The sequence below is a fragment of the Streptomyces sp. NBC_01454 genome (assembly GCF_036227565.1).
In the GTDB taxonomy this organism is placed as follows: domain Bacteria; phylum Actinomycetota; class Actinomycetes; order Streptomycetales; family Streptomycetaceae; genus Streptomyces.
The window spans coordinates 5995288-6051653 of the sequence record NZ_CP109460.1 but is presented as its reverse complement, the minus strand read 5'-3'; the positions used below and the strand labels follow the sequence as shown (position 1 = coordinate 6051653).

General features: G+C 72.5%; 48 protein-coding genes and 3 pseudogenes (1 of these 51 running past the window's edge). 24 read left to right on the top strand and 27 right to left on the bottom strand.

Going from position 1 to position 56366, the window contains the following annotated elements; genetic code table 11:
* The 4 genes from OIU81_RS26780 to OIU81_RS26765 all read right to left on the bottom strand — a co-directional run.
* Positions 1-695, bottom strand: partial view of a tetratricopeptide repeat protein gene (locus OIU81_RS26780; protein ID WP_329331181.1) — the 5' end (the start) only. 3085 nt of this gene lie to the left of the window's left edge; only the first 695 of its 3780 coding nucleotides appear in the window; it begins with the start codon at positions 693-695; its stop codon lies off the left edge, out of view.
* Positions 692-1066, bottom strand: a complete 375-nt coding sequence (locus tag OIU81_RS26775) for a hypothetical protein (protein WP_329151772.1) — start codon at positions 1064-1066, stop codon at positions 692-694. Before OIU81_RS26775 ends, OIU81_RS26780 begins: the two co-directional genes overlap by 4 nt.
* A gap of 112 nt (positions 1067-1178) precedes the next feature.
* On the bottom strand, positions 1179-1748 hold the full coding sequence (locus OIU81_RS26770; RefSeq protein WP_329151770.1) for a peptide deformylase: 570 nt from the start codon (positions 1746-1748) through the stop codon (positions 1179-1181).
* A complete protein-coding gene (locus OIU81_RS26765; protein ID WP_329151767.1) occupies positions 1745-2719 on the bottom strand; it encodes a helix-turn-helix domain-containing protein in 975 nt (324 codons plus the stop codon). The genes OIU81_RS26770 and OIU81_RS26765 overlap by 4 nt, the downstream gene beginning before the upstream one ends.
* 140 nt (positions 2720-2859) lie before the next feature.
* On the opposite strand from OIU81_RS26765, the gene OIU81_RS26760 reads away from it, so the two are divergent.
* The 4 genes from OIU81_RS26760 to OIU81_RS26745 are packed head-to-tail and all read left to right on the top strand — an operon-like array spanning position 2860 to position 7390.
* Positions 2860-4719 carry a glycosyltransferase gene (locus OIU81_RS26760; protein WP_329151766.1) on the top strand — a complete coding sequence of 620 codons (1860 nt, stop codon included), beginning with the start codon at positions 2860-2862 and terminating at the stop codon, positions 4717-4719.
* Complete coding sequence (locus OIU81_RS26755) at positions 4716-5951, top strand: glycosyltransferase (RefSeq protein ID WP_329151765.1); 1236 nt, start codon at positions 4716-4718, stop codon at positions 5949-5951. The genes OIU81_RS26760 and OIU81_RS26755 overlap by 4 nt, the downstream gene beginning before the upstream one ends.
* Entirely contained in the window at positions 5945-6820 is an 876-nt protein-coding gene (locus tag OIU81_RS26750; protein ID WP_329151762.1) for a glycosyltransferase family 2 protein, read from the top strand. The genes OIU81_RS26755 and OIU81_RS26750 overlap by 7 nt, the downstream gene beginning before the upstream one ends.
* Before the next feature lie 39 nt (positions 6821-6859).
* On the top strand, positions 6860-7390 hold the full coding sequence (locus tag OIU81_RS26745) for an AAA family ATPase (RefSeq protein WP_329151761.1): 531 nt from the start codon (positions 6860-6862) through the stop codon (positions 7388-7390).
* Positions 7391-7414: 24 nt separating this feature from the next.
* Here the strand turns inward: OIU81_RS26745 and OIU81_RS26740 are convergent.
* Positions 7415-7775: pseudogene (locus tag OIU81_RS26740) on the bottom strand (relaxase/mobilization nuclease domain-containing protein); the annotation flags it as partial.
* Here OIU81_RS26740 and OIU81_RS26735 point away from each other — a divergent pair.
* The 3 genes and pseudogenes from OIU81_RS26735 to OIU81_RS26725 form a co-directional block, all read left to right on the top strand.
* Positions 7770-7985, top strand: a pseudogene (locus OIU81_RS26735) (transposase); the annotation flags it as partial. The pseudogenes OIU81_RS26740 and OIU81_RS26735 overlap by 6 nt on opposite strands.
* Positions 7986-8107: 122 nt before the next feature.
* On the top strand, positions 8108-8587 hold the full coding sequence (locus OIU81_RS26730) for an HIT family protein (protein WP_329151759.1): 480 nt from the start codon (positions 8108-8110) through the stop codon (positions 8585-8587).
* A 793-nt stretch (positions 8588-9380) separates the two neighbouring features.
* Positions 9381-10181: a YqjF family protein gene (locus OIU81_RS26725; RefSeq protein ID WP_329151757.1), complete on the top strand. Its 801-nt coding sequence runs from the start codon at positions 9381-9383 to the stop codon at positions 10179-10181.
* A 6-nt stretch (positions 10182-10187) separates the two neighbouring features.
* Here the strand turns inward: OIU81_RS26725 and OIU81_RS26720 are convergent, their stop codons facing one another.
* The gene (locus tag OIU81_RS26720; protein ID WP_329151756.1) at positions 10188-10979 is read right to left on the bottom strand and encodes an alpha/beta fold hydrolase; all 792 of its coding nucleotides are present in this window, start codon (positions 10977-10979) and stop codon (positions 10188-10190) included.
* A gap of 98 nt (positions 10980-11077) precedes the next feature.
* Here OIU81_RS26720 and OIU81_RS26715 point away from each other — a divergent pair, with 98 nt between their 5' ends.
* A complete protein-coding gene (locus OIU81_RS26715; RefSeq protein ID WP_329151755.1) occupies positions 11078-12025 on the top strand; it encodes a MerR family transcriptional regulator in 948 nt (315 codons plus the stop codon).
* Positions 12026-12193: 168 nt separating this feature from the next.
* On the opposite strand, the gene OIU81_RS26710 is transcribed toward OIU81_RS26715, so the two are convergent.
* From OIU81_RS26710 to OIU81_RS26695, 4 genes and pseudogenes are all read right to left on the bottom strand, one after another.
* Entirely contained in the window at positions 12194-12538 is a 345-nt protein-coding gene (locus OIU81_RS26710; protein WP_329151753.1) for a hypothetical protein, read from the bottom strand.
* Positions 12535-12963 carry a sigma-70 family RNA polymerase sigma factor gene (locus OIU81_RS26705; RefSeq protein ID WP_329155373.1) on the bottom strand — a complete coding sequence of 143 codons (429 nt, stop codon included), beginning with the start codon at positions 12961-12963 and terminating at the stop codon, positions 12535-12537. Before OIU81_RS26705 ends, OIU81_RS26710 begins: the two co-directional genes overlap by 4 nt.
* A 72-nt stretch (positions 12964-13035) precedes the next feature.
* Positions 13036-13336 (bottom strand): annotated as a pseudogene (locus OIU81_RS26700) (WhiB family transcriptional regulator); the annotation flags it as partial.
* Entirely contained in the window at positions 13320-13559 is a 240-nt protein-coding gene (locus OIU81_RS26695) for a hypothetical protein (RefSeq protein ID WP_329151752.1), read from the bottom strand. The gene OIU81_RS26695 and the pseudogene OIU81_RS26700, both read right to left, overlap by 17 nt.
* A gap of 129 nt (positions 13560-13688) precedes the next feature.
* On the opposite strand from OIU81_RS26695, the gene OIU81_RS26690 reads away from it, so the two are divergent.
* A complete protein-coding gene (locus OIU81_RS26690; RefSeq protein ID WP_329151749.1) occupies positions 13689-14558 on the top strand; it encodes an Fpg/Nei family DNA glycosylase in 870 nt (289 codons plus the stop codon).
* A 31-nt stretch (positions 14559-14589) separates the two neighbouring features.
* Here OIU81_RS26690 and OIU81_RS26685 read toward each other — a convergent pair whose 3' ends face one another.
* Both OIU81_RS26685 and OIU81_RS26680 read right to left on the bottom strand, forming a co-directional pair.
* On the bottom strand, positions 14590-16404 hold the full coding sequence (locus OIU81_RS26685; RefSeq protein WP_329151747.1) for a choline/carnitine O-acyltransferase: 1815 nt from the start codon (positions 16402-16404) through the stop codon (positions 14590-14592).
* 170 nt (positions 16405-16574) lie between these two features.
* Positions 16575-17444, bottom strand: a complete 870-nt coding sequence (locus OIU81_RS26680; RefSeq protein ID WP_329151745.1) for a HalD/BesD family halogenase — start codon at positions 17442-17444, stop codon at positions 16575-16577.
* A 355-nt stretch (positions 17445-17799) separates the two neighbouring features.
* Here OIU81_RS26680 and OIU81_RS26675 point away from each other — a divergent pair, with 355 nt between their 5' ends.
* Together OIU81_RS26675 and OIU81_RS26670 are read left to right on the top strand one after the other, a co-directional pair.
* Positions 17800-19815, top strand: coding sequence for an NADPH-dependent 2,4-dienoyl-CoA reductase (locus OIU81_RS26675; protein ID WP_329151743.1), 2016 nt, complete (start codon positions 17800-17802; stop codon positions 19813-19815).
* Positions 19816-19867: 52 nt separating this feature from the next.
* The gene (locus tag OIU81_RS26670) at positions 19868-20434 is read left to right on the top strand and encodes a PadR family transcriptional regulator (RefSeq protein WP_329151741.1); all 567 of its coding nucleotides are present in this window, start codon (positions 19868-19870) and stop codon (positions 20432-20434) included.
* Positions 20435-20511: 77 nt separating this feature from the next.
* Here the strand turns inward: OIU81_RS26670 and OIU81_RS26665 are convergent, their stop codons facing one another.
* Both OIU81_RS26665 and OIU81_RS26660 read right to left on the bottom strand, forming a co-directional pair.
* On the bottom strand, positions 20512-20784 hold the full coding sequence (locus tag OIU81_RS26665) for a hypothetical protein (protein ID WP_329151739.1): 273 nt from the start codon (positions 20782-20784) through the stop codon (positions 20512-20514).
* A gap of 180 nt (positions 20785-20964) precedes the next feature.
* Positions 20965-21882 carry a Gfo/Idh/MocA family protein gene (locus tag OIU81_RS26660; RefSeq protein WP_329151738.1) on the bottom strand — a complete coding sequence of 306 codons (918 nt, stop codon included), beginning with the start codon at positions 21880-21882 and terminating at the stop codon, positions 20965-20967.
* A gap of 318 nt (positions 21883-22200) precedes the next feature.
* Between OIU81_RS26660 and glnII the strand changes: the two genes are divergently transcribed.
* The 4 genes from glnII to OIU81_RS26640 all read left to right on the top strand — a co-directional run bounded on the left by glnII (position 22201) and on the right by OIU81_RS26640 (position 25788).
* The gene (gene glnII, locus OIU81_RS26655) at positions 22201-23223 is read left to right on the top strand and encodes a glutamine synthetase (protein WP_329151737.1); all 1023 of its coding nucleotides are present in this window, start codon (positions 22201-22203) and stop codon (positions 23221-23223) included.
* Between the two features lie 70 nt (positions 23224-23293).
* Positions 23294-24211: a DUF6891 domain-containing protein gene (locus OIU81_RS26650; protein ID WP_329151735.1), complete on the top strand. Its 918-nt coding sequence runs from the start codon at positions 23294-23296 to the stop codon at positions 24209-24211.
* A 1-nt stretch (position 24212) separates the two neighbouring features.
* Positions 24213-24872, top strand: coding sequence for a rhomboid-like protein (locus OIU81_RS26645; RefSeq protein ID WP_329151734.1), 660 nt, complete (start codon positions 24213-24215; stop codon positions 24870-24872).
* A gap of 301 nt (positions 24873-25173) precedes the next feature.
* Positions 25174-25788, top strand: a complete 615-nt coding sequence (locus OIU81_RS26640; RefSeq protein WP_329151733.1) for a winged helix-turn-helix domain-containing protein — start codon at positions 25174-25176, stop codon at positions 25786-25788.
* Between the two features lie 9 nt (positions 25789-25797).
* Here OIU81_RS26640 and OIU81_RS26635 read toward each other — a convergent pair whose 3' ends face one another.
* From OIU81_RS26635 to OIU81_RS26625, 3 genes are read right to left on the bottom strand one after another with little or no spacing between them, the layout of a single operon-like run.
* Positions 25798-26529, bottom strand: coding sequence for a DedA family protein (locus OIU81_RS26635; RefSeq protein ID WP_329151731.1), 732 nt, complete (start codon positions 26527-26529; stop codon positions 25798-25800).
* A complete protein-coding gene (locus OIU81_RS26630) occupies positions 26522-27370 on the bottom strand; it encodes a lysophospholipid acyltransferase family protein (RefSeq protein ID WP_329151730.1) in 849 nt (282 codons plus the stop codon). Before OIU81_RS26630 ends, OIU81_RS26635 begins: the two co-directional genes overlap by 8 nt.
* Positions 27367-28194, bottom strand: a complete 828-nt coding sequence (locus OIU81_RS26625) for a GNAT family N-acetyltransferase (RefSeq protein ID WP_329151729.1) — start codon at positions 28192-28194, stop codon at positions 27367-27369. The genes OIU81_RS26630 and OIU81_RS26625 overlap by 4 nt, the downstream gene beginning before the upstream one ends.
* A gap of 430 nt (positions 28195-28624) precedes the next feature.
* Between OIU81_RS26625 and OIU81_RS26620 the strand changes: the two genes are divergently transcribed.
* From OIU81_RS26620 to OIU81_RS26600, 5 genes are all read left to right on the top strand, one after another.
* Positions 28625-31795, top strand: a complete 3171-nt coding sequence (locus OIU81_RS26620) for an alpha-N-acetylglucosaminidase (protein ID WP_329151728.1) — start codon at positions 28625-28627, stop codon at positions 31793-31795.
* Positions 31796-31827: 32 nt separating this feature from the next.
* On the top strand, positions 31828-32058 hold the full coding sequence (locus OIU81_RS26615; RefSeq protein WP_329151726.1) for a DUF397 domain-containing protein: 231 nt from the start codon (positions 31828-31830) through the stop codon (positions 32056-32058).
* 130 nt (positions 32059-32188) lie between these two features.
* Positions 32189-34159, top strand: coding sequence for a hypothetical protein (locus OIU81_RS26610; RefSeq protein ID WP_329151724.1), 1971 nt, complete (start codon positions 32189-32191; stop codon positions 34157-34159).
* Positions 34160-34295: 136 nt separating this feature from the next.
* Entirely contained in the window at positions 34296-34991 is a 696-nt protein-coding gene (locus tag OIU81_RS26605) for a TetR/AcrR family transcriptional regulator (protein WP_329151722.1), read from the top strand.
* 73 nt (positions 34992-35064) lie between these two features.
* Positions 35065-35577, top strand: coding sequence for a GNAT family N-acetyltransferase (locus OIU81_RS26600; protein ID WP_329151719.1), 513 nt, complete (start codon positions 35065-35067; stop codon positions 35575-35577).
* A 65-nt stretch (positions 35578-35642) separates the two neighbouring features.
* On the opposite strand, the gene pulA is transcribed toward OIU81_RS26600, so the two are convergent.
* Positions 35643-38288 (bottom strand): pullulanase-type alpha-1,6-glucosidase, encoded by a 2646-nt coding sequence (gene pulA, locus OIU81_RS26595; protein ID WP_329151718.1) that lies wholly within the window; start codon positions 38286-38288, stop codon positions 35643-35645.
* 316 nt (positions 38289-38604) lie between these two features.
* Between pulA and OIU81_RS26590 the strand changes: the two genes are divergently transcribed.
* Complete coding sequence (locus OIU81_RS26590) at positions 38605-39420, top strand: hypothetical protein (protein WP_329151716.1); 816 nt, start codon at positions 38605-38607, stop codon at positions 39418-39420.
* A gap of 82 nt (positions 39421-39502) precedes the next feature.
* Here the strand turns inward: OIU81_RS26590 and OIU81_RS26585 are convergent, their stop codons facing one another.
* From OIU81_RS26585 to OIU81_RS26565, 5 genes are read right to left on the bottom strand one after another with little or no spacing between them, the layout of a single operon-like run.
* Positions 39503-40561, bottom strand: coding sequence for a LacI family DNA-binding transcriptional regulator (locus OIU81_RS26585; protein WP_329151715.1), 1059 nt, complete (start codon positions 40559-40561; stop codon positions 39503-39505).
* A complete protein-coding gene (locus OIU81_RS26580; protein WP_329151713.1) occupies positions 40558-42171 on the bottom strand; it encodes a glycoside hydrolase family 13 protein in 1614 nt (537 codons plus the stop codon). Before OIU81_RS26580 ends, OIU81_RS26585 begins: the two co-directional genes overlap by 4 nt.
* Before the next feature lies 1 nt (position 42172).
* Complete coding sequence (locus tag OIU81_RS26575; protein ID WP_329151711.1) at positions 42173-43039, bottom strand: sugar ABC transporter permease; 867 nt, start codon at positions 43037-43039, stop codon at positions 42173-42175.
* 2 nt (positions 43040-43041) lie between these two features.
* Positions 43042-43920, bottom strand: coding sequence for a carbohydrate ABC transporter permease (locus OIU81_RS26570; protein ID WP_329155371.1), 879 nt, complete (start codon positions 43918-43920; stop codon positions 43042-43044).
* Between the two features lie 53 nt (positions 43921-43973).
* Positions 43974-45251, bottom strand: a complete 1278-nt coding sequence (locus OIU81_RS26565) for an extracellular solute-binding protein (RefSeq protein WP_329151710.1) — start codon at positions 45249-45251, stop codon at positions 43974-43976.
* A 223-nt stretch (positions 45252-45474) separates the two neighbouring features.
* Here OIU81_RS26565 and OIU81_RS26560 point away from each other — a divergent pair, with 223 nt between their 5' ends.
* The 3 genes from OIU81_RS26560 (at position 45475) to OIU81_RS26550 (ending at position 49156) form a co-directional block, all read left to right on the top strand.
* A complete protein-coding gene (locus OIU81_RS26560) occupies positions 45475-47133 on the top strand; it encodes a glycoside hydrolase family 13 protein (protein WP_329151708.1) in 1659 nt (552 codons plus the stop codon).
* Between the two features lie 24 nt (positions 47134-47157).
* Complete coding sequence (locus OIU81_RS26555; RefSeq protein WP_329151705.1) at positions 47158-48207, top strand: LacI family DNA-binding transcriptional regulator; 1050 nt, start codon at positions 47158-47160, stop codon at positions 48205-48207.
* Positions 48208-48325: 118 nt separating this feature from the next.
* Positions 48326-49156, top strand: a complete 831-nt coding sequence (locus tag OIU81_RS26550; protein ID WP_329151703.1) for a phosphatase PAP2 family protein — start codon at positions 48326-48328, stop codon at positions 49154-49156.
* Between the two features lie 605 nt (positions 49157-49761).
* Here OIU81_RS26550 and OIU81_RS26545 read toward each other — a convergent pair.
* From OIU81_RS26545 to OIU81_RS26530, 4 genes are all read right to left on the bottom strand, one after another.
* On the bottom strand, positions 49762-52788 hold the full coding sequence (locus tag OIU81_RS26545) for a bifunctional [glutamine synthetase] adenylyltransferase/[glutamine synthetase]-adenylyl-L-tyrosine phosphorylase (RefSeq protein ID WP_329151701.1): 3027 nt from the start codon (positions 52786-52788) through the stop codon (positions 49762-49764).
* 26 nt (positions 52789-52814) lie between these two features.
* Positions 52815-54176 carry a type I glutamate--ammonia ligase gene (glnA, locus tag OIU81_RS26540; RefSeq protein ID WP_189102998.1) on the bottom strand — a complete coding sequence of 454 codons (1362 nt, stop codon included), beginning with the start codon at positions 54174-54176 and terminating at the stop codon, positions 52815-52817.
* 347 nt (positions 54177-54523) lie between these two features.
* Positions 54524-55432 (bottom strand): alpha/beta fold hydrolase, encoded by a 909-nt coding sequence (locus OIU81_RS26535; protein ID WP_329151698.1) that lies wholly within the window; start codon positions 55430-55432, stop codon positions 54524-54526.
* Positions 55433-55461: 29 nt separating this feature from the next.
* Positions 55462-56271, bottom strand: coding sequence for a DUF998 domain-containing protein (locus OIU81_RS26530; RefSeq protein ID WP_329151697.1), 810 nt, complete (start codon positions 56269-56271; stop codon positions 55462-55464).
* Positions 56272-56366: the final 95 nt, after the last annotated feature.

The window sequence follows — 56366 nt, the reverse complement described above, 5'->3', positions numbered from 1 at the left end:
ACCGCAAGTCGGTGGAAGTGCGCGATCCGGCTGCCCCAGGATCGCTCGTTGCCGTCGCGCGTGGTGACTAGGACGCCCTGTGAGCCGCCGACCGGGGGCCTGGCCCAGCCCGTGGCGTCGGCCAGTGCAGCACCCGGGCAGGACAGCATGTCGAGATCATCGGCATCGTCGAAGATGAGCAGCCACGGGCGGTCCAGGGTCACCAGATGGCGCCACACCAGGTCGGCCGCGGGCCGTCCACCCTTCTCCCACGCATGGGCGACGTGCTCGGCCGGAGCCCCGGCGAGGAGGGCCGCGTGGCGCATCCCGTCAGCCACAGCCGCTGCGGATCCAGCCTGGATCCAGAAGACCTCGACGCTGGCCTCCTTGGCCCGCTGAGCTGTGCTCAGGGCAACCGTCGTCTTCCCCACCCCGCCCATTCCGGACAGGACTTGGATACGCGGGTGCTCCGCCCGCTTGGCCTGCGCGAGGGCTGAGAGGGTTTCGTCCCGGCCCAGCACGGCCTCCGGGAGCCTGCCGTAGGGAGCCTCCACCGACCCCAGTGCGAGCAGTTCCTGGGGGGTGGGGGTGGTGAGACTCATCTCCATGTTGATGATGGCGCCGCGAAGGTCCGCCCCCGGGGCGTTCAGGCCCGTCGAGCCGATCACGCTGTTCGCCGTCGTGTCCCGAGCAGGGTCGGGCAGGTTTGCAGTCACTGCCCCTGCTCGGACCGGCCAAAGGACATGTCGATCGCGCCGTTGAACGTCGCTCCAGGTGCGTTCAGGCCATTGGAGTCGCACACGGTGTTGATGGTGCTGCCTGCCGGCCGGACCAGGCGAGACTGCAAGTCTTCCAGCTCGCACCGGAATTCCGGGTCAGCTGCGGCCTCGCGACGCAGCGCCTCGCTCAGGACGGCGACAGCATCCGGATCGTCTGCGCCTTGCCCCTCCAGTACGGCAACGGTCCGGTCGTCGCTGGAAAAGCGGTTCCGTAGGCGCCGCCAGAGATCTGACACGACAGCCTCACTCAGGCTTCCGCTGACTCCGCCCAGTGCTGCCAGCGCCAGCTCAGAGAACGCTAAGTCCATCTGTACCCCCAGGAGTTACTCACATCGGCGTGCCTGGCGGTCACTCTAGTGGCGTGAAGCTGGCCCGGCATGTTGTGCCCTGGATGTGTCCGCGAGGGCACAGGGAAAGGGGTCAGGCGCCGTCGTAGACCCAGGTTCGGCCGGTCTGGCGGTACTCCTCCACGGGGATTGTTTCGACGCCAGTCCGCATGCGAGCGGTGTACAGCAGCCCGTCGAGGTGGTCGACCTCGTGATGGATGAGGCGGGCGAGGCCGCGTTCGTAGAGGGTGGTCGTGATCTCGCCGGTCAGGGCGGTGGCTTCCACTGTGATCTCCAGTGGGCGGGGGACGAGGCCGCGGACGTCGAAGAAGCTCAGGCAACCCTCGTATTGCTCATCCATCTGACCGGAGCGCGCGGTGACACGCGGGTTGAGCAGGATGGTGGCGGGACCGCCACCGGGCGGTTGGACGACCGCAGCTGCGCGTGCGATACCGATCTGCGGAGCCGCGATACCCATTCCCTTGGCGAAGGGGTGGACCTGGCCGATCCGTTCCATGGCAGCGAAGAGCTCGTCCGTGATGCGTTCTGCCTCGTCACGTTCGGCGGGCAGGTCGAAGGCTCGGGCCGGTTCGGTGAGGATGCCGGCACCGTGTTGGACGACGCCGAGGTCTCGCATCTGCTGGCTGGGCCGCACGTCAATCACCTGAACTCCCCTTGATCTGAGTCGCGTTCGGTCCGTGCCCGAAACCGCCACTCAAGACGGTACCGAGCGTGCAGGGCGGGTGTAGTCGTGATCCATGTGAATTGCCGTAGTTCACCGTCGTCGCTGCGGACGGGAGGGGTTCGCAGCGGGGAGGCTTCGGCTGTCATGGAGGTCTCGGTGCCCCACACGACGGGGTCGAGGGTGGCGGGGAAGGCGAGCTGGACTTCGAGTTGTTCGGTGGGCAGGCGGACGGCTCGCTGGAACCAGTTGCCCCACTTGTCATCGCCGACGGTGTAGGCGTACTCGATCCACACGGACTCGCCGGGGTAGAGGGGGAAGCGGCCGTGTTCGTTGTCGAACAGCAGCCACACCTCCTTGAAGGCATCGCGGTCGTGCTTGGCCTGCCACCGCATCGCCTCGCCACGGCAGGTGGCGGTGAGGTCGAGTTCGTCCCAGGTCAGCGGGTGGGCTCGGTAGTGCGCGTTCGACTGCTCAGGGTCGCCGGGGTAGCGGTCCACGGAGATACGGATCAGGTAGCGGGTCACCGGCTCCTCGCCCGTGTTCCGCAGCCGTCGGCGCATGGTCAGCCGGTACGAGGTGCCGTCGTACTGGAGCCGTGCCGCGTCGTGTTCGACGACGAGGGCCGATCCGGTCGCATACGGCTGTTCGGGCCCGCGCTGGGAGGGCGGCGGCGCTGCCGGCCGCCGGGTACGGGCCTTTGCCTGCTCGTAGTCGCACCAGCGTCTCCAGATCGCCTTCCCGGCGTTCAGTGCCTCATCGGCGAGACGTGAGAACTCCTCGCTGGGCTTGTGGCGGCCCGACTCCACGTGGCTGACGTAAGACGGGTCGAAGCCCATGGCCAGCGCCAACGCCCTCTTGGACATGCCGCGTACTTCCCGCCAGCGCGCCACCTCGGCTGCGTAGTCCTCGGCCGCCTGCTCGGCGGTGATCTCCTCGCCTTGCGCTTCCATCGAAGCCCCGCGTCATCGTTGGTGAGCATGAATGAACCGTGAGTGATCCAAGTTCACCATCCCGTCACGGCCTGCGTCGCCGCTTTCCTTCCCTTACTGCCCCGGATCGACCCCCGGGCGGATGAAGGAGGCGAAGCACCATGCGCGTGCTCTACTTGCTCAACATCTCCAACCCCGACCGGCTTTCGGCCGACTCAGGGTGGATCTTCGCGGACCTGCTTGCCCCTGCGCTGGCGGATGCCGGAGCGGAGGTGACGGTCGCGGCCCCGGCTCCGGCCGGGGATGCACGCTGCGGATTCCATCAGACGAAGGTGCCGGGGACGAAGTACCGGGCCCGCTTCTCCGCGGACATCGACGAACTGGTGGCACTGATCCGGGCGGAGAAGCCCGACGTGGTCGTGGCCAATCAGATCGAGGAGGCCCCGGCGATCCGCACGGCCTTACTGGAGGCCGGATCCAACGCCCTACTGGCCGGCTACTGCCACTACCTGCCGTTCTCCTTCACGGGCGGCGGCCAGCTCCAACTCGACCCGTCCCTGAACGACGCGGCGCTTGGGCGGCCGGTACTGCTGGCGTTCGCTGCCGGACTGGCCGCCTGTGACCGGGTGCTGGTCCACTCCTCCACGGCCGCGTCCTGGGTGTCGGCGGCAGCCGCCCGGACCACTCTGGACCTCGGCGGGAAGCTGCGAGTGGTGCCCGCCCCGCGTGACGAGCGTCTGGTACGCGACCCCGCCACCACGCAGCCCGCTTCCGGCGTCGAGGGGATCGGCGTTTACAACCATCGGCTGTACGCGCACTACGGCACCGGGCAGTTCGTGGACCTGGCCCGCGACCTGGTCGCGTCCGGCACCGTCAGGCTGCGGGTCATGGACCTGTTCGGCCAGCGCCGGGCGGAGCGCAAGGGCCTGGACGACAGCCCCGAGAAGATGCGTGACCAGCTCGCCGCCCTGCCGCACGTGCAGGTCGTCTCCGACCGGGGCGATCGCGTCCGCTACAAGGACCTCCTGGCCGGCGCGCACTTCGGCATCGCCCCGTTCCGGCCGGGCTGCCCCTGGTCGATGAGCGTGATCGACTGCCAGGGCGTGGGCCTTCCGGTCATCTCGCCCCGCCTTGGCTGGCTCGCCGAGCACATCGACCCCGAGCTGTGCTTCACCACCCCGGCCGAGGCCGTCGCCTTGGCCGAGCGGCTCGCCACGGACGCCGAATTCCATGCTCTGCACGCCAAGCGGGCCCCACGCCTCCACCGCCGACTTCACCCCGACCCTGATCGCGGCCCGCTACCTGGAGGCCGTCTCGTGAACAGCTTCGACGCGGTTCTCCTCTCGTACGACGAGCCGATGGCCACCTCTCTGCACTCCCGGCTCCAGCGCACGCTCGGCGCGGCGGTCAAACGCCTGCACGGCGTACACGGGATGCGCCGGGCCTACCGTCTGTGTGCCGAGGTCGTCGACCACGAGCAGTTCTTCCTAGCCGACGGGGACTTCGCCATCGACACCGGCTTCGACCCCGCCTCGGTGGAGCCGCTGGACGAGGGCGCGTCGATGCGGGTGTGGCGGGCGGTCAACCCGGTCAACGGTTTGACCTACGGCTACGGCGGGCTCAAGCTCATCCGCCGCAGTGCCCTGCGCGAGATGGGCGAGGCCGTGGATGTGCTCGCCGCCCTGCCCGGACGGATCGAGTTCGCCCAGCAGACCGCGGGGATCACGAGGTTCAACCAGAGCCCCTTCCACGCGTGGAAGGCCGGTTTCCGCGAGTGCGCGATGCTCGCCCGCGGCAGCGAGTACGGGATGGCCGACGACGACGCCCGCCGGCGGATGGAGGCGTGGACGACCCGTCACAGCGGCGAGTTCGCCGCCTACGCGGCCGCCGGAGCCCGGGATGGCGTCGCTTTCGCCCGCGAAGCCGCCTGCGCCCCGCAGCGGTTCGGCCATCTCAACGACCCTGCCTGGCTGCGGGCAAGGTTCACCACCGCCCACGGAGACCAGGCGGTGGCCGGATGACCGGCCCGCTCGTGCTCATCGAGCCGTACGCGAACCGCCTGGGCGGGCATCACCAGCGCACGCTGGTAGCCCTCGCCAGGGTTCGACCCGGCAGTCTGGTAATCGCCCCGCACGGGATTGCCACCGAGACGGTCGACGCCCTGCGTGAGGCGGGGGCCCGGTTGGTCACCGGACCGTCCGGGCACCAGGCGCGCGTCCTGCTGGCCGCCTCCCGACTGGCAGCCAGCATCTCCGCGACCGGACAGCGATTGCTCCGGTCGCGCCGCTGGCCCCGCCGGATGCGGCGGTTGCCGCACCAGGTCACCCTCATCGCCCGCTGCCTCACAGAAGGGGCAGCGTTGCGGACCGCGCGTCGGCTGGAGTCCCGCGCCGACGCGGTGGTGATCCGGACCGCGAGCGAGGCTCTGCACGGAGCCGCCGCCCTCCTGGGCGATCAGCCGCACCTGCGGTTCGTCCACGAGGCGGTCACCGACGAGGATGCCGTCGTGCGACTGCTCGGCCGGCTCGCCCGCCGGGGCGAAGGGCGGGTGATCGCGGTGTATCCGACACAGGCCGTCGCCGACCAGTTCGCCGCGGCCTTCCCCCGCCTGCCCGCCGTGGTCGGCGGTTTCGCGGTCGACGACGGCCACCGCCTGACCGCAGGCGAACGCGAGGGCGGCCGTGCCGCGTTCGACGTCCCCTCCTCCGAGGCCGTGGTGTGCCTGGTGGGCGGGTGGTGGCCCTACAAGGACATCGCCGTCATCGACGCCGTCCTGTCCCGGCTCAAGGAGCCCCTGCACCTGGTGGTCACCGGTTTCCCCCTCGACGAAGCCCTCCTCCAGCGGTGGCGGGCCCAACCCGGCCTGTGGGTGCACACCGTGGCCGGCCCGGTCAGCGAAGCCGTACTGCGGCTCGTGTACGCCGCTGCCGACGCCGCCCTCGTCACCCGCCACCGCGGGACCGGAAAGGAGTCGGGGCTCGTCATGGATGCCGCCCGCCTCGGGGTTCCCCTCATCGTCTCCGACCACGACCCCGCCCTCACCGCCCGCCTTCGCAGCCGGCCCTGGGCCCTGACGTTCCCCGCCGGCGACCCGGCCGCCCTCGCCGAAGCCCTGCATAGCGTCATCCGCCAGCCACCTCCGCTGCCCGGCCCCGAAGCTCCCGGCCTGCTGGGGATGCGGTCGGCCGCCGAGCAGGCCGACTTCCTCACCCGAACCTTCACTTCACTGTGTACGAAGGAGTCACGATGCTGAGCACCCCTCCCGCGCTGATCGCCGTCGTCGGCCCCGTAGAAACCGCGCTGCTGACCGCCTGGGTCCGCCACTACCGGTGGCTGGGCGTCGAGCGATTCCTGATCGCCTTCCACTTCCCCGAGCACGTGCCCGACCAGCAGCGGCACGAACTCCAGGCCGCCAGCCGCGAACTGGGCATCATCCCCACCGGCACCAGCACCGGCCCGTGGCATGAGCGCACCAACACCCAGCTCAGAGACGCCCTGCGGCACCGGGCCGGGCCGGGTTGGCACCTGCTCGCCGATGCTGACGAGTTCCAGCAGTACCCCGCCCCACTGGGTGAGGTGATCGCCCAGGCCGAGAAGTCCGGGCACCGCGTGGTGGGCGGCCTGATGCTCGACCGGATCTCCGCGAGCGGGCGCCTGACCGGCTGGCGGCCCGAAGGCGGACTGGACCTCGTCTATCCCCTCGGCGGGCACCTCACCCACCGACTCCTGCACGGAGACCCGCGCAAGATCGTGCTCGCCCGCCACGATGTCACCGTGGCGGGTGGCAACCACAGGGCCCCCGGGCAGCGTCCGGACGCCGACCGCATCTGCGCGGTTCACCACTTCAAGTGGCGCTCGGGCGTCCTGGACGACCTCCGCCGCCGGGTCAAGCACTTCTCGACCGGCACATGGCAGGAAGAGACCCCGGCCGTGCGCGACGAGGCCGGCCGCCTCCTGTCGCACGTCGGCCGGCACGGCGGCGTGATCAACACCAGCGATCCGCGGTTCGCCTTCCGCCGGGTGAGTCTGGACCGCATGCCGTTCAACTGGCCCAGCGAGGCCCGCAGCATCGTCACGGCCTGGCGACCGCACGTCGCGCACCAGCCAGACGGGAGACAATGAAGGCGCCCACGCACAGCTCCTCGTGGAAGGGATGACCGCGTGCCCCTCGCCGTTCTCCTGGCCGGCATTACCGGCTCCGGGAAGACCACCGTCGCCCAAGCCCTGGCCGACCACGGCTACACGCGACTGTCCGTGGACGAGGAGGTGCACCGCCTCCACGGCCGATACGGCGTGGACTATCCCGAGCACACCTACTTCGAGCGCGAACGGCCCGTGGTCGAGGCGGTCCGGGCACGGTTCGTCAAGGAGCTGGAGGCCGGGAACGACGTCGTCCTGGACCACGGGCTGTGGCGGCTCCCAGATCGCGACGCCTGGCGAGAGGCTGCCCGCGAAGCGGGCGGCCACCCGGTCGTGGTCTACCTCCCTGCCGGCAGGGAAGAGCTGCTGGCACGCCTCGCCGAGCGCAACCAGCGCGAGGACGCCAACGCTCTCACCGTCACCCCCGAAGCCCTTGACGACTTCTTCGCCCGATTCGACCTCCCGGCCACCGATGAAGAGGTCATCGTCTACACCGGAGACCTGGACGCACTCGTGGTGGCGCTGTCCTCGGTCAAGCACAGGCAGGGCTGAAGCAGGCCCGCTCACGGCTCGATGTCACCGACCATGGCGTGGTCCGCCACGCGCTTGGCGTTGGCTGCGATCGCTGCCCTGCTCGCGCACTGTCGTGGGCGCGGGCTGAGGTGCGGAGGCGAAGGACGTGGCACTCACGGTGCTTCGCCTGCGCGCTCCTTGCATGCGCTTGTTCGGCTGGGCGGTGATCCGCCACACCAGGACCTGTGCCGGTGAGTCCGCGGTGGCGAGTTCACGCTCGGCGGCAACCTCGCTCAGGAGTTGACGGGGATTGTGGCCGGCGGTCTCGGCGCGGGCGAGCGTGGTGGTGAGGGCGGGCCCAGACAGGATCAGCCAGGATCTGGTCGGCGTGGTCGGGGATTGCCTGGCGCACGGTGGACTCGAAGGGATCATCTACCGATACCGCACCGGCATCCCCTGGAGAGATCTGCCCCGCGAAGCATTCGGTCCCTGGCAGACGGTATCGAAGCGCCATCGCAGGTGGGCGACTGACGGCACCTGGGACACGGTTCTGGCCCAGTTGACCGCCCGGGCGGACTCGATCAACGGGATCGACTGGACGGTCTCGGTCGACTCGACAATCAACCGGGCCCACCTGATGGGGATCTTTGAAATCGGCCGGGGCCGCTCCTCACCCCACTTGCTTGGTCTTTGAACTGTGTGAGGAGGATGGGTATCGAAGAGCGGTCCTTGATCACCAGAATGTAGGTTTTGGCCATGACTGGTGACTGGCGGATGGACCGAATCGGGACTGCGCTGAGGGGCGAGAACCCGACCGTGCTGCGACGGCTGGCGGCGGGGTTCGCGGTGATCGGGGACGTTCAGTTCCTGCCTGGCTACTCGGTTCTGCTCGTGGACGAGCCGGATGTGCAGCGGCTGTCGGACCTGCCGAGGTCGAAGCGGCTGTCGTTCCTGTCTGACATGGACCAGCTCGGCGAAGCGGTCGAGCGTGTCTGTCGGCGGCTGGACCCGGCTTTCCGCCGAGTCAACCTGGAGATCCTGGGGAACACTGACCCGTTCTTGCATGCACATGTCTGGCCGCGGTTCGAATGGGAGCCGGCTGATATGGCGGGCAAGCCTGTGTGGCTCTATCCGCGTGAACGATGGAGCGACGAGCAGTTCAGGATCGGTCCGCAGCATGACGTGCTGCGGGAAGCGATCGGCAGCGAACTGGACCAACTGCGATCGGTGGCCTGACTGCTGCGGGCCCGCTGACCGTCAGGTCGGCGGGCCCGGTGATCGGTGACGGTCAGCCGAAGCTCATTGGAAGCGTCTGAGCGGGACGATGTCGGTGACGCGGTTGGTAATCGTGGGGCGGGCCGCTTCCTGGGTGGCAATCAGGGCGACGATCGTGACGGGCTGGTCGCAGTGAGGACAGTTCCGGACGGCCGTCGGTGCCAGTGGGTGCCCCACGGGCTATGCCTGAACCCCTCGCTGACGGCAATAGCTGACGGCAACGACTGTGGACTCCGCCGTACGTGAGACCACACGCCTGCACGACATGGGGTGAAGCGGCAGGGAGACGCTAGGGTCAGCGTGTCGCTTGATCGAACTTACAAAGCAGTGCTCGATCGGGGAGGCCACCGCCCGTCAGGGCAACCGCGACCCCCGGGCCGCCTGTATGGGGCGTCGTTCGGCGCCGCCCCGCCTCTCCGCGGGCTCAGGGCACTCCCTTGGGCCGTCTCTGGACCGTCCAAGGAGACCTAAGGACGGCCGGCAATGCCCTATGACACCCACTCCCCCGCTGATCAGCGCCGCAATCAAGGCCAGCACCCGAGATGAGCGATGCGGGACATCAGTTCTTCGACATCTAAAGAGCAGGGTCGGCCGGCCCGGACGGCCCACCCTCTGACGTGGTGCCAGGAACGACAGCGAGGGCCGCTACCCCGGAGCCGGGGTGGCGGCCCTCGCTGCTTGGCCTCCGCGAGACTGCCGGCGCGGTGCGCGAGGTGGCGGAATCAGTCGTAACGCCGTGTGCGATGCTGACGCCGTGCCCCTCGCCACGCCCGTTCCCGAACCGGTCTCCGCCGTCCCGGTCGACTCCGCCGAGAGGCCGCTGCTCACCCAGTCGTGGCTGGATCTGACCTTTCTGCACTGGGCCGTTGACCCGGGGGACGTGGCCCACCTGCTGCCGGCCGGGACGGTTCCGGACACCTTCGACGGGGCCACCTATGTCGGCCTGGTTCCCTTCCGCATGCACCGCGTCGGCTGGTTCCGCCTTCCCGGCATGCCCTACCTGGGCACCTTCCCGGAGACGAATGTCCGGCTCTACTCGGTCGACGCGCACGGCCGTCGCGGTGTCGTCTTCCGCTCGCTCGACGCCTCCCGCCTCATACCCGTGACCATCGCGCGAACGCTCTTCCGCATGCCGTACCTGTGGTCACGGATGGCCATCCGCCACAGCGCCGACACCCTCACGTACACCAGCAGCAGACGCTGGCCGGGGCCTTGCGGCACGCACAGCCGCATCACCGTACGACCCGGCGGGCGCATACAGGAGCCCAGCGCCCTGGAGCACTTCCTCACCGCCCGCTGGGGTATGCACCACACCTTTTTCGGGCGCCCGGTGTACCTCCCGAACTCCCACCCGCAGTGGCCGCTGCACCGGGCCGAACTGGTCGAGTGCGACGAGGGCCTCACCCGGGCCGCAGGCATCCGCACAGCGCTCGGCGAACCCGTCAGTGTCCTCTACTCTCCCGGCGTCGCCGTCCGGTTCGGACACCCCGCGCAGGCCGGCGAACTCCCCGCACCCTCGGGAGAGCGAGGGCAGGCGGCCCGCTGCCCTCGCTGAGCAGGACTACGCGGTCACCCGCTGCCCTTCACCCGCGGCGGCCCGGAGCAGCACCCCGGCGAGCGCGTCCGGGACGGAGAGCATCGGCCAGTGCCCGGTGTCGAGTTCGAAGAAGGCCACGTGAGGCTCGGTGAGCACACGGAAGCGCGGATCCCCCGACCGCACCAGGGACTCGACCATGGCGATGCTCATCCCCGTGCCGGTGCAGAAGACGCCGCTCATCGGCAGCTCGGCGGCGGCCCCCGACAGCCGGAGCGGCTGGGTGAGCGTTCCCAGCGGCTGCGGCGCGGCCAGGCGGACGAGCCGGGCCAGCGCGTCTGCGGGGACGCCCGCGACGCTGCCCCGGGCCTGTACGTCGTCGAGTGACGGCGGGGGGAGCCGCCAGCCGTCCTCGGCCTGTTCGGCCCGTTGCCGCCATCCGTCGCGGACCGCCGGATCGGGCTCGAATTCGCGCACCAGGCCGTGCACGGAGTAGCCGTCCATCGGCAGGGGCGCCGACACGTACACGATCCGGGACACCCGTTCCGGGCGCCGGTCGGCGGCGCCCAGCGCCGGGAAGCTGCCGTGACAGTGGGCGACGAGCACCACCTCCGGCGCATCCAAGTGATCGATGAGCTGCACCAGATCCTCGATATGTGTCTCCAAGTTCGTTTCCGGGGCCGCCAGATGACGGCGGTCGCCCATGCCCGTGAGCGTGGCCGCGCAGGCCTCGGCTCCCCGCTCCCGCAGCCGATCCACTACGTCCTGCCACAGCCAGCCGCCCATATGACCGCCCGGCACCAGCACATACGCCGTCATCAACGCCTCCTCGCACAGCTTGGCTGCGCGGCAGGCCCCCGTTGGCCCGGCCGCGCATGCCGTTACGGTAGGAACTCCCCCTGAGGGAGGTTCAAGGCATGACCGTGTCCGCGTCCCCTGACGGCATGTGGAGCATCGGCGAACTCGCCGAGCAAGCAGGCGTCACCGTCAAGACCGTCCGCTTCTACTCGGACCGCGGTCTGCTGCCCGAGGCCACCCGCAGCGCCGGGGGCCACCGCCGGTACGGCCCCGAGGCCCTGGACCGGCTGCGCCTGATCCGTTCGCTACGCACCCTTGACCTGCCGCTACCGCAGGTCGACCGGATCCTCGCCCAGGAGGACGCGCCGGGCGCAACGGACGCCCTGGAGGGTGCCGTCGCGGGGCAGCTGCGAGAACTCGGCACGCAGCTGTCCTCCCTGCGCTGGCGGGAGGCCGCCCTTCGCCTTCTCCGCGACTGCACCCCCGAGGAACGCGCCGACCGCCTGCGTCTGATCGGTGCCGTGCGCATCCCGCCCACCACGGACGCCCTGGCCCGCTTCTGGCGTCACGTACTCCCCGCGCGGCTCCCGGCCCGCCTGCTCTCCACGCTGCTCGAGGCGGCGGTGCCGCAGCCCCCCGCCGACCCGACCCCGTCCCAGGTCCTGACCTTCGTCCGACTGCACGCCGTCGCCACCGACCCCCGCGTCCTCGACATCGACATCCGCCGCCTCGCAGCCCGGACCCCCGACGGGGCCTGCCGCCCGGCCGTCCTCTACGAAGGGCTTGTCGAGGCGTGCGCGCTCGCCTCGGCGGACGTACGGGCCCAACGGCCTCCGCACGCGGGCGAAGCTCTCGACTGTTTCGTCACCGCCCACGCCGGCTTGCGCAACACGCGGGACACCCCTGCCTTCCGCCGCCAACTCAGCGCCCAGCTGGCCCAGCTCGCGCATCCCCTCATAGACCGCTACTGGCAACTCGCCGGCGAACTCCCCTCCGCTTCCTCGCAACCGACCATCGGCGCCATGGACGACTGGCTCCGCGCCGCGCTGGACACGCAGGTCGCCTAGGAGTTGTCCGCACGTCGCCGCTGCCGACGGGAGGGGTGCGCAGCGGGGAGGCTTCGGCGGTCATGGAGGTCTCGGTGCCCCACACGACGGCGTCGAGGTCTGCGGGAGGCGAGCTGGACCCCGCGTTGTTCGGTGGGCAGGCGGACGGCAGGGAGCCGGGGCCCCAGGTCAGGCGATGTGGTGCTCGCCGGGGAAGGGAGGCAGGGGGGTGGCGGTGCCGTGGGTGGCGGTGCCGTGGGTGCCGGGGATCCGGTGGAGGGTCGCGGCGAGGTGCTGCTCGGTGTCGGTCGACCGGGTGAGGGCGTGGCGCAGTTCGTGGTCGCCGTTGCGCAGTGCTCTGGTGAGTGGGGAGGACGGGTCCGGTGTGTCCTGGGTGCCGGGGGTCCTCGGGGTAAGGGTTGCGGACAGGCGGGCGGGGAGGTCGGTCGTCGCGTGGAGGGTGGTCTCCAGCTCCTCGGATCCTGCCTGGAGGAACCGCTGGAGACGCGAGCGGCCGGAGGGGGTGGTGTTCACCGCTGCCCTCCCTCGTCCTCGTCCAGCAGGCGTTCGAGTCGCGCGCGTGCCCGCCGCAGGTTCTGGCGCACGTTGGCCGCGGGGACGTCCAGCGCCTCGGCCGTCTCGGACGGGGTGCAGCCGTCGATGTCGAAGGCCATCACCGTGCGCTGCAGCGGGGGCAGCCGGCGGAGCAGCTGGACCAGGGCCAGCTTCTGCGTCACGTCGTCGCCGTGGTCGCCCTCGGCGCGTTCCGGGATCTGGTCGGTGAGCTCGTCCGGTCGGATCCGGTGCACCAGCTTCAGCCACATGCGGAAGGCCGTCTTGCGCAGCCAGGGGTTCGGGTGACCGACGTCCCGCCAGGACTTGGCCAGTGCCACGAAGGCGTTCTGGGCGGAGTCCTCGGCGTCCTGACGGGACGCGCCGGCCTTGATGAGGAAACCCACGAGCGGCACGAACCGCTCGCGGAAGACGCTGACGAAGGCGGCCTCCTCCTCGCCGCTCAGCCAGGACGAGGGCTCCGCCAGGTCGAGAAGGCCGTCGGCGGCCTCGTACTCCGTCCGGGCCGTCAGGGAAGCGGCGCCACGAGGCGACGGCGGGGCGACGGAGCAGCAGGGCGCGGCGCTCGCGCACCGTCAGGCCGCCCCAGACGCCGAACTCCACCCGGTTGTCCAGGGCATCGGCCAGGCACTCGGTACGCACCTCGCAGCCGGTGCACACCGTCTTCGACCTGTTCCGGGCGACTCCCTGGACGAACATCTCGTCCGGGTCGGCCGTCCGGCAGGCCGCGTGCGCCGACCAGTCACCCGCCCAGGCCACGGCGGCCCCCTTCGTACGGCCTGCCCTGACCGACCTCGATGGTGACGTGGTCGGAACGGTCGACGAACCGGCTGCCTCCGGGAAGCGCACGGACCATGTCGCGGCGCACCGCCCCCCGCGCCTTTTCCAGCTGCACCATGCCCCTGGCGCGTACCCAGGTGCGCAGCACGGCTGCCAGGTATCCCGCCACCGTGACTCCTGCCGCGATCACATACTCCGGCATCCCCGTATGCTCCGTTCGCTTCTGCACGAAAGCCGTCACCGGGGAGTGCCGGCCGGGGCGCTGCCGCGTGACGTCGCGCGGCGGCTATTTCGGCGCCCCCTCCCGCCCCGTTCGAGGCAGACTGGCCATATGCCTGAATTGCCGGAAATTGAATCGCTGGCTCGGTTCTTGGAGGAGCGGGTGGCCGGGCGGACCGTCGGGCGGGTGTATCCGGTGGCCGTGCATGCGCTCAAGACCTATGAGCCGCCGCTCAGCGCGCTCGAAGGCCGGGTGTGCGAGGGCGTGGAGCGGCACGGCAAGTTTCTGGATCTGCGGGTCGGGGAGCTGCATCTGGTCATGCATCTCGCCCGGGCGGGGTGGGTGCGGTGGAGTGACCGGCTGCCGGAGGTGCCGCCGCGGCCCGGCAAGGGGCCGCTCGCGTTGCGGGTGCGGCTCGGGGAGCCCGGGGACGGGGCGGGGTTCGACGTGACCGAGGCCGGGAGTCAGAAGCATCTGGCGGTGTATGTGGTGCGGGATCCGCAGGAGGTGGCGGGGATCGCGCGGCTGGGGCCGGATCCGCTGGCGGAGGGTTTCACCCTGGAGGTCTTCGCCGGGCTGCTGGACGGGGAGCGCCGGCAGATCAAGGGGGTGCTGCGGGATCAGGGCGTGCTGGCCGGGATCGGGAACGCCTACTCGGACGAGATCCTGCACGCGGCCCGGATGTCGCCGTTCAAGAGGGCCGCCGCGCTCTCCGGGGAGGAGGTGGCGCGGATCCACGAGGCGATCGGAACGACGCTGCGCGACGCGGTCGAGCGGTCGCGGGGGCTGGCGCTCAAGGACCTCAAGGGGGAGAAGAAGAGCGGGCTGCGGGTGCACGGGCGGAAGGGCGAGGCCTGTCCGGTGTGCGGGGACACCATCCGGGAGGTGTCGTTCAGCGATTCGTCGCTGCAGTACTGCCCGACGTGCCAGACCGGGGGCAAGATCCTGGCGGACCGGCGGCTGTCCCGGCTGTTGAAGTAGCTGGAGCAGAGGCAGCCGCCGGTCCCGGGGGTCAGTGCGCGGACGGTCCGGAGGACAGCAGCGCGCGCAGGTCGCACACCGCCTCGCGGAGCCGGTCGGCGAAGGTCCGCATCTGGTCGGCCACCGGCAGCGGGGTGGACAGGTAGAGGTGGAAGCGGTCGGGCAGCAGGACGTAGGCGACGCCGATGCAGCGGCTGCTGGTGGAGCCGAAGCCGAAGTACTGGATGTGGGTGGACGGCGCGGAGCTGGTGCTCAGGTAGTCGTCGCGCATCGTCAGCCAGCCGGGCGTCCGGTAGAGGGCGGGCTGTTCGGTCACTCCCAGCTCCGCGCCGCGGCGCCGCTGGATCAGCTCCAGCTCCCACAGGTGCTGCTCGGGCGCCTGGCCGGTCTGGCACTCCTTGGCGCGGGCGACGTGCTGGGCCGCGGCGACCCGGAAGGCGGCCCGGCGGGTGTCCGCGGAGGCCGACGGGTCCTCCATGGCGGCGACGAACTCCTGGATCTCGGGGGTGACCACCCGCATCGCCTCGGTGCGGCCGCGGCGGTACTGCCGGGTGGCGATGGACTCGTAGGTGGCGCCCAGGTGGCCCTTGGCGCGCTGGTGGGCCAGCTGGTAGGCGAGCTGGACGAAGGCGTCGGGCGAGGCGCCCAGTTCCTTGGCGGTGGTGCTGCCGAAGTCGTCGAAGGAGACGGTGTGGGTGGCGGTGTCCGCGCCGTACGCGGCGAAGGCGTCGGCGGCGGCGCGCACCTGGGTGCGCAGGGCGTCGTCCAGGTCGAAGACGAGCGGCTCCACGGCCGGGAGTCCCTGGGAGCGGGCGCCCGAGCGGCGGGACTGTTCCTCGGCGGGGGTGCTGAGCAGGGCGTCGGTGAAGCCGAGGATGGTGGTCCCGTCGAGTTCGCAGTGCTCCACGTTGATGCCCGCGCGGCCGTCGGCGAAGACGATCAGGGACACCGCCTTGTCGAACCAGCGGTTGCCGCGGTCGCCGTACAGCAGCTGGTCGCAGGCGTCCTTGACGTCGGCGGGGGCGAAGTCCTCCAGGCAGACGCAGAACAGCGCGGTCTCGATGTCGTCCAGGGCCGCCGCGTTGCGGGGGTGGCGGCCGCGCAGCGACTCGCGGGCGGCGGCCCATTCGGCGCGGGCCATGGTGGTGAGGTGGCCCACCGAGGTGTCGGGCGCGGTGGGTTCGGCGCCGGCCTTGAGCACGGTGCGCAGGCCCGCTTCGAGGTCGTCCAGGCTGTGCGGGGTGCCGTCCGCGCCGAGCACCTCCATCCGGAACATGGCGCCCTGGTGGAACACCACGATGTGCCGGGCCTCGGAGGGGCCGGGCCACTCGTCGCTGTAGGGGCTGCGGACGGTGTCCTGCCGCTCACCGGGGATGCGGGTGGCGGAGAAGAGGTAGGCGTTCTGGACCATCGACTGGGCCTGGCCGCGCTGTACGGCGGGCGGGAGGAGGTCCTCGTCGAGTTGGCGCTTGTAGCCGACGGCGCCGGCGATCAGCCCGGCCGCCCGCGCCACCTGGGAGCGCGGCTCGTCCGGGCCCGGGTCCTGGAAGAGGAAGAAGAAGTTGGCGTTGAGGGCGATGCGGTCCCGGCGGCCCAGGTAGCGGTAGGGCCAGAAGGTGTCGAGCCAGCTGTGGACGCCCTCGGTGGCGTCGTACTCCTCCAGTGCGGCCTGCAGCACCCGGCCGGGGCCGCCGGGCCGGAGGAAGGCGGCCACCTCCGCCTCGGTCGCCGCCCGCTCCTCGGCGGTCAGCAGCGGCGCACACCAGGCGAGGAACCGCTCACAGCTCGTCTCGAGTGTGGGCAGCGGCACCCGTGGCAGGGTGTCCTCCCGGGCGAAGATCGTCATGGCTGCACTGTCCTGACGGGTATTCAATTCGGCTCTCTCGATTCGGATCGTGGGACTGGGGCATCGGTGGGTTCGGTTCCTGCGCCCTCGCATCGTGGCCCGCGTGGCCGGCCCCGCCGGGGAGCACGGGGCGGGAAGCGGTCTTCGCACGCCGGGGCGGACGACACGCCCTAGTCCAGCAGCCGGTCGCCGCGGACCGCTCGGCCCTCGGCCGCCAGATGCGCGGGCAGTACCCGGCCGAAGAGCTGCCGGGTGCGGGCCACGCTGCCGATGACGCCGGGGCGCCGGCTGTAGGCGAAGATCGCGGAGTGCCGCGCGGTCTCCCCCTGCACCGGACTCACCCGGTGCAGGGAGTAGCGGCCCTTGAAGAGCTGCAGGTCACCGGGGTGCAGCGGGAGGCGTCGGGTCAGCCGCTCGCCCCGGCCGTCGAGGACGTCGCGGACGTCGCCGAAGTGCTCGTCGTCGGCGGAGCGGATGTTCGGGCAGTACTCGAAGACGCCGCCGGTCCGCGCCTGCTGGGTGAGCATGCTGACGGTGAATTCGTTGGTGTCGAAGTGCCAGGGGTGTTCCATGCCGGGCTCGACGACGTTGAGGACCAGCCCGGAGAGCGGGTCGGCCAGCTCGTGCAGCCCGGGCAGGCCGAAGCAGCGCGCGATGAAGTCCTGGAACGCCCGGTGGGAGTAGAGCCTGCTGAGCAGGGACGCCTCCGGGATGCGGTCCCGGGCGACGAAGGCGTTGCCGCGCTGGAAGGTCCGGCGTCCGGGGTGATCCTCGGGCAGCTCGGTGTCCACCGCGATGTTGTAGACGTTGACCGTCTCGGTCTCGAAGTGCGCCTGGGGGGCGAGGGCCGCGCACTCCTCCCGCAGGACCTCGCGGAGCGAGGGGCGGATGAAGTCCGGCAGCACCGTGCAACCGAGGGTGCGGAGTTCCCGCCGGGCACGGGACATCACTGCCCGCCCCTCGGCACCGTCGAGATCCGACAAGGGGTAGCGGGCGGTGTCGACCACCTGGTCGAGCGTGATGGCTTGCAGAGTGCTCATTCGATCCTCTCCACGTGCGGGCAGACCGTCCCGAGCCGGATGCTCCCCGCCGGCCCGCGGTTTCATCCCGGTCGCCCCCACAAGGCAGCCGGTGCGGTCCGCGCGCCGTCCGGTCCGCACGCCGGGCCCTTCGGCAACTCCACTGAGGAGTAACACAGTTGAAGCTCCCACAGCGTCGCGATGTTGTCTGTGACACGCCGCACTGCACCGGTGTGATCACCGGCGCACGACGGCGGGAGAGCGCCCGGCCGAAGGAGTGGGCGTCGACTGCGTCACTGTTTTATGCAACTTGTTGCATAAGGCTGGACCGCTGGTCTACAACTGCTGTCACGACCACCGCGCCAGGAGGCCCTCCATGAGCCAGTACCCGCACCTGATGAGCCCGCTCGACCTCGGGTTCACCACTCTTCCCAACCGGGTGCTGATGGGATCGATGCACATCGGTCTGGAGGAGGCGGAGAACGGCTTCGCACGGATGGCCGCCTTCTATGCCGCCCGGGCGCGCGGCGGCGTCGGCCTGATGGTGACCGGCGGGATCGCGCCGAACGACGCGGGACGGCCGTACGAGGGCGGGGCCAAGCTCACCACCGAGGCCGAGGCGGCGCAGCACCGGACCGTGACCGACGCGGTGCACGCCGCGGGCGGGCGGATCGCGATGCAGATCCTGCACTTCGGGCGGTACGCGTACCACGCCGATCTGGTCGCGCCCAGCGCGCTCCAGGCGCCCATCAGCCCCTTCGTGCCGAATGCCCTCACCGATGACGAGGTCGAGCGGACCGTCGAGGACTACGTGCGGGCGGCGGAGCTGGCCAAGGCCGCCGGGTACGACGGGGTCGAGATCATGGGCTCGGAAGGGTATTTGATCAACGAGTTCATCGTCGGCGCGACCAATCACCGCACCGACCGGTGGGGCGGCTCGTACGAGAACCGGATGCGCTTCCCGCTGGAGATCGTCCGGCGGACCCGGGAGCGGGTCGGCACGGACTTCATCCTGATCTACCGGCTCTCGATGCTGGACCTCGTCCCGGGTGGCTCCAGCCTGGACGAGGTGATCACCCTCGCCCGGGAGATCGAGACCGCCGGCGCCACGATCATCAACACCGGTATCGGCTGGCACGAGGCCCGGATCCCCACCATCGTGACCTCGGTGCCGCGCGGCGCCTACACCTGGGTGACCAAGCGGCTGATGGGCGCGGTCTCCCTCCCCCTGGTGACCAGCAACCGCATCAACACCCCGGAGGTGGCCGAGGAGCTGCTCGCCGACGGGCGGGCCGACATGGTCTCGCTGGCCCGGCCCTTCCTCGCCGACCCGGACTTCGTCGCCAAGGCCCGGGACGGCCGGTCCGACGCGATCAACACCTGCATCGGATGCAATCAGGCCTGCCTCGACCACACCTTCAGCGGCAAGATCACGTCCTGTCTGGTCAATCCGCGGGCCTGCCACGAGACCGAGCTGGTGCTGGCCCCCACCCGGCTGCGCAAGCGGCTCGCGGTGGTCGGCGCCGGCCCCGCCGGGCTCGCCTGTGCGGTCTCCGCCGCCGAACGCGGCCATGAGGTCACCCTGTTCGACGCCGCGGCCGAGATCGGCGGGCAGCTGAACATCGCCAAGCGGATCCCGGGCAAGGAGGAGTTCGACGAGACGCTGCGCTACTTCCGTACCCAGCTGACGCACTACGGCGTGGAGGTGCGGCTGAACACCGCCGTGACGGCCGGGGACCTCGGCGCCTACGACGAGATCGTGGTCGCCACCGGTGTCACCCCCCGCACGCCGGACATCGAGGGCCTCGACCACCCGAGCGTGGTCAGCTACCTGGACGTGCTGCGGGACGGGGCGCCGGTCGGCGACCGGGTGGCCGTCATCGGGGCGGGCGGCATCGGGTTCGACGTCGCCGAGTTCCTGACCGACGCCGGCGACGCGGCGAGCCAGGACCCGGAGACCTACTTCCGGGCCTGGGGTGTGGACACCACGTACGCGGAGCGCGGCGGGCTGCGCGCGCCCGAGCGTCCCAAGACGCCGCGCCAGGTGCATCTGCTCCAGCGCAAGGCCTCCAAGGTCGGCGCCGGCCTCGGCAAGACCACCGGCTGGATCCACCGGACGGAGCTGCGCCACCGCGGCGTGACGATGGTCGCCGGGGCGACGTACGAGCGGATCGACGACGAGGGGCTGCACCTCACCGTGGACGGCACGGCCACCACGCTCCCCGTGGACACCGTCGTCCTGTGCACCGGGCAGGAGCCGCGCCGGGACCTGTACGAGGCGCTGCGGGCCGAGGGGCGCGCGGTGCATCTGATCGGCGGCGCGGACGTCGCCGCGGAGCTGGACGCCAAGCGTGCCATCGCCCAGGGCACGGAGCTGGCCGCGGCCCTGTGACCTGCTGGCCTGTCCGGGGCGGGGCCGCACGGTCCCGCCCTAGGATTCCCTCATGTCACTCCCGCACGCGATCCTCACCGCCCTGCTCGAGAAGCCGTCGTCGGGGCTGGAGCTGACCCGGAGGTTCGACCGGTCGATCGGCTACTTCTGGTCGGCCACGCATCAGCAGATCTACCGGGAGCTGGGGAAGCTGGAGCTGGCCGGATACATCCGGGCACTGCCCTGCGACCAGCCGTCGCGCGGGCAGAAGAAGCAGTTCGCGGTGCTGCCCGCGGGGCGCACCGAGCTGACCCGCTGGGCGTCCGCCGAGCAGGAGTCCAAGCCCATCCGGGACGCGCTGCTGCTGCGGCTGCGGGCCTCGGCGGTGGTGGGGCGGACCGGGCTCGACGAGGAGCTGCGGCGGCATCTGGCGCTGCACCGGCAGCAGTTGGCGGAGTACCAGGAGATCGAGGACCGTGACTTCGGGGCCGCGGCGGATCCCGAGGACCGGCTGCGGCGGCTGGTGCTGCGGGCCGGGATCGGTCTGGAGACGTTCTGGGTGGACTGGCTGGCACAGGCGCTGGCGGAGGTGGCGGACATGGATGCCGCCGAGGCCCCACAGGACCGCCCGGGCGGCTGAGCCTCCCGGGGCGGGCGTGGGGCGGCCGGCCCCGGGGATGCCCCGGAGCCGGCCGCCCTGTGGGTGTGTGAAGGACCTCAGCAGTGGTCGTAGAGGAGCGCGCGCACCATGCGGCAGGTGGTGTCGGACGGGGTGTGGACCCCGATGTCGGCCGCGGTGCCGCGGATCTTGCGGTTGTGGGCCTGCTCGGGGCGGTAGACGCCGGTGTCGAGCAGGGCTATGGCCAGCCGCATGGCCTTCAGGCGGCGGTGGTGCGACTCGTACCGCTCGCGCGGCCATCCGGCGGGCAGCGGCTTCCTGGGCAGTGGGTGGGTCGGGAGAGGCTTCGTGATGAGTGTGGCAGCGGCCATCGGCGACCTCCTGGAGCGTGGATGAACCCTCACTGACTGGTTCCCATTCTACTGGGCACCACTGACAAAAGCCCCTGGCCAGAGGGTATTTGAGGGGTGGAGGACGGTGGCGGAGGGGGTGGCTGCGGGCCGCGCCGGGCGGGGGTCGTGAGCGGGCTCATGGACCGGGCCGTGCGGGGCTCATGGGCCGGACGGTACGAGTGGCGGCAGCGTCGCCTCGGCCGCCGCGAGGACTTCCGTGACCCGGAGGCCGAAGCGGAGGTCGCAGGCGTTGGGCAGACCGGACGCGGCGGCGGCGAGCAGGGCGTCGACGGCGCGGTGGTAGGCGGCTTTCGGGCCGTCCGGGCCGTCCGGGCGGCGGGGCAGGCAGGTGGTGCCCGCGCTGCCGCGCAGGGTGATCTCCACGCCGGCCGCCGCGGCGGGCGCGGTCAGGGCGACCGTCGCGGTGCTGGCCGCGCCGCTGCTGTGCCGCATCGTCAGCAGCACCGCGTCGGCCGGGCCCCGGGTCGCGGTGACCGCTTCCACATCGCCGAGGATCGCAAGGAGCACGGACAGCGCGTGCGGGCCGACGTCCCACAGGCCGCCCTTCTCCCGGCGCCAGGGCGAGTGCGCGTACGGGCTGGCGCTGTCCTCGGCGAAGACCGAGCCGAGCCAGTCGGCGTGCGCGGTGAACCAGCCGCCGGCCGCGGCCTGGGCGGCGATCCACTCCCCCTCCTGCGCCCCGAAGCGCGCGGTGAAGAAGACCACCGAGGCGATGCCCGCGCGGTCGGCGGCCGCGGCGAGCGCGCGGGCCTCGGGCACGGCGGTGGCGACCGGCTTGTCCAGGAGCAGATGGCAGCCGGCCGCGGCCGCGCGGATCGCCAACGGGGCCTGCACGGAGGGCGGCAGGGCGACGGCGAGCGCGTCGCAGTCCGCGAACAGCGCGTCAGGGGTGTCGTACGGGCGGGAGTCGTGGACCTGGGCCAGTGCGGCGGCGGCCGCCGCCCTGCGGCCCCAGATGCCGGCGAGCTCGACGCCGGGGTGGGCGGCGAGAGCGGGGGCGTGGACGCGCCGCGCCCAGGGTCCGGTGCCGAGGAGTCCGATGCGCAGGGTCGTCATGCGGGCCAGTGTCCCGCGGTGCGCCGACCGGGGAGCGGCTGCGCCGCGCCCGCGCCGTGGCGGCGGCGTTTCGTACGTGTGCCGTCCCCGTGGCCGGGCCGGACCCGGGCCGTGACCGGGCCTCGTCATGGCCACCCGGAGAACCCCTCAAGCAAGAGAATCCGAGGCTCTCGGCCATAAAGACCTTCGAATTACCGTGATGTCCGACCCAGTAACCTGCGGTTCACAAATGAGCAACGGACGGGAAACGGCACATTGCGAGAGTGCGGCAGTACACCCGCCCCGGGCCCGCACCTACCCGCAGTAAGAGGAACCCCCGTGAGCATCAAGGCCGAATACCTCTGGATCGACGGCACCCAGCCGACCGCCAAGCTCCGCTCCAAGACCAAGATCCTCGCGGACGGGGACACGCTGCCGCGCTGGGGCTTCGACGGGTCCAGCACCCACCAGGCCGAGGGCCACGCCTCCGACCTCGTGCTGGAACCGGTCTTCAGCTGCCCCGACCCGATCCGCGGCGGCGACCACCTGCTGGTGCTCTGCGAGGTCCTGCACACCGACCTGACCCCGCACCCCTCCAACACCCGTGCGCTGCTGCGCCCGGTGGCGGAGAAGTTCGCCGGCCAGGAGCCGATCTTCGGCATCGAGCAGGAGTACACCTTCCTCCAGGGCGAGCGGCCGCTCGGCTTCCCCGAGGGCGGCGGCTTCCCGGCCCCGCAGGGCGGCTACTACTGCGGGGTGGGCGCCGGCGAGATCTTCGGCCGGGAGATCGTCGAGAAGCACCTCGACCTGTGCCTCGCGGCCGGTCTGGGCCTGTCCGGGATCAACGCCGAGGTCATGCCCGGCCAGTGGGAGTTCCAGGTGGGCGCGCTGGCGCCGCTGGTGGTCTCGGACCACATGTGGGTGGCGCGCTGGCTGTTGCACCGGGTCGCGGAGGAGTACGGCGTCACCGCCTCGCTGGACGCCAAGCCGGCCCAGGGCGACTGGAACGGCGCCGGTGCGCACACCAACTTCTCCACCCGTGCGATGCGGGAGGGCTACGACGCGATCATCACCGCCTGCGAGGCGCTGGGCGAGGGCGACAAGCCGCTGGAGCACGTGCGCCAGTACGGCACCGGCATCGAGGACCGGCTGACCGGCGCGCACGAGACGGCCCCCTGGGACGCGTACTCCTACGGCGCCTCCGACCGCGGCGCCTCGGTGCGCATCCCCTGGCAGGTGGAGGTCGAGAAGAAGGGCTACATCGAGGACCGGCGGCCGAACGCCAACGTCGACCCGTATGTGGTCACCCGCCTGATCGTGGACACCTGCTGCACGGAGCTGGCGCGGCGCGAGCAGGTCTGACCTCGTCGCGGCGCCGATTGCGGGTGACGGCCGGGGGTCGTTTGTCGGTGGTGGCTGGCACGCTGGGGGCATGCTTGCGATCAACGTCAGGACCGAGACCGGGGCGGAGCGCGCCCACCCTGCCGAAGCCGAACTCACCCGGCTGCTGCGGCGGATCGGCGCCGCTGACGACCATTTCGTGGTCGTCGAGCGGATACCCGGCCGGCCGCACGTCTTCGTGCAGACCTGGCGGGAGGGCAGAGGGCCGTTCGCGGTGGAGTACCGCGACGGCACCCCCGAGCGGCACTTCAGCGCGGAGTGCGACGACGCCGAGCAGGTCGTGGCGGTCTTCCTGGACTGGGCGCGCGGCGGGGACGCCTGGCGCGGCGCGCTCGACTGGCGGCCGGCGGACCTCTTCGCGACGCCCGGTCTGGATCCCCGCACCCGCGCGGCCGCCGAGGCGCAGGCCCGCAAGGACATGCGCTCCGGTTTCCGCCGGGCCCACGAGGTCGCGCAGAGCGTCTGTGACGTGCTCGATCCGGAAAACCCCCCGGTCACCCTCGACGAGGCGCGGCGGATCGTGGCGGGCCTGTGGGAGGAGCGGCTCACCGAGCAGGAGCGGTGGCCGGAGGTGACCGGCGCCGACCGGGTCGCGCGAGCCTTCGCCGCCCTGGATTCCCAGGGACTGACCGCCCGGATGCACTTCACCTGTTGCAGCAACTGCGCGCTGGCGGGTATGGCCGCCGAACGCCGCGCGGGCGACCGGGGTTTCGTCTTCTTCCACTACCAGGACACCGAGGCCGCCGCGGACGGCCAGGGGCTCTCGGTCCGCTACGGCGCCTACGCGGACTCCGGGGAGGCGGCCGCCGAAGCGCGGGCCGAGGTCGGGCGGACGGTGGCGGCGGCGCTCACCGCGGCCGGGCTGCCGGTGGAGTGGGACGGCGATCCGGACCGCGTCATCGAAATCAGCCCGCTGGACTGGCGCAAGCGACTGCCGACGGGAGCCTGAGATGCCCGGGCCCGCACGACGGTTCTCGCGCCGGGGCGTGCTGCCGGGTGCCGTGCCGCGGCCCCGCCCGGCCGCCGTCCCCTGGCTCGCACCGCTCTACGTCGGTGCCGTCCAGCTCGGTGCGTATGCCACCGCGCGGCTGCCCGACCGGCGGCGCACGGAGCTGCTGCGCGCCCACTCCACCCACGTCATCAATCTGCGGGCCGGCCGGTGGCGGACAGTGGCCACCAGCGCCGTCCTCGTCGAGCAGCCGATGCCGCTGCCGTACGCCGCCGCGCTGCTCACCGTCCTCGGTACGGCGGAGGCGCGCTGGGGCACCCGGCGCGCGGCAGGGGTGTTCGCGGCCGGCCACGTCGGTGCCTGTCTGCTGGTGTACGCGGGGCTGCGCGGCCGGGTACGCACGGATCCGCCGGACGCGACCGCACGAGCCGTCGACGTCGGCGCGAGCTACGGCTTCCATGCCACGCTCGGCGCGCTGGCCGCGGCCGTCCCGCACCGCGGCGCGCGAGCCGTGGCGACCACCGGCCTGCTGGCCCTGGGCGCCTGGCCCTTGCTGCGCCGGACACGGACGTTCACCGATGCCGGACATCTGACGGCGACGGTGCTGGGGGTGGTGTGCGGGGCGGAGTTGGGGATGCAGGCCGGGGCCGATCGTCCCTGAGCCCGGCGCCCGGGCGGCGATGACACGGCGCATTCGCGTCACACCGCGGGCCGCACCGGGGACAGAACCCCGGCCGTCTGGTTCAATGGGGCCATGGCCAGCCTCAATGACACCGCGACGGGTCGCAGCGACCTCGAGCCGTTCTGGCCGTCCCGGCAGGCGCACGCCTTCGACCGTCTGTGTTGCCGCGCGCACTGAGCGCGGGCCCGCACCTCTCTCGCCGACGCCGCTGACCGGCGCCGCACGCCCTGCCCGCGCGCATGACGTCCCCCGACGCCCCTTCGCGCGAAAGCTGACCGTGATGACGAACATCCGTACCCTGACCGCCCCTTCCGCGACGACTGCCGTGCCCGCCCCGCACGCCCACCGCCACCGGCTGCGCGCCGTGACCCCCGACGAGGCCCTCCCGTCACCCGCCGCCGCTTCCGCCGCAGGCGCCTCGCACCACGGCGTCCCCTCGGTGGCCGACCTGCTGGACTCCGGCGCCACGTGGCTCCCGGCGCCCCAGCACAGCCTGCCCGCGCTGCCCGGACAGCCGCCGATGGTCGGCTATCTGGTGCTCGTACCGGCCGAACAGGCCGCCGCCCCGCGGCCGGCCGCCGCCCCCGGGCCGACGGCGCCGACGGGCGACGAGATCGTGCGGATCGACCCCGAGCGGCGCACCGCACAGGTCCACGGCCGCCCGCTGGATCTGACCTACCTCGAATTCGAGCTGCTGGCCCATCTGGTGGCGCATCCGCACCGGGTGCACACCCGCGACCAGCTGGTGACCACGGTGTGGGGCTACGGCCATGTCGGCGACGGCCGCACCGTCGATGTCCATGTCGCCCGGCTGCGGCGCAAGTTGGGTGCCGCGCACCGGTCGTCGATCGTGACGGTGCGGCGGGTGGGCTACAAATACGTGCCGGGCATCTGAGGTTCGGCCTCACACGCCCTCCGGCTCCTCCCGCCGGGGGTGCGGCCGGGCGGGGATCCGCTCCCCCGCCCGGCCGGGTGCCGCTCCCCTGCGGCGGCCGTGCCGTTTCCGCGTGCCCGGTGGGCGTTCCGCCGCTATGCCCCGCCGGTGCAGCCCTCCCACACAGCCCGCCACCAGCAGGCCGGCGCCGGAGGCCAGCAGCATCCCCGCGGCCGGGGAATCGGTGAGCGCCGTCCCGCCGAAGCCGCCGAGCGCCGCGCTGCACAGCGCCCAGAGGCCCGCGCCGACCGCGTCCAGCAGGACGAAGCGGCGCAGCGGAAAGCCCACGCTGCCGGTGGACAGCGTGGCGACCACCCGGCCGCCGGGCACGAAGCGGCCGGCGATGACCAGCAGGGCGGCGTGCCGTTCGACCATGGCGCGGGCCCTGGCGTGCCGGGTCCGGCCGCGTGCGCCGCGCAGCAGCCGGGCGAGCGCGCGCGGGCCCGCGCGGCGCCCCACCGCATAGCCCAGGCAGTCACCGGCCAGCGCCCCGGCCGCCGCGACGCCCGCCAGCAGCGCGAGCAACGGCAGATCGGGGCCGATGAGCACGGCGACCAGGACGACGGTGGTCTCGCTCGGCATGAACGGCAGCAGGGCGTCCAGGCCGGACACCAGCAGGATGATCAGCCACAGCCAGGGCGAGCCCAGCATGCCCTGGAGCGGCTCGGTGAGCTGGTCGAGCCGGTCGAGCTGGTCAAACATGGGCCGGGGCGGATGCGGCCGGGGCGGGCACCCGCCGGGCCGTCACCACCGCCGGCGCCGGCGGGCCGCCGCGGACCGCCCGCGCCGCCAGGGCCGCCAGCTCCCGCCGGTCCAGGTCCGTGCCCACCGCGGTCAGCGCCGGATGCGCCGTGACGCGGACGGTCAGATCACGGGCGGCGAGCACCCGGCGCAGCGAGGCGGCGAAGGTGTCCTCGCCGCAGAACGCGGCCGCCGTGCTGGGCCGGCCCTGCTGGGTGTAGCCGAGGGTCACCGGGCGGACCGGCGCCCCCGCGTCGAGGGCGGCCTGGAAGGTGGCCCGGCGGAAGGCGCCCTGTTCGGCGGTGCACCAGGTGGTGGCCTGCGGGAAGACCGCCACCGACCGTCCGGAGCCGAGCAGTTCGGCCACCTGGCGCACGGTGTCGGGCAGCCGCCGGGGGTTCGTGCGGTCGATGAAGTGCGTACCGGCCCTGCGGGCCAGGCCGCCGACCACCGGCCAGCCGCCGACCTCGCGCTTGGCGAGCAGGGTGACCGGTTCGACGGCGAGCAGGGCGAGGATGTCGAGCCAGGAGATGTGGTTGGCGACGACGAGGGTGCCGGGGCCGTCCCCGGCGCTGAGCGCGGCGGCGCCCTCCAGGCGGATGCCGAGGGCGTCGAGGAGTGCCGCGGCATGCCCCCGCAGCCGTACCGGGTCGGCCAGGTGCGCGCCGTCGGTCAGCGCCCGCCGCACGGTGTGGGCGAACACGGCGCCGCGGCGGGCGCGGACGGACGCCGGGACGCGCGGGGCGGCGTGCGCGGCGCAGTCCGGGGTGCAGTCGGAGGAGACGTCCCAGGGGCCGTTCACCGCTCCTCGCCGAGGAAGTAGCGCCGGTAGCGGTCGTCCAGCCGTTCCATGTCCAGCACGACGAAGAAGTCGGCGACGTCGAACTCGGGGTCGTGGGCGGGTGCGCCGCAGATGACGGCGCCGATGCGCAGATAGCCGCGGAGCAGCGGCGGCAGCTGGGCGAGGCTGGGCCGGCCGGGGAGCGGGGTGGCGGCGTGCCAGGGGTGGTGCGGGGTGACCTGGAGCCCGGACGGGGCGGCGTGGCGGGTGCGGCCCAGTTCCCAGGCGTGGGTGGCGGCGGTGCCGCCGTCGGCGAGCGGGACGGAGGCGCAGCCGGCGAGGTAGCGGTGCCCGGAGAGCAGGGTGTAGCGGGCGAGCGCGGCCCACATCTGGGTCATCACGGCGCCGTTGCGGTGGTCGGGGTGCACACAGGAGCGGCCGGCCTCGATGAGGGAGGGGCGCAGCCCGGCCAGGGCGCCGAGGTCGAACTCGCCGTCGGAGTACAGCCGCGTGCTGCGGCCGGGCGGCAGCAGCCGGTAGGTGCCGACCACCTCGCCGGTGGCGTGGTGGGTGACGACGAGGTGATCGGCGAGTGCGTCGACGGCGTCGATGTCATGGCCGGCCAGCGGCGAGTGCAGGGTGGCGCCCATCTCTCCGGCGAAGACCCGGTGGCGCAGCCGCTGGGCGGCACGGATCTGCGCGAGGCTGTCGGCGATCTCCGCGGTGTAGCCGGGGGCGGCGGGGGCGGCCGCCGGGGCCGGGGTGGCGGGCACGGGAGTGACGGGCGTGGGGCCGGGGACGGGAGTGGGGACGGGGACGGCGGACGCGGTCGATGTCACGCTCATGGGAGCCCTCCATGGGGAGTGGGGAGGCGGTGCGAGTCGACGGGCGGTGCGACGGCGGGCCGGCCACCATGCGGTGCCCGGAGCGGCGCCACGTGCGGGCGCACCCCGGTGACCTGGCCCTTCTCTACTCGGAAGACTGTTCCCGGGCCCGCCGGCCGGGCGCGTGAAGCCCAGGGAGCGAAGGGATGAGGGTCCGCCGAACACTGGTCGCCGCCGCCCGGGGCCGGTCCCGGGTGCCGCTCCCGGGACCGGCACCCCGGCCTGCCGTGGAGACCGGGCGCGCCGTGCTCTCCGTACCGGGCCGGCCGTGATGCCACGGCCCCCGGGGGCGGCCGGGACGGGCCGGGGCGTACTTGGAGCGTGGCTGACGGCCCGTTAGCGTGCCCCCCACACACGCGACTGTTGTAACCACCGAGCAGTGGGGGCACACGTGAGCCGACCGTCACGACGCGCAGTGCTGGGGACCGCCGGAGCGATCGGTGCAGGGGTGGCGCTCGGCGGGGCCGCACCCGCCCCCGGGAGGGCCGGCCGCCGCCAGGAGCGGGCACCGGCGTACGACACCGCGCCGGCCCGGGCCGCGCTGACCCGGCTGCTGCCCGGGCACGCCGACCAGTTCCAGCTGGTCGCGCTCGCCCCGGACGGCACCGGCGACCGCTTCCGCGTCGAGGGCCGGACGGGCCGGATCACGGTCGCCGGGACCACGTCCGCGGTGCTGCTGACCGGCGTCCACTGGTACCTCAAATACACCTGCCGGGCCCATCTGACCTGGGCCGGCGACCAGGTGGAGCTGCCCGGCCGGCTGCCCGCCCCGGCCTCCCCCGTCGAGCGCGCCACCACGCTGCCGCACCGCTTCGCCCTCAACGACACCCACGACGGCTACACCGCCCCGTACGCCGACTGGCCGCGCTGGGAGCGGATGATCGACGTGCTGGCGCTGCACGGGGTGAACGAGGTGCTGGTCACCCCGGGTGCCGAGGCCGTCTACCACCGGCTGCTGACCGGCTTCGGCTACTCCGACGCCGAGGCCCGCGCCTGGATCCCGGCGCCCTCGCACCAGCCGTGGTGGCTGCTGCAGAACATGAGTGGCTACGGCGGCCCGACCAGCGCCGAACTGATCGCCAAACGGGCCGAGTTGGGCCGCCGGATCACCGGCCGGCTGCGCGAACTGGGCATGCGCCCCGTCCTGCCCGGCTACTTCGGCACCGTCCCCGGCGGTTTCGCCGCCCGCAACCCCGGCGCCCGCACCGTGCCGCAGGGCACCTGGTCGGGTCTGGCCCGCCCCGACTGGCTCGATCCGCGCACCGAGGTCTTCGCCGGGGCCGCCGCCGCCTTCTACCGTCATCAGGAGCAACTCCTCGGCCCCGCCGACCACTTCAAGATGGATCTGCTGCACGAGGGCGGCGACCCCGGCGACGTCCCGGTGCCGGACGCCGCGCGCGCCGTCGAGAAGGCGCTGCGCACCGCCCGCCCCGGCGCGACCTGGGTGATCCTGGGCTGGCAGAACAATCCGCGGCGCGATCTGCTGGACGCCGTCGACCACGACCGGATGCTGATCGTGGACGGCCTCAGCGACCTGGAGACGGTCACCGACCGGGAGCGGGACTGGGGCGGGGTGCCGTACGCCTTCGGCAGCATCCCCAACTTCGGCGGCCGCACGACCATCGGCGCCAAGACGCATGTCTGGGCCGAGCGCTTTCCGGCCTGGCGCGACAAGCCGGGCAGCAGGCTCGCCGGGACCGCGTACATGCCGGAGGCCGCCGAGCGCGACCCGGCCGCCTTCGAGCTGTTCAGCGAACTCGCCTGGCGCGAGCGCCCGGTGGACCGCGCCGCATGGTTCGACGGCTACGCCGACCTGCGCTACGGCGCCCGCGACGAGGGGGCCCGCGCCGCCTTCGCCGCGCTGGGCACCAGCGCCTACGAGATCTCCAGCAAGGACGGCCGCCCGCACGACTCTGTCTTCGCCGCCCGCCCCGACCTGGCCGCCCGCTCCGGCACCGTCTACGCCACCCACACCCCCGCCTTCGACCCGGCGGCCTTCGACACCGCGTTCGCCGCGCTGCTGACCGTCCGCCCCGCGCTGCGCGGCTCCGACGCCTACCGCCACGATCTGACCGACGCCGCCCGCCAGGTGCTGGCCAACCGGTCCTGGCAGCTGATCGGGCAGCTCCAGGACGCCTACCGGCGCAAGGACCGGGCCACGTTCCGTGCGCTGTCCGGGCTGTGGCTGCGGCTGATGCGGCTCAGCGAGGACGTCACCGGCGCCCACCGGCAGTTCCTGCTGGGGCCGTGGCTGGCGGACGCCCGGGCCATGGCGTCCGGCCCCGAGGAGGCCGCGCGCCTGGAACACAGCGCCCGGGCCTTGCTCACCACCTGGGCGGACCGGGCCACCGCCGACGGCGGCGCGCTCGCCAACTACGCCAACCGCGACTGGCACGGCCTCATCGGCGAGGTCCATCTCCCGCAGTGGCAGTCCTACTTGGGCGAACTCGCCGACGCGCTGGCCGCGGACCGGCCGCCGAAGCCCTTCGACTGGTACGCCAGGGAAGAGCCCTGGACCCATGAGCGCACCAGCCACCCGCTGCACCCCACGACCGAGGCGTACCGCACCGCGCAGCGGGTCCACGACACCCTCGCCCGAGCCCCTTACCAGGGCACCGTCACCGTCACCGCGAGCCCGTCCGCGCTGCCGCCGGGCGGCCGGGCCACCGTCACCGCGGCGTTGCGCAACGTCAACGGGCTGCGGGCGACCGGCCGGGTGGACTTCGCGCTGACCGGCGTCGAGGCCGGCGCGCAGGGGCCGGTGTCGCTGTCGTCGCTCCCGCCCGGCGGCACCGGCCGGGCCCGCTGGCGGGTCACCGCTCCCGCCGGCCCGCTCACCGACCCGCTGGCGGCCTTGCCGTACGCCCTGACCGCCGACTACGGGCCGAAGGGCGAACCACGGGTGAGGGCCGCCCACCACGGCACCCTGTTCGTGGCCGGGCTGCTGGACCGCGAGCTGCGCACGGTCACCACCAACGCGGCGGTCTTCGGCCAGCTCGGCGACCGGTTGGCGGTCAACGGCGCGGGCGCGGACCTGTGGAAGGCCACCGCCGAGTTCGGCGCGGTCTACCGGCCGGGCGCGCTCACCGCGGGCGGCACGGTGACGGTCGAGGTGACCGCGCAGGAGACGACCGGCCCCTGGGCCCGCGCCGGCCTCGTCGTCCGCAACCGGCTCGCCACCCCCGCCCCCGGCTCCCCGGACGCCCTCGGCTTCCTCAACCTGTCCGTGACGCCCGCCAACGGCGTCGTGCTGTCCTACGACTCCGGCGGCGACGGCGCCCTGGACACCTACCGGCGGCTCACCGGCATCACCGCGCCCGCCCTGCTGCGGCTGACCCGCGGCCCGGACGCGGGGCGCTCCGCCACGTACACCGGCGCCTGCTCCACCGACGGCGGCGCCACCTGGCGCGAGATCGCCACCGTCACGGTCCCCGGAGCCGCCGCCCGGCAGGACACCGGACTGCACCAGTCGGCCGCCAACTCCGGTACCGGGGACCGCGGAACGGCCACCTTCCGTCGCTGGACGGTCACTGGAAGCACCTCCGGGCACCGCGTACGCTGACCCCAACGCACCACGAACGAGGGGATGACGGTATGAGTGCCGCAGCGGAGAAAGAGTGGCTCTACGCCCTGGACATCTCCGACGCCACCTGGCAGCGCGCCCCGGGCGACGCGGAGGAGGCGGTGGAGATCGCCTTCCTGGAGCGCGGCGCGGTGGCCATGCGCAACTCCACGGACCCCGGTGTGGTGCTCCGCTACACCGAGGCGGAGTGGCGGGCGTTCGTCCTCGGCGCGCGCGACGGCGAGTTCGATCTGAAGCACTGACGCCGGGTTCCGGACAGCGGTCGGGCGGCCATCGCGGGGCACACCGCGGTGGCCGCGGCCGTGTGCGGCGACCCGCCGGGGCCCGCACGGGGGCCGGTGACCATCACAGGATTCACTCGTTTCACCGAACGTGAAGCAGCAGCAGAAACAGCAGCAGGCGACACCCCGGCGCGTGGACCGCCCCTCCCCCGCCGGCGGCGAGGAGCTCGGCGACGTCATCGACGTCGAGCAGGCCGAGGCGGCGCTGGTGGAGCACTACCCCCGGCTGGTCCGGCTGGCCTATCTCGTGCTGCCGCCCGGCCGGAGCCGCAGCCGCCGGGTGCTGGCCGCGCACGGTGTGGTGCAGCGGGCCCTGCCGCGTCAGCGCAGCTCCACCCGCGGCCTCGGGCTGCCCGCCCAGCGCGCCGGCACGGACGCGGCGATCGACCCCGGCTACGCCTTCGTACGGCTGCGGGTCCTGCGGGCCGCCCTGTCCGGCCGCCGCGCCCTCCGCCGGCCGCCGCTGTTCCCCCAGGTGTGGGGCCTGCGGCTGTTCCCGCGGTCCGGCGGCGCGGATGAACTCGCGCTGGACCAGGCACTGTCGGCGCTGTCCGGCCCGGCCCGGGCGGCGTTCGTGCTGCGTGATCTGGAGCGGCTGAGCACGCCCGAGGCGCGCCGGGTACTGGAGGCCGCCGGGGTGGCCCGCGCCCGCGAGGCCCTGGACGAGGCGGACCGGGCCGCGACGCCGGCCGGCAGCCGGGACCGCTCGCTGCTGGAGTCACCGGAGTTCGACCCCTGTGCGCTGCAGGCCCGGCCGACGGATCTGATCCGGCGGCGGCAGCACGGCCGGGCGGTGCTGGCGGCGAGCGCGGCGGTGCTGGTGTGCGGGGCGCTGCTGGGCATGCCGGGCGACGGCTGGGGCCCGGACGGCGCCGCCGCCCCGCCGTATGCGCAAAACGCCGCGGCCGAGGCGGCCCTGGACCCCGGGAAGCTGACGGTGTCCTCCGCGACCGCCTGGAAGCAGGCCGCGCGGCAGGACTTCGCCGCCTGGCCCGCCCGCGGCGACCGGATCCACGACAAGGCGCTGCTGCGGCGGGCGCTGGCCGTATGGGCCAGGCCGGGCGCCGGGGTGCAGGTGTCGGCGACGCCGGGGACCGCGGCGGGCCCGGCCGCCGGACCGGCCCAGCTGCTGTTCGCGGGCGTGGTCGACCACGCCGTGGTGGTGCTGCTGCACGACGGACTGCGGGTGGTGCGCTACGCGGAGGCCGCGGACGGCGGGGGCCAGAGCGACGGCACCGGTGCCGCGCTGGACTTCGCCCGGGTGGACGGCGCGGCCGGCGACGCGGCGAGCGCGCTGGTGGTCAGCCGTACGCAGGGCAATGTGCGCTATCTGACCGCGCCCTGGGTGACGTCGGCGCGGCTGGTCGACCTCGTACAGCCGGATGCGCCGGGCCAGCCGGTGGCGATCGGGGCGGGCGGTGTCACCACCCCGGTGCCCACCCCGCAGCCGGCGGAGAAGTGCACGACCTGGCCGGCGCTGCGGACCGGCGGCCGGCTGCTGACCGATCTCGGTGAGCTGGCCCCGGCGCGTCTGACGTACGGCAGGCCGCGCAAGCCGGGCGAGGTGACCACCCGGCCGGCCCGGACCGCCTGGGCGCGTACGGCCTGCCAGCTGGCCACGCTGCGCGGGCAGGGCGTACGCACGGTGAACGCCTGGGAGTTCGCCCGCCAGCCGCTGCCCGCGGGCTCCGGCTTCGCGGCCTGGCTGTGCACCCGCGCCGAGACCTGGCGCGGCGCGGGCAGCCGCACGATGGCGCAGATCCAGACCCCGGCACCGAACGGCGCGCCCTATGCGACGGGCTCGGTCACCGCGCGCGCCGAGGGCGGAACGGCCTGCGGGCCGCGGGCGCCACGGGCGCTGGCCGGCGTCCTGTGGAAGTCCCCCGCCGGCACCTGGTGGCTGCTGGCCGCCGGCAGCGGACAGGTCACCTCGATCACCGCCCGGGGCGGGGTGCACGCCCAGGCCGCGGGCCGCTTCCTGGCGGCCCCCGCCAAGGCGGGCGACCGCGCGGAGCTGACCGGCCGGCTGGCGACGGGCGGAAGGCTCGAGGCCCTGCACTGAGCGTCGGTGGGCGGCGCGTACCGGCCGAGGCACCCCCCACTTCCGGCCGGTACGACGCCAAAAGCCCAGGTCCGTGCCCGATCTGTGATTCCGGAGGCGATTCCGTGTCGCGGCCTGGATCGTTAGGGTGGTCGGTATGACGACCGTGGCGCGCCGCAGGATGGGTGTCGAGGAGCGGCGCGAGCAGTTGATCGCCGTCGCTCTCGACCTCTTCAGTCACCGTTCGCCCGAGGACGTGTCGATCGACGAGGTCGCCGAGGCCGCCGGGATCTCCCGCCCGCTGGTCTACCACTACTTCCCGGGCAAACAGCAGTTGTACGAGGCGGCGCTGCGGTGGGCCGCCGACGAGCTCACGGCGCGCTTCATGGAGCCGCACGAAGGCCCGCTCGGCGCACGGCTGTTGCGGGTCATGGAGCGCTTCTTCGACTTCGTCGAGGAGCACGGCCGGGGCTTCTCGGCGCTGATGCGCGGCGGCCCGGCGATCGGTTCGGGCCGTACGGGCGCGATGGTCGACGGTGTCCGGCAGGCCGCCTTCGAGCAGATCGTCGCCCACCTCGACGTCCCCCGGCCGTTCCCGCGCCTGGAGATGGTGGTCCGCTCCTGGATCTCGCTGGCCGAAACCACCGCACTGCTGTGGCTGGACGGCCGCCGGGTGCCGCGCACGGAGCTGGAGCGCCAGCTGGTGCACGACTTCGCGGCGCTGGCGGCGGTGAGCGCGGCGTACGACGCGCGGATGGCGCAGGTGGTCCGCCGGATACTCGCCGACGAACCGGAGAACGGGATCTTCGCGGATCTGGTGGGACGGCTGATGGACCTGCCCGAGCCGGTCTGAGCGAGGGGCCGGCGGCACGGGTGTGGGGTGCCCTGGCCGGGACCGTCCGGTGCGGGTGCGGAACAATCCCGGCATGGAGTGCACCTTCCGGCTCGCCGACGACGGCGCCGATCCGCCCGCCCTGGTCGCCCTGTACGACGCCGCGGCCCGCTGGATGCAGGCCAACGGCATCGCCCAGTGGAAGCCCGGCGAGAAGGACGAGGACCACTTCCGCCGGCGGCGGTCGGACGGCGAGGTCTGGCTGGCCGAGTCCGCCGGACACCTGGTGGGCGCCTTCGAACTGTGGTGGCAGGACGAGCCCGCCTGGGGTGTGCGGCCGCCCGAGGCGGGCTATGTGCACCGGCTGATGGTGGACCGCGACCGGGCCCCGGCCGGCACGGGCCGGGCGATGCTGGCCCATGCCGAACGGCGGATATCCGGGACCGGCCGGCCCTGGTCCCGCCTGGACTGCGTCTCCTCCAACCCGCGGCTGCGCACGTACTACGAGGCTGCCGGCTACACCGTCGTCGGCGAGCAGCCCTTCAAGCGGGGGACGGACGGCAGCACGTACGCGGTCACGCTGCTGGAGAAGCGACTGCGGGGCTGAGCCCCGCCGGAATGCCGTCCGGCGGGGGGGGCTTCCCGCACCAGCGTTCGGAGCTCCGCCCCCGCTCAGCCCCGCCGGAAGACCGCCACCGTGCGGGCCGGGACGGTGAAGGTGCCCGAGGGGCGTGCGTAGGAGGCGGTGGCGGTGGTGTGGTCGGTGCCGTGGGCCTGGAGGGGGTGCAGGGCGTAGGGCTCGCCCGCGAGGCCCTGGACGGTCTGGTGCTGCTGGTGGGGCGTGGCGTTGAAGATGATGACGAGGTTGCCGAGGCGCATGGTGAGGACGCCCGGGGTCTCGTCCTTTCCCGACAGGGGGAAGGAGAGCGACTTTTGTACCGCGGCGGTGGTGGGCAGGCCGAAGGCCGGTTCGGTGGCGTGGATGCGGAGGAGGTCGCGGTAGGCGGCGGAGGCGTGGCGGATCGCGGCGCAGCCGGGGCGCAGTGCGGGGTCGGCCAGCAGGGGCCGGGCGTAGGGCCACTTGTCCTTGTTGTCGGCGGCCGGGGGCAGTCCGCGGCCGAAGCCGTTGCCGTCGGCGCAGTTCCAGTGCAGGGCGTTGAACCAGTCGCCGCTGTCGAAGGAGTTGCGGTCCAGGGATTTGGAGCGCAGCAGGTCGGAGCCTGCCTGGGAGAGCGCGGGCCCCTGGGAGAGGGCGGCGGTGGCCAGCGCGAGCACCTGCATGCGGGAGCGGTCGGCGGGGCCGGTGCGCGGCGGGAGCTTGTAGGCGAGCGCGTCGTAGAGGGTCTCGTTGTCGTGGGCGTCCACGTAGGCGAGGGCGTCACCGGGGGCGGCGGCGTAACCGGCCGGGGCGCCGTTGTAGTCGACGCCGGAGCCCTTCACCCGGTGGCCGGTGCTGTCGGTGAAGGTGTAGTCGGCGAGGTTGCCGGTGAGGCCGACCTTGAGGAGGTCCTGGTAGTGGAGCAGCCGGGTGCGCTGTTCGGCCGGACTTCCGTTGGCGGGTGAGGAGTTGGGATCGGTGTACAGGCCGGAGGCGAAGCCCTGGACGCGGGGGTCGGCGTCGAAGGGGCTGCCGCCGCGTACGGCGTCACGGGCGCGGTCCGAGAACGTCGCGATCCCGGTCCCCGCCATGTTCCTCTGGGTGGCCTGGACGAAGCGGGCGTCGTTCGCGGCCTCGCCGAAGTTCCAGCCCTCGCCGTAGAGGAGGACCGATGCGCCGTCCACCCCGTCCTTGGCCGGGGTCAGCGCGTCCAGCGCCTTGCGGACGGCGAGGATGCCGGCCTTGGGCTGGTGCCCCATGAGGTCGAAGCGGAAGCCGTCGACCTTGTACTCCTTGGCCCAGGTGACGACGGAGTCGACGACGAGCTTGCCCATCATGGTGTGTTCGGTCGCGGTCCCCGCACAGCAGGTGGAGGAGGCCACGCTGCCGTCGTCCAGCAGTCGCTGGTAGTAGCCGGGGACGATGCGGTCCAGTACGGAGTGCGGGTCCTGGCCGCTCGCGGCGGTGTGGTTGTAGACCACGTCCATGACGGTGCGCAGCCCGGCGCCGTTGAGGCCCTGCACCATGCGCCGGAATTCGACGGTCCGGGCGGCGCCGTCCGGGTCGGAGGCGTAGGAGCCCTCCGGCACCGTGTAGTGCAGCGGGTCATAGCCCCAGTTGTAGGCGTCGCGGCCGGCCGTCTTGGTGACGCAGTCCTGCTGGCGGTCGGAGTCGGGGGCGTAGGAGGCGAGGTCGCAGCCGGGACGGGCCTGGTCGGCGCGGCGCTCAGGAATGGTGGCGAAGTCGAAGGCCGGCAGCAGATGGACGTAGGACGTCCCGGCGCGGGCGAGGGAGCGCAGGTGGCGCATGCCCTCGGAGCGCCGGTCGGTGAACGCCAGGTACCGGCCGGGGTGGCGGGAGGTGCGGTCCCCTACGGAGAAGTCGCGGATCTGCAGTTCCTGGATGCGGGCGCGGCGCGGCGGGACCGCGGCGGGCTTCGTCAGCCCTGACCAGCCGGGCGGGGCGAGCTTCGGGTCGGCGAGGTCGACGATCAGGCTGCGCGCCGAGTCCGCGGTCAGCGCGGTGGAGTAGGGGTCGGTGACCTCGTTGGTGACGGTCTTGCCGGCGGAGGGGGCCCAGACGGTGACGCGGTAGCGGTACGGCTTTCCGGCCCAGTCGCGCGCCCCGCGGACGCGCCACACGCCGCTGGTGTCGTCCCGGCGCATCGGGACCGTACGGCCGCCGAGTTCGAGGGCGACGGTGCGGGCGGTGGGCGCCCAGACGGCGAGGGTGGGGCGGCCGTCGCGCGCGAAGACCGGCCCCAGGGCAGCGCGTTGGGCGCGGGCGCCGTACAGGTCGTCGAGGACGCCGGGTATCTGGACGCCGGTGGTGGTGGTGCGCCGTCCGTCGGCGGTGCGCTGGGTGGCGTGCAGTGCGCCCCGGAGGGCGGTACGGGCCAGGCCGCGGTCGCGGGGGTCGACGGTGAAGGCCGGGTAGTGCGTCAGGTGCGGATAGGCGAGGCGTTCGGACGGACTGAGGGTGCCCGGGACGAGCCGGAGGTGCGCGCCGTGGGTGCCGAACTCCAGGATGGCGGGGGCTTGTTCGGCGCCCTTCCAGACCACGGTGTCGCGGTCGATCCACTGCGCCAGGGCCTGTTCCTGACCGGACGGGGCGGCCGCGGCCGGTTGCGGCGGGGGCGAGACGAGCAGGGCCGTCGCACCGAGGACCAGGGCGAGGACGGCGGCCGGGCGCCGACGGGACCGGCGGGTGGTGGAGGACATGGGTCATGGTTCTATCCGCGCCGAAAGTGCGATGCAAGACCTTACGCAAGACATTGCAAGGGTGTTACGTTCCCGCAGTAGCCGGTCCGGCCGGCCGGAGACCCGTCTCAACGGGCCCTACGCGCCCGGCCGGTCGGACCGGCGCCACACAGGAGCCCGCACCGGCCCCGCACGGGGCCGGTAAGGGAATGCCCGGAGCCCCTCGCCAACGGCCAACTCGCCGCGTCCGCCCACACCTTGAGGGGCAAAACGAATACTGCGGCAGCTAGCACCCGGACGCGCTCGGACACCGGTCGGGTACGGAAAGGCCCTTGGCGTGTACTACGAGACGCTTGTCGCCTTGCACGGAGTGCTCGACCGGTATCCGTGGGCGTCGCACCTCACCTGCGAGGACACCGGAAGCGAACTGTACGACCTCGCCATGCGCAGGTCGGAGGCCTACGGCTGGTACTCCACCGGCGGATGGACCTACAAGTACCAGGGATGGGGCGAGCCCCGTATCGTCCAGGACCCGGGACGCTGGGCCGATTGCCTGGCCGGTGGGGACTGGACGCAGGACGGGCAGGTCCGGGAGCTGGCCTGGATGTCGGCGGACATCCCCCATGACGTCCGGGAGCCGCGGCTCCCGGTCCTTCACGTGGCGCGCATCCTGTCGGACGCGGTGAACCGGCTCGGGCGCGTCCGGTTCACCGGGCTGCATGCCGTCCTCCCGCTGCACGAGCTCGTCGGTGACGCCTCCGACGACCTGGAGGCGATGCGGAAGTGGTTCGCTCTCGCCGACCCGTCCGCGGCGGTGCCGGTGAGCGTCACCGCCGCCACCGGCCCCGCGGGGTGGGGCAAGGAGACGGCCGTGCGCGACGCCGTCCGGGAGCGACTCGGTGACCTCGCGGAAGTCGACGTCGCCGCCGGTCGGTTCGACCTGTCCGGCATGGCGGACGTGGACGGCGCGCACGGCTACAACAAGGGCCGTGAGCGGGGCGTGATGCGGTTCGCATGCCGTGCGCCGGAGTGGTCGCCGGAGGTCGCGGTGTGGCTGGTGGAGGTCGTGGGTGATGCGCTCCGCGCACTCGCCTGCGCGGAGCAGGTGGTGGTGACCGCCTCACTGGCGTCCCGGCCCGACGCCCGCGCCTGAGCCGCCGGCTCTCTCACCGCGGTTCCGCCTCTCCCGTTGCGGCGAGTGCGTGGCCTGCCCCCCCGCTCGTCGTCGCGGTGGGTCAGCCCCGCACCGGCCCCGTCGACCCCCGCACCACCAGCTCCGGCTGGAAGACGAACTCGGTGTGCCGGGGGGCGGTGTGGCGGCCCTGGGCGCGTTCGTGGATTTCCTCGATGAGCGCGCCGACCGCCGCCGTCGCCATGGCTTGGACGGGCTGGCGCACCGTGGTCAGGGGCGGGTCGGTGAAGGCGATCAGCTGGGAGTCGTCGAAGCCGACCACGGAGAGCGCCCCGGGCACGTCCAGGCCGCGCTGGCGGGCCGCGCGGACGACGCCCAGCGCCATCAGGTCGCTGCCGCAGACGATGCCGGTGCAGCCCTGGTCGTCGAGCAGCGCGGTGGCCGCCGCATGGCCGCCCTCGACGCTGAACAGCGTGTGCTGGACGCGCCGTTCGGCCTGCCCCCTCGACAGGCCCAACGATTCCTCCAGCGCCGCCGCGAAGCCCTCGGCCTTGCGGCGGGAGGGCACATAGCGGGCCGGGCCGACGGCGAGCCCGATCCGCTCGTGTCCCAGCTCGGCCAGATGGCGCACCGCCATCCCGGCCGCCGCGCCGTCGTCCGGTGAGACGAACGGCGCGTCGATCCCCGGGTGGTAGCCGTTGATCAGGACGAACGGGACGCCGCGGGAGGCCAGCCGGGCGTAGCGGGTGGGGTCGGCGCGGCTGTCGGCGTGCAGCCCGGAGAGGAAGACGATGCCGGTGACACCCCGTTCCTCCAGCTGCTCGACGAGTTCGTCCTCGGTGGCTCCGCCCGGCATCTGGGTGCACAGCACCGGCGTGTAGCCGTGGCCGGCCAGCGACTGCTCGATGATCTGGGCGAAGGCCGGGAAGATCGGGTTGGTCAGCTCGGGGATGACCAGTCCGACCAGCCCGGCGCTGCGCCGCCGCAGCCGTACGGGACGCTCGTAGCCGAGCACGTCGAGCGCGGCGAGCACCCGCTGCCGGGTGCTCGCCGCCACGCCCGCCCGGCCGTTGAGGACCCGGCTCACGGTCGCCTCGCTGACCTGCGCCTGGGCGGCGATGTCGGAGAGCCGGGGGGTGGCATGGGTGTCGGGCAGGGTCACTCCTCCCACCAGACGGCGGTATCGCCGGGCAGCTCGACATCGCCGTCGGAAAGCTCCAGCTGGCGGGAGGAGAGCAGGATCCGGCCGGGGGCGGAGAGGCGGGCCGGGGCCTCGGTCGTGTTGACCGTGCAGACCAGGCCGCCGGGGCGGCGGAAGGCCACGACGCCCTCGGGGGCGTCCAGCCACTCGACCGATTCGCCCGCGCCCAGGGCGGGATGGGTGCGCCGCAGAGACAGTGCGGTGCGGTACAGCTCCAGGGTCGAGTCCGGGTCGCCGGTCTGCGCCTCGACGGTGAGAGCCGCCCAGTCGGCGGGCTGCGGGAGCCAGCTGCCGCCCGCGCCGAAGCCGTAGGGGGCCGCGTCGCCGCTCCACGGGATCGGCACCCGGCAGCCGTCGCGCAGGCCCTCCTGACCGGCGTCGCGGAAGAAGGAGGGGTCCTGGCGGACCTCGTCGGGCAGGTCGGTGACCTCGGGCAGGCCCAGCTCCTCGCCCTGGTAGAGGTAGGCGGAGCCGGGCAGCGCCAGCATCAGCAAGGTGGCGGCGCGGGCCCGGTCCAGGCCGCCGCCGAGGCGGGTGCGGTGGCGTACGACATCGTGGTTGGACAGCACCCAGGTGGTGGGGGCGGACACCGGGCGCATGGCGTCGAGGGAGGTGTCGATCGCCTCGCGGAGCGCGGCGGCGTCCCAACCGGTGTTCAGGTAGTGGAAGTTGAATGCCTGGTGGAGTTCGTCGGGGCGCAGGTAGAGCGCGGTGCGTTCGACCGTGGGGGTCCAGGCCTCGGCGACCGCGATCCGCGCGCCTGGGGGCGCCCCCGGCCGGAGGCTGGGTGAGTACTCGTCGAGGACGGTGCGCCAGGAGCGGTAGATGTCGTGCACCCCGTCCTGGTCGAAGAACGGCAGGACCTGGTTGCCGAGGAGCCTGAGCTGTTCGCCGTGGCCCATGTCGGGCAGGCCGGGGGCCTTCACCAGGCCGTGCGCCACGTCCACCCGGAAGCCGTCGACGCCCAGGTCCAGCCAGAAGCGCAGGACGGAGCGGAACTCGTCCCGTACGGCGGGGTGGTCCCAGTTGAAGTCGGGCTGCTCGGGGGCGAAGAGGTGGAGGTACCACTCGCCGTCGGACACCCGGGTCCAGGCGGGGCCGCCGAAGAGGGACTCCCAGTCGTTGGGCGGCTGCTCGCCGTTCTCGCCGCGTCCCTTGCGGAAGTGGAAGCGCTCGCGGAGCGTTGCGCCGGGGCCCTCGGCGAGCGCGCGACGGAACCATTCGTGCTGGTCGGAGCAGTGGTTGGGGACGAGGTCGACGATGATGCGCAGACCCAGGCCGTGGGCGTCGCGGATGACGGCCTCGGCGTCGGGCAGGGTGCCGAACATCGGGTCGATGGCGCGGTAGTCGGCGACGTCATAGCCGGCGTCGGCCTGCGGGGAGGCGTAGAAGGGGCTGAGCCAGACGGCGTCCACGCCCAGGTCGCGCAGGTACGGCAGCCGGCTGCGGATGCCCGCCAGGTCCCCCATGCCGTCGCCGTTGCCGTCGGCGAAGCTGCGCGGATAGACCTGGTAGATCACCGCGTCGCGCCACCAGTCGGTGACAGGAGTGACGTTGTGCAGTGGAGTCATGTCATCCCTTTGCTGAGCCGGCGGTCAGTCCGGCGACGAGGTGGCGCTGGGCGAAGGCGAAGACGAGTGCGGCCGGAACGGCGATGATCACGGCGGCGGCGGTCATCGAACCCCAGTCGTTGGTGTACTGGTTGACGAAGGTCTGCAGCCCGCCGGCGAGTGTCAGGTTCTCCTCGCCGGTCATGAAGGCGGAGGCGTAGGCGACCTCGGCCCAGGCGGTGACGAAGGTGTAGAAGCCGGTGACGGCCAGGCCCGGACGGGCCAGCGGCAGGACGAGCCGCCAGAAGGTGCCGAAGGGGTTGAGGCCGTCGACCCGGCCCGCCTCGTCGATCTCCACCGGGATGGTGTCGAAGAAGCCCTTCATCATCCAGGCGCAGAACGGGACGGCGATGGTGAGGTACGTGATGACCAGGCCCGCGGGCTGGTTGAGCAGACCGAGGCTGGCCAGCAGGTTGTAGAGCGGCACGATCAGCACGGCGACCGGGAACATCTGGGTGATCAGCAGCAGCCACATCAGCGGGCGCATTCCGGGGAAGCGGAAGCGGCTGACGGCGTAGCCGGTGGTGGCGGCGAGGAAGACCCCGAGGACGGTGGTCACCCCGACGACGAGCACGGAGTTCTTGAACCAGGTCAGGAACTCGGTGTCGGCCACCACATGGGTGTAGTTGGCGAACGTGAAGTGCGTGACGAGGCCGGTGGAGAAGGCGTCGTTGCGGGGTTTGAAGGACGTCACCAGCAGCCACAGGGGCGGGAACACCGCGATCACGGCCGCGACGGCCAGGGTCAGGTGAAGTCCGGCGGAGGCGAGCCGGGAGCGCTCGGAGCGCTTGCGGGGTGTGCCGGTGCGGGCCGGCGGTGTGCGGGTCATGGTCACCACACCTCTCCCTGCTTGCGCAGTGCCCTGCGGTAGACGACCGCGACGGCCGAGAGCAGGAGGAGGATCAGGACGCCCCAGGCCGCGGATCCGGAGAAGTCGCGGGGGCTGTCGATGAAGGAGAGCCGGTAGGCGTAGGTCACCAGGATCTCGGTGGCGTCGCCGGGGCCGCCCCGGGTCAGCAGGAAGATCACCGGGAACATGTTGAAGGTCCAGATGGTGGAGAGCAGGATGACGGTGCTGCTGACGGCCCGCAGTCCGGGGACGGTGATGTGGCGGAAGCACTGCCAGGCGCCGGCGCCGTCCATCTCGGCGGCCTCGTAGAGCTCGCCGGGTATGGACTGGAGCCCGCCGAGGAGCGCGACGAGCATGAAGGGCACGCCCAGCCAGACGTTGACGGCGATCACCGAGAGCTTGGCCCAGGTGGGGTCGTTGAGCCACGGGACGGCGTCGATGCCGCCGCCGGCCAGCAGCTTGTTGAGGAGGCCGTTCTTCTCGTTGTAGAGCATCCGCCAGGTGAAGACGGAGATGAAGGCGGGGATGGCCCACGGCAGGATCAGCGCCAGGCGGTAGACGGTGCGGCCGCGCAGCGAGCGGTTGAGCATGTTCGCCAGGGCCAGGCCGGTCAGGAAGGTGATCGAGACGCAGGCGACGGTCCAGGTCACGGTCCAGCCGAGGCGGTCCCAGAAGACGCCGTCGGTCAGGATCGCCTTGTAGGTGTCCAGGCCGGTGAACTTGTAGGTGGCGGGGAGGTGGTTGACGCCGATGTTCCGCTCGACGTTGGCCTCGTTGGCGTCGGTGAGCGAGAGGAAGATGCCGCGCACCAGCGGGTAGCCGATGATCACCCCGATGACGAGTACCACCGGGGCGACCATCGTCCATGCGTACCAGTGGGTGCCCAGCGCCCGGCGCACCCGTACAGCAACGGTCACTTGTAGTCCTTGAGCAGCTTCCGGTAGGCGTCGCCGGTCGCCTTGGCGGCCTGCTCGGGCGAGGCTGCGCCGGTGAGCACCTTGTTCATCTGAACCTTGATCGGCTCGAAGAGGGAGTTGCCCTCGGCGATCCAGGGGCGCTGGACGGCGCCGTCCACGGCGGGCTTGAAGAACGTGACCATCTCGTTGTTCTTGACGGCCGGCACCTCGTACACGGACTTGCGGGTGGGCAGCAGGCTGAGCTTGTCGGTGGTCTGCTGCTGGACCTTGGCCGAGCTCATGTACTTCACGAAGGCGTAGGAGGCCCGCAGGTTCTTGCTGCCCGCGTAGACGGAGAGGTTCCAGCCGCCCTGCGGGGAGCCCTGGGCCCGGGAGCCGGCGGGCACGGGGGCTACGCCGAGGTTCTCCTTATCCTTGAATGCCTTGCCGGCGCGGGCGCCCTCGATGTCCCAGGGGCCGTCGACGGCCATCGCGACGGTGCCGTCCTTGAGGGCCTTGAGCTGGTTCTCCTGGCCGTCGGTGGCGTCGGTGACGGCGGCCTTGGAGTCGACCAGGTCCTTGATGGTCCGGAAGGCCTTGACCCCGGCGCCGTCGTCGATCTGCACGATCTTGTCGCGGGCGTCGACCATGTTGCCGCCCTCGCCGTAGAGGTAGGGCAGGAACCAGTAGGGGTCGTCGCCGCGCAGGTAGAGGGCGGTGGCGCCGGTCTTGGCCTTGATCTTCTTGGCGGCGGTGGTCAGTTCGGCGAAGGTCTTGGGCACGCCGACGCCGGCGTCCTTGAGGAGCTTCTTGTTGTAGAAGAGGCCGAGGGTGTCGATGACCTGGGGTGCGGCGTAGGTCTTGCCCTTGAACTTCGTGGAGCCGACGGCCTGCGGGAGATAGTCGTCGGTCTTGTCGAGGGCGGGGGTGCCGTCGAGCGGGGCGAGGTAGCCGAGGTTGGCGAAGTCGGCGGTCCAGGCGACCTCGGTGCGCATCACGTCGGGCGCGCCGGAGTTGCCGCCGGCGGCGTTCTTGAACTTGGCGTTGGCATCGCCGAACGGGACGTTCACATACTGAACGTGGACCTTCGGGTGCTCCTTCTGGAAACCTTCGGCAAGCTTGCGGTACGTCGCCTTCTCGGCGTCGTTGGAGGTGTCCCAGAAGGTAACGGTTCCGGACAGTTCGCCCGTGCTGTCGCTCCCGCTGCCGCCGTCACCCCCGCCGCACGCCGTCGCTGCCAGTGCCATGCCCGCTACCAGCGCGGTGGCCGCTGCGCCCCGTATGCCACGCCGCATGTGAACTCCTTAGGGAAATGCCTCAGATGGCGGTCAGGAACGTAACAGCGCCGCAAACAAACCGAAAGACTTTGCGGCAAATTTCTGCAAGACCGCTGGAACGAATTGCAATGAGATGGCTGGAACGGGACCCTCCGGGCGCCCGTGGCACCGTCACCCCGCGCCCGCCCGAGCGTTGATTGCATGACGGCATGCACGCCTCTTGATCCGACAGGGACGGCAGATGACCCAGGAGCTCACTTCCCCCAGCCCCGCCCCCCGGGCCCCCTCGACCGGCCGGGATCCCGGGTGGTGGCGCGACGCCGTGATCTACCAGGTCTACGTCCGCTCCTTCGCCGACAGCGACGGCGACGGCATCGGCGATCTGCGCGGCGCCCGTGAGCGGCTGCCGTATCTGAAGGACCTGGGGGTGGACGCCGTCTGGCTCACCCCGTTCTACGCCTCACCGCAGGCCGACGGCGGCTACGACGTCGCCGACTACCGCGCCGTCGACCCGCTCTTCGGCACCCTCCAGGACGCCGGTGAACTGCTGCGCCGCGCCCATGAGCTGGGCCTGCGGGTGATCGTCGACATCGTGCCCAATCACACCTCCGACCGGCACCCGTGGTTCCAGGACCCCGAACTGGCCCGGCAGCGCTACCTCTTCCGCCCCGGCAGGGGCGCCGGCGGCGAACTCCCGCCCAATGACTGGGAGTCGGTCTTCGGCGGCCCGGCCTGGACCCGCACCGAGCGCGGCGACTGGTATCTGCATCTGTTCGCCCCCGAGCAGCCCGATCTGAACTGGGACAATCCGGAAGTACACGCCGAGTTCGAGGCCATCATGCGCTTCTGGCTCGACCTGGGGGTGGACGGCTTCCGGATCGATGTCGCCCACGGCATGATCAAGGCGCCCGGTCTGCCGGACATCGGCCACGGCCGGCAGGCCCAGCTGATCGGCACCCAGGTCCTGCCGTTCTTCGACCAGGACGGGGTGCACGCCATCCACCGCACCTGGCGCCGGCTGCTGGACGGTTACGCCGAAGCCCACGGCACGCCGGTGATCGGCGTCGCCGAGGCCTGGGCGCCCACCCCCGAACGCCTCGCCCTCTACGTCCGCCCCGACGAGCTCCACCAGGCCTTCAACTTCCAGTTCCTCAACGCCCCCTGGCAGGCCGGGGCGCTGCGCACGGTCATCGACGCCTCGATCGCCGCCACCGCCTCGGTCGGCGCCCCCACCACCTGGGTGCTGTCCAACCACGACGTGGTCCGCCACACCACCCGCCTCGGCGGCGGCCTGGCCCGCGCCCGCGCCGCCACCCTGCTGATGCTGGCGCTGCCCGGCTCCGCCTACCTCTACCAGGGCGAGGAGCTGGGCCTGCCCGAGGTCACCGACCTGCCCGACGAGGTCCGCCAGGACCCGGCGTTCTTCCGCGGCCGCCACCCGGGCGCGGCCGCCGGTGCCGCGCCCGCCGACGGCGGTGGGGACACCAGCGGCCAGGAGGGCTTCCGCGACGGCTGCCGGGTCCCGCTCCCCTGGTCCGGCGAGCGGCCGCCGTACGGCTTCGGGCCCGGCGGCAGCTGGCTCCCGCAGCCCGCCGACTGGCGCGCGCTGACCGTGGCCGCCCAGACCGGCGACCCCGCCTCCACCCTGGAGCTCTACCGCACCGCGCTGTCCCTGCGGCGCCGGCTGCCGGGCCTGGGCGACGGCCCGATGAGCTGGGAGTCCGCGCCCGAGGGCGTGCTCGCCTTCCGCCGCCCCGGCGTGCTGTGCACCGTCAACACCCTGGACCGCGCCCTGTCCGTCCCGGCGCCCGGCGCCCCGCTGCTGGCCAGCACCCCGGTGACGGTCAACGGCACCACCGCGGTGCTGCCCGGTGACAGCTGCACCTGGTGGGCAATCTGACAGCAGAACGGTACAGTCCCACCCATGACCGCCCGGCTTGCCGATATCGCAGCACAGGCGGGTGTCAGCGAGGCCACCGTCAGCCGGGTTCTCAACGGGAAGCCCGGCGTCTCCGCCACCACCCGCCAGTCCGTGCTCGCCGCCCTCGACGTGCTGGGCTACGAACGCCCGGTGCGGCTGCGCCAGCGCAGCGCGGGGCTGGTCGGGCTGATCACCCCGGAGCTGGAGAACCCGATCTTCCCGGCCTTCGCGCAGGTCATCGGGCAGGCCCTGACCCGCCAGGGCTATACGCCGGTCCTCGCGACCCAGACGCCGGGTGGCTCCACGGAGGACGAGCTGACCGAGATGCTGGTCGACCGCGGGGTGGCCGGCATCATCTTCGTCTCCGGGCTGCACGCCGACACCTCCGCCGACATGCAGCGCTATGAGCAGCTGCGCGGCCAGGGCGTGCCGTTCGTCCTCATCAACGGCTTCTCCGACAAGGTGCAGGCGCCGTTCGTCTCCCCCGACGACCGGGCCGCGGTGGATCTGGCGGTCACCCACCTCGGGGCGCTGGGCCACCGGCGGATCGGACTGGCGCTCGGGCCCAAGCGGTTCGTGCCCGTGCAGCGCAAGATCGAGGGCTTCGTCCGCAGCATGCAGGAGCGGCTGCAGACCGGCCCGGCCGAGGCGGAGCCGTTCATCCAGCACTCCCTCTACACCCTGGAGGGCGGGCAGGCCGCGGCGGGCGCGCTGATCGAGCAGGGCGCGACGGCCATCGTCTGCGCCAGCGACATGATGGCGCTCGGTGCGATCCGCGCGGCCCGGCAGCGCGGGCTGGACGTCCCGCGGGACCTCTCCGTGGTCGGCTTCGACGACTCCCCGCTGATCGCCTTCACCGACCCGCCGCTGACCACGATCCGGCAGCCGGTCACGGCCATGGGACAGGCGGCGGTGCGTGCGCTGCTGGAGGAGGTCGGCGGCACCCCGGCCCCGCACAGCGAGTTCGTCTTCCACCCCGAGCTGGTGGTGCGCGGCTCGACCGCCTCCGCCCCGAAAACGGCCCGGATCCCCAAGCCGCTGCGGGCTCGCTGACGGGCGCACCCCCGAGAACGGCGGGGGTCCGTCGTCCCTCTCAAGACCGATATGTGGCTTCGAATACCCGACCGAAGGATGATCGGCGGGACGTCCCTTTCTGGCAGACTGTCTGCCTATGGGTGATGCGAATACGAGGACTCTGGACGGCCTGCCGACCACCCCGACACCCATCGGGGACGACGCGGACCGCCCGGCGCGCGAGGGCCGGTTGGCCCGGCTGAGGTCCCCCCGCACCCCCCGGCTCTGGTTCGAGGTCCTGCTGATCGCGGTCAGCTACTGGACGTATTCGATGATCCGCAACGCGGTGCCGGAGCAGAAGTCCAAGGCGCTGCGGAACGCCGACTGGATCTGGCAGGCGGAGCACAGCCTGGGGATCGCCGTCGAGCGCACCGTCAACCACGCGGTCGACTCCGTGACGTGGCTGATCGTGTCGATGAACTACTACTACGCGACACTGCACTTCATCGTGACCATCGGGGTGCTGATCTGGCTCTACCGCTGGCACCCGGGCCGCTATGCCGCGGCCCGGCTGGCCCTGTTCGCCACCACCGGCGTCGCGTTGCTCGGCTACTACTTCTTCCCGCTGGCACCGCCCCGGCTGATGGCGGGCGGCGGCTTCGTCGACACCCTCATCGATCACGGGACGTGGGGCTCGATGGCGTCCGGCAATCTCGCCTCGATGTCCAACCAGTACGCCGCGATGCCGTCGATGCACATCGGCTGGTCGCTGTGGTGCGGCATCACCATCGCCCTGCTGGCGAAGCCCCTGTGGGCCAGGGTCCTCGGGCTGTGCTACCCCGCCCTCACCCTCCTGGTCATCGTCTCCACCGCCAACCACTTCTGGCTCGACGCGGTCGGCGGCGTCCTCTGCCTGACCTTCGGCTTCGGCCTGGCCCGCGTGTGGTACGGGGGGCTGCCCCATCGCCTCTCCGCTGCGCTTGGCTGACTTCCCACGTTTTTGTCTTTCCCGCCGTGGTTGTTGCTCGCCGTTGCGCCTGCGGCGGGCGGGTGGGTGTCGGGTGCGGTGACGGACCTCCGGGGTGGGTGTTCGGACTGCTTCGCTTTACGTCCGAACACCCACCCCCTCCGGCCCGTCCCCTCCCGTGAGGGAGTACGTGAAGGTGAGTGGGGGCGGGCCATGGATGTTCGTTTCCTTACGAAGCACCAGGCGCACCGCACCACTTACCTCCACCCCCACCGGCCTTTTCGCCCTCCCACAACGGGAGGGGGCGGGCCGGAGGGGCCGGTGTGTGGGACGTAAAGCGAAGCAGTCCCACACACCGGCCCCGGAGGCCCGTCACCGCACCCCGACAGCCCCGCGCAGCGGACCCCCGCCCGCCGCAGGCGCAACGGCGAGACGAACCACGACGCCGCAGACGACAACGCGGGAATCAGCCCCGCGCAGCGGAGAGGCGCAACGGCGAGAAAGCCAAAATCGGGCCCAGGCAAAGCGCAGCGAACAGGCAACGGCGAGCGCACCGCGAAGCGGGCGAAACACGGCGAGAAACCACCACGGCGGGAAAGCCAAAAACGTGGGAAGCCAACCCAGCGCTAGCCACCGTAGAAGAGTTCCTCCACCACCCCGCGGGCCCGGCGGGTGATGCGGCGGTAGTCGTCGAGGAGTTTGCCGACGTGGCCCTCCTCGTAGCCGAGGTAGCGGGCCACCGCGGCCAACTCCCGGCCGTCGACCGGGAACGTGTCGCCGGGGCGGGCGCGTACCAGCATCACCGCGTTGCGGACGCGGGCGGCCAGCACCCATGCCTCGTCGAGGGTCTCGGCGTCCTCGGTGTTGATCAATCCGGCGGCGTGCGCGGCCGCCAGCGCCTCGCGGGTGCGGGTGGTGCGCAGGCCGGGGAACTCCCAGCCGTGCTGCATCTGCAGCAGCTGCACCGTCCATTCGACATCGCTCAGTCCGCCGCGGCCCAGCTTGGCGTGGGTGGTCGGGTCCGCGCCGCGGGGCAGCCGCTCGGCCTCCATCCGGGCCTTGAGCTTGCGGATCTCGCGGACCGCCTCCTCGCCCAGCCCCTCGGCGGGGTAGCGCAGCGGGTCGATCAGCTCGATGAACCGCTGCCCCAGTTCGGCGTCGCCGGCGACCGGCTCGGCGCGCAGCAGGGCCTGCGACTCCCACACCAGCGACCAGCGCCGGTAGTAGGCGGCGTACGAGGCGAGCGTGCGCACCAGGGGGCCGGACCTGCCCTCCGGGCGCAGGTCGGCGTCGATCGGCAACGACGGGTCGGAGGAGGGGAGTTCGAGCAGCCGGCGCATCTCGTTGGCGACGGCTTGCGCGGCCTTGGCGGCCTCCTGCTCGTCGGCGCCCTCGCGCGGTTCGTGGACGAACAGGACATCGGCGTCCGAGCCGTAGCTCAGCTCCCGGCCGCCGAACCGGCCCATGCCGATCACCGCGAAGCGGGTGGGCAGGGTGTCGCCCCACTGGGCGCGCACCGCGGCCCGCAGGGCGCCGGCCAGGGTGGCGGCGTTGAGGTCGGAGACCGCCGTGCCGACCTCGTCGACCGAGCGGCCGTGGTCGGAGTGCGCCGGGCTGTACTCCGTGCCGTAGGCGCCGATCACATCCGCCGCGGCGGTACGGAACAGCTCCCGGCGGCGCACCCCGCGGGCCGCCGCGACCGCCGCCTCCGCGCCGTCCGCGCGGCCGACCGCGGCCAGCACCTCCTGCTCCAGCGCGGCGCGGCTGCGGGCCTGCAGCCCGTCGGTGGCACCGAGCAGGGCGACCGCCTCGGGGGCGCGCAGCAGCAGATCGGGGGCGAGCCGGCCGGCGGACAGCACCCGGGCGAGGTTCTCGGCGGCGGCGCCCTCGTCGCGCAGCAGCCGCAGGTACCAGGGCGTCTTGCCGAGGGCGTCGGAGACCTTGCGGAAGTTGAGGAGTCCGGCGTCCGGGTCGGCGGAGTCGGCGAACCAGGCCAGCAGCACCGGCAGCAGGGTGCGCTGGATGGCGGCCTTGCGGGTCACGCCGGAGGCCAGTGCCTCCAGATGCCGCAGCGCGGCGACCGGGTCGGCGTAGCCGAGCGCCTCGAGGCGGTGGCCGGCGGCCCTGGCCGACAGCCGGGTCTCGCCGGTCTCCAGGGTGGCGACGGCGTCGAGCAGCGGGCGGTAGAAGAGCTTCTCGTGCAGCCGGCGCACTTCCCGGGCGTGCCACTTCCACTCCTTGCGGAGGGTGTCGACGGGCTCGGTGCGCAGCCCCAACGAGCGGGCCAGGCGCCGCAGGTCGCCCTCGTGCTCGGGCATCAGATGGGTACGGCGCATCCGGAAGAGCTGGATGCGGTGCTCCAGGGTGCGCAGGAAGCGGTAGGCGGCGTCCAGGGCCGCGGCGTCCTGGCGTCCGACGTAGCCGCCGGCCGCCAGCGCCGCCAGGGCGTCCAGGGTGGTGGCGCTGCGCAGGGTGGCATCGCTGCGGCCGTGCACCAACTGGAGCAGCTGGACGGCGAATTCGACGTCGCGCAGGCCGCCGGGGCCGAGCTTGAGCTCCCGTTCGACCTGCGCGGCGGGGATGTTCTCGACGACCCGGCGGCGCATCTGGCGCACATCGGCGACGAAGTTCTCCCGCTCGGCGACCTCCCACACCATCGGCGCCAGCGCATCGAGGTACTCCTGGCCCAGCCCGAGGTCGCCGGCCATCGGGCGGGCCTTGAGCAGCGCCTGGAACTCCCAGGTCTTGGCCCAGCGTTGGTAGTAGGCGAGGTGGCTGCTGAGGGTGCGCACCAGCGGGCCGTTGCGGCCCTCGGGGCGCAGATTGGCGTCCACCGGCCAGATGGTGCCCTCGACGGTGTTGTCCGAGCACAGCCGCATCATGCGGGCCGCGAGCCGGGTCGCGGCCTGCAGCGCCTCGGCCTCGTTGACGCCTTCCTTGCCCTCGGCCACGAAGATGACATCGACGTCGGAGACGTAGTTCAGCTCCCGGCCGCCGCATTTGCCCATGCCGATGACGGCCAGCCGGGACACCGCGGCGTCGCCGGGCGCCTCCTCGTAGCTGATCTCCAGGGCGGCCCGGATCGTGGCGGTGGCCAGGTCCGCGAGCTCGGCCGCGGCCTCGGCGACATCGGTCGTGCCGCACACGTCGCGGGCGGCGATCCCCAGCAGCGCGCGGCGGTAGGCGGTGCGCAGGGCGTCCGCGCGCGGCCGGGCGGCGCCCTGTTCGCCCCAGATGCCCTCGGCGAGCGCCAGCTCGAACTCGGGGGTGGTGGGGTGCAGATCGACCGACTCGTAGGTGACCAGCGACTGCCAGTCCTGCGGATGGCGGACGAGGTGGTCGGCGAGCGCCTCGGAGGCACCGAGCACCCCCAGCAGCCGGTCGCGCAGCGGTTTCGCCGCGACGACCGTGCTCAGCAGCGTCTGCTGGGCGTCCGGCCCGCCCTGCGCCTCCACCAGCCGGGCCAGGCCCCGTAGCGCGAGATCCGGGTCCGCGGTGGCGCCGAGCGCTTCGAGCAGCACCGAGTCGTCGCTCACGGCGGCGAGTTCGGGGGCGTGGAGCAGCTCCCCGGCCGCCGAGGGGTCGGTGAAACCGTGCCTCAGCAGCCGGGTGAAGGTGCTGCTCCGCCGGCCCTGCGGAGCGGGAAGTGCCATGGTCAGCCTCTCGGTGGCGCGGTGGCTCAGAGCACGGGCAGCATCTTGCGCAGCTCGAAGGCGGTGACCTCGGAGCGGTACTCCTCCCACTCCTGCTTCTTGTTGCGCAGGAAGAAGTCGAAGACGTGCTCACCGAGGGTCTCGGCGACCAGTTCGCTGCGCTCCATCAGCTCGATGGCCTCGCCGAGGTTCTGCGGCAGCGGCTCGATACCCATCGCGCGGCGCTCGGAGTCGGACAGCGCCCAGACGTCGTCGTCGGCGCCGGCCGGCAGCTCGTAGCCCTCCTCGATGCCCTTGAGGCCGGCCGCGAGCAGCACCGCGTACGTCAGATAGGGGTTGGCGCCGGAGTCGATGGAACGGACCTCGACCCGGGTCGAGCCCATCTTGCCGGGCTTGTACATCGGCACGCGGATCAGCGCGGAGCGGTTGTTGTGGCCCCAGCAGATGTAGGAGGGGGCCTCGCCGCCGGCGCCCGCGGTGCGGTTGGCGCCGCCCCAGATGCGCTTGTAGGAGTTGACCCACTGGTTGGTGACGGCGGAGATCTCGCCCGCGTGCCGGAGCAGGCCGGCGATGAACGAGCGTCCCACCTTGGAGAGTTGGTACTCCGAGCCGGACTCGTGGAAGGCGTTGCGGTCGCCCTCGAAGAGCGAGAGGTGGGTGTGCATGCCGGAGCCGGGGTACTCCGAGAACGGCTTGGGCATGAACGTCGCCTGCACCCCCTGCTCCAGCGCGACCTGCTTCATGACAAGCCGGAACGTCATGATGTTGTCGGCCGTCGAGAGGGCGTCGGCGTAGCGCAGATCGATCTCCTGCTGGCCGGGGGCGCCCTCGTGGTGGCTGAACTCCACCGAGATGCCCATCGACTCCAGCATGGTGATCGCCTGCCGGCGGAAGTCCATGCCGACGTTCTGCGGGGTGTGGTCGAAATAGCCCGAGGAGTCGCCGGGGGTGGGCCGCCGGCCGTCCACGGGCTTGTCCTTGAGCAGGAAGAACTCGATCTCCGGGTGCGTGTAGAAGGTGAACCCGAGGTCGGAGGTCTTGGCCAGGATGCGCTTGAGGACGTAGCGCGGGTCGGCGTAGGAGGGGGAGCCGTCCGGCATCAGGATGTCGCAGAACATCCGGGCGGTGCCGGGGGCCTCGGCGCGCCAGGGCAGGATCTGGAAGGTGCCGGGATCCGGCTTGGCGATCATGTCGGATTCGTACACGCGGGCGAATCCCTCGATGGCCGAGCCGTCGAAGCCGATGCCCTCGTCGAAGGCCTGCTCCAGCTCCGCGGGCGCCACCGCCACGGACTTCAGGAACCCGAGGACATCGGTGAACCACAGCCGTACGAAGCGGATGTCGCGCTCCTCCAGCGTCCGGAGCACAAACTCCTGCTGCTTGTCCATGGGTCACCAATCCTTGCAGGTCAATCGGCCTGTCGAGCCACATCGGGCAACGTGGTTCGGCACACCAGTATCACGTGAGGGGGTTACCGTCACATTACGCACCCTTGGCCTGAACCAGAACCGGTGTCCCGTAACCCCTCAAGGCCCATCCTTCCCGCAGCACGCGAGCTCAGCGCTGCGGGCGGCGGCAATCGGGGGGCTTGGCCCAGTCTTGGGCCCGTGCCGGGGGCTCGTTGACCCGGTGTTGACGGCTCCGTTCCGCGGTATTCACACGGCGGATCCGGGCGGGTACGAGGTGTTCACGGCGGCTTGGCCCGGGCCGCCCCGAGCGCCGTGATCACCGCGGGCTACGGCCGTTCCGGCACCGCCGCGTCCCGTCCCGTCCCCGACAGGTCCAGCACCGCCCGCGCCACCGAGACCGGCGCATCGGCCATCACCAGATGCCCGGCGGGCGCGGCGAGCGCGAAGCGGCCGCCCAGCTCGGCGGCGAGCCCCCGCTGCCGCGCCAGCCAGCGCAGTTGCCGCGGCGTCTCGCTGCCGTCGTACGCCGCGAGGACGGTGACCGGGGCCGCGGGCAGCGGGCGGGCCGACCGCAGCGCGGCGAGTTCCGCGGCCTGGTAGGCGTAGGTCGCGTTCTCCAGGACGCAGGCCCGCAGGACCCGGCTGGTGCGGTAGGTGTGCTCCCACGGGTGCGGCGGATGGCTGCCGACCGTCGAGGCGCGGCCGATCAGCCGGCGGGCGGGCGGGCCCAGGGCGCGCGGCACCCCGGCGGCGGACAGCGCGGCGGCCACGGCGGTCGCCACGGCGGTCCGGGCCGCGCGCGGCAGCCGGGGCGGGGCGGCGTCCTCGATGCTGCCGTCGGCGAGCACGATCCCGGCACAGCGTGCCGGGTGCAGCCGGGCGAACGCCTCGGCGTGGAAGCCGGCGAGCGAGTGACCGACGACGGTGACCGGGCCGAAGTGGCCGAGCGCGTCGAGGAGGTGGGCGATCCGGTCGGCCTCGCCGGCGAGGGTGGGCGGCCCGGGGGCCGGGGCGCTCAGGCCGAGACCGGGCCGGTCGAAGCGGACGACGGTACGGTGCGGGGCGAGCAGTGCGGCAACGGCGTCCCAGTCGTGCCAGGCCATGCCGAGGCCACCGCTGAGGACACAGACCGGCCCGCGGCCCTCGGTCAGCACATGCAGCGGCACCCCGCCGACCCGCAGGAACCGGCCGGGGACGGGGAGGGGAAGGGGAAGGGGGCTCGGCGCTCGCCTCATCGGGCTCCTTGTCGTGGTCGTTGCCCGTGTCATTCCGGTGGCCGTCGGCCGTGTCGCTCCTGCTGTCGTTGCCCTTGTGGTGCCCGTTCTCGTGGGCCTTGTCGCTCTCGATCTCGTGCGTCTTCTCGTCGCCCGTGCCGCTCCGGGGCCCGTGCCACGCAGCAGGCGAGCAGGGCCACGTAGCAGGCGACCAGCAGCACTTGCAGCCGCTGTCCCGCGCCCAGCGACCATGTGCCCTGGCCTGCGGTGAAGGCGGTGATGGCGGCCAGCGTCCAGAGCGTGGCGGCGAGTTCGGCCAGCACCAGCGGCGGGCCGAAGCGGCGCAGCGGCGGCCAGCTGCCGTGGCGCCGGGCGGCCACGGTCAGCAGGATCAGCGCGGCGAGGGCGCCGGCCATCGCGAGGGAGCTGCTGACGGCGTGTGCGGTGTGCGTGGCCGGCACCAGGCCCGCGGTCTCCCGGGCCGCGCAGACCGGGTCGCTGGTCGGCGCGCAGCTCAGCGGCAGCCGGGAGTCCACGGCGGTGGCGGCGCCGAACAGCGCCAGCGCGGCCCATCCGGCCGTCGTCCACGCCCGGCGCTCGTCCGCCGATATCGCCGACAGCGCCGTCAGCGCACCGGCCAGCACCAGCAGCCCGGCGACCAGATCGGTGGCGCGGAACAGCCCGCCGAGCGGCTGGTCGGCGGCGGCCAGCTCACTGACATAGGCCCGTACGGGGTCGAGCCCGGTGGCGACCACCACCTCCAGCACCCACGCGGTGTAGGCGACCGCACCGAGCAGCAACAGGGCGGCGGCAACCCGGCGGCGGACGGCGGCGGGAGGACGGGTCGGGGTCACGGACATCCAGGTGATCGGGTGGACCCGGCCCGACGCACGGGCGGGCAGGCACGCGAAAAGCGAAGGAAAGTCAAGAATAGGCAGCTGAGGGACAGCGCGGC

Coding starts and splice junctions, on each gene's coding strand:
- OIU81_RS26775 (WP_329151772.1), bottom strand. CDS start 1,066: ATGGACTTAGCGTTCTCTGAGCTGGCGCTGGCAGCACTGGGCGGAGTC.
- OIU81_RS26765 (WP_329151767.1), bottom strand. CDS start 2,719: ATGGAAGCGCAAGGCGAGGAGATCACCGCCGAGCAGGCGGCCGAGGAC.
- OIU81_RS26760 (WP_329151766.1), top strand. CDS start 2,860: ATGCGCGTGCTCTACTTGCTCAACATCTCCAACCCCGACCGGCTTTCG.
- OIU81_RS26755 (WP_329151765.1), top strand. CDS start 4,716: ATGACCGGCCCGCTCGTGCTCATCGAGCCGTACGCGAACCGCCTGGGC.
- OIU81_RS26750 (WP_329151762.1), top strand. CDS start 5,945: ATGCTGAGCACCCCTCCCGCGCTGATCGCCGTCGTCGGCCCCGTAGAA.
- OIU81_RS26730 (WP_329151759.1), top strand. CDS start 8,108: ATGACTGGTGACTGGCGGATGGACCGAATCGGGACTGCGCTGAGGGGC.
- OIU81_RS26720 (WP_329151756.1), bottom strand. CDS start 10,979: ATGACGGCGTATGTGCTGGTGCCGGGCGGTCATATGGGCGGCTGGCTG.
- OIU81_RS26715 (WP_329151755.1), top strand. CDS start 11,078: ATGACCGTGTCCGCGTCCCCTGACGGCATGTGGAGCATCGGCGAACTC.
- OIU81_RS26695 (WP_329151752.1), bottom strand. CDS start 13,559: ATGCCGGAGTATGTGATCGCGGCAGGAGTCACGGTGGCGGGATACCTG.
- OIU81_RS26690 (WP_329151749.1), top strand. CDS start 13,689: ATGCCTGAATTGCCGGAAATTGAATCGCTGGCTCGGTTCTTGGAGGAG.
- OIU81_RS26685 (WP_329151747.1), bottom strand. CDS start 16,404: ATGACGATCTTCGCCCGGGAGGACACCCTGCCACGGGTGCCGCTGCCC.
- OIU81_RS26680 (WP_329151745.1), bottom strand. CDS start 17,444: ATGAGCACTCTGCAAGCCATCACGCTCGACCAGGTGGTCGACACCGCC.
- OIU81_RS26675 (WP_329151743.1), top strand. CDS start 17,800: ATGAGCCAGTACCCGCACCTGATGAGCCCGCTCGACCTCGGGTTCACC.
- OIU81_RS26670 (WP_329151741.1), top strand. CDS start 19,868: ATGTCACTCCCGCACGCGATCCTCACCGCCCTGCTCGAGAAGCCGTCG.
- OIU81_RS26665 (WP_329151739.1), bottom strand. CDS start 20,784: ATGGCCGCTGCCACACTCATCACGAAGCCTCTCCCGACCCACCCACTG.
- OIU81_RS26660 (WP_329151738.1), bottom strand. CDS start 21,882: ATGACGACCCTGCGCATCGGACTCCTCGGCACCGGACCCTGGGCGCGG.
- OIU81_RS26650 (WP_329151735.1), top strand. CDS start 23,294: ATGCTTGCGATCAACGTCAGGACCGAGACCGGGGCGGAGCGCGCCCAC.
- OIU81_RS26645 (WP_329151734.1), top strand. CDS start 24,213: ATGCCCGGGCCCGCACGACGGTTCTCGCGCCGGGGCGTGCTGCCGGGT.
- OIU81_RS26640 (WP_329151733.1), top strand. CDS start 25,174: ATGACGAACATCCGTACCCTGACCGCCCCTTCCGCGACGACTGCCGTG.
- OIU81_RS26635 (WP_329151731.1), bottom strand. CDS start 26,529: ATGTTTGACCAGCTCGACCGGCTCGACCAGCTCACCGAGCCGCTCCAG.
- OIU81_RS26625 (WP_329151729.1), bottom strand. CDS start 28,194: ATGAGCGTGACATCGACCGCGTCCGCCGTCCCCGTCCCCACTCCCGTC.
- OIU81_RS26615 (WP_329151726.1), top strand. CDS start 31,828: ATGAGTGCCGCAGCGGAGAAAGAGTGGCTCTACGCCCTGGACATCTCC.
- OIU81_RS26605 (WP_329151722.1), top strand. CDS start 34,296: ATGACGACCGTGGCGCGCCGCAGGATGGGTGTCGAGGAGCGGCGCGAG.
- OIU81_RS26600 (WP_329151719.1), top strand. CDS start 35,065: ATGGAGTGCACCTTCCGGCTCGCCGACGACGGCGCCGATCCGCCCGCC.
- pulA (WP_329151718.1), bottom strand. CDS start 38,288: ATGTCCTCCACCACCCGCCGGTCCCGTCGGCGCCCGGCCGCCGTCCTC.
- OIU81_RS26580 (WP_329151713.1), bottom strand. CDS start 42,171: ATGACTCCACTGCACAACGTCACTCCTGTCACCGACTGGTGGCGCGAC.
- OIU81_RS26575 (WP_329151711.1), bottom strand. CDS start 43,039: ATGACCCGCACACCGCCGGCCCGCACCGGCACACCCCGCAAGCGCTCC.
- OIU81_RS26570 (WP_329155371.1), bottom strand. CDS start 43,920: ATGGTCGCCCCGGTGGTACTCGTCATCGGGGTGATCATCGGCTACCCG.
- OIU81_RS26565 (WP_329151710.1), bottom strand. CDS start 45,251: ATGCGGCGTGGCATACGGGGCGCAGCGGCCACCGCGCTGGTAGCGGGC.
- OIU81_RS26560 (WP_329151708.1), top strand. CDS start 45,475: ATGACCCAGGAGCTCACTTCCCCCAGCCCCGCCCCCCGGGCCCCCTCG.
- OIU81_RS26555 (WP_329151705.1), top strand. CDS start 47,158: ATGACCGCCCGGCTTGCCGATATCGCAGCACAGGCGGGTGTCAGCGAG.
- OIU81_RS26550 (WP_329151703.1), top strand. CDS start 48,326: ATGGGTGATGCGAATACGAGGACTCTGGACGGCCTGCCGACCACCCCG.
- OIU81_RS26545 (WP_329151701.1), bottom strand. CDS start 52,788: ATGGCACTTCCCGCTCCGCAGGGCCGGCGGAGCAGCACCTTCACCCGG.
- glnA (WP_189102998.1), bottom strand. CDS start 54,176: ATGGACAAGCAGCAGGAGTTTGTGCTCCGGACGCTGGAGGAGCGCGAC.
- OIU81_RS26535 (WP_329151698.1), bottom strand. CDS start 55,432: ATGAGGCGAGCGCCGAGCCCCCTTCCCCTTCCCCTCCCCGTCCCCGGC.
- OIU81_RS26530 (WP_329151697.1), bottom strand. CDS start 56,271: ATGTCCGTGACCCCGACCCGTCCTCCCGCCGCCGTCCGCCGCCGGGTT.